Origin of the sequence: Pseudohaemophilus paraphrohaemolyticus (assembly GCF_003253115.1) — a bacterium.
GTDB classification, from domain to species: domain Bacteria; phylum Pseudomonadota; class Gammaproteobacteria; order Enterobacterales; family Pasteurellaceae; genus Haemophilus_A; species Haemophilus_A paraphrohaemolyticus_A.
The window spans coordinates 1-57671 of record NZ_QEQF01000011.1 but is presented as its reverse complement, the minus strand read 5'-3'; the positions used below and the strand labels follow the sequence as shown (position 1 = coordinate 57671).

The following is a 57671-nucleotide window of genomic DNA, read 5'->3' as shown; positions in this document are numbered from 1 at the left end:
CTTGCACTAAATATTTTTCATTTAATTCAAATTGGCTAAATTGTTGCATTTTATCTTGCATTAACTGAGCCAAATGCTGTGTATAACCTTCTGCCCGTAATGAAAAACCATTTTCGATTAACGATAAGCTAGCCTCCATCCCTGCCACAGAAGATTGGAAATCCACTTTTGCTTGAGCTAATTCATTCATATAACTCAAAATTGTCGCACTGATGCTTTCTTTTAAGCTATCTGTTCTTGGCGTAATCGAGAAATTAACATCAATACGAGCCTTCGGATCATTAGAAAAATATTGGCTTGACATTGCATAAAGTTGCGTGCCTTTTTCTTCCTCAATCAATTTCGGCAAAGTTCTTTTATCTTCTTTAATTAAAGAAAAGTCAGTAGTGAAATAAGGATTTAATTCAGGTAATTTGATTTCAGGATTTTTACTGAAATTTAGCAATGCTTTTTTCTGTTCATCACTTATTTTTTTAATAGAGAAACCCGCTTCAAAATAAGGCGATTTCTTATCAGTTTTTACATCATCACTAACCAATAAAATACGTGCATTATCGATATTCATTTCAGCTAATTTTTCTTCAATCGCTTTTTTATCCATATTTTCAACTAGATAATCCGCATCTAAAATATGTTCTAAAGGGTAAAATAGCATTTGTTCTGCGAGAGCTTCAATATAATTCCCGTTTTTTTCGACTTGTAAATGAGTAAATTCTTGTTTTAAGCTCTCACGTACTTCATTAAAATAATTTTCTTGAATACCTTGCTTTTTAACTTGTTCAATTTGTTGGAAAATAAGCGAGATAATTTTTTCTTTCTCTTTTAGTCCTTTTTCAGTTAAAGCCACATAAAATGTAAAACTACCACGATTTCTACTTGCATTTGCTGTTGCTTGAGCAGAAATGCCACTATCCGATAAACCTTGTTTAATTAAATAATCCGATAAAGTTCCATCAGTATTATTATTGAAAAGATAAGCTAAATATTCTCCTGTTTTATTCGCAAATTTGTCTTCATCATTTTGCATATCAAATGAAATAGCTAACATTTTCATTGGTTGAATAGGCTTATAGGAGATTATTACTCCCTTGTCTTCTTCTCTAAAAAGCGGAATATCTATTTTGGGTTCAATTAAATGTTTATTTTCTACGTTACCTAAAGTTTTCTCGGCTAATTTTACTAATTTCTCAATTGGTTGGTTAGAATATAACACCGCTTTCATCAAATTTGCAGAATAATATTTTTTATAAAAATCTTCTAATTCAGTTTGCAATAAACTATTTGGTTTATCTGAAAGTGTTTCTTTATTTCCCACTGTGAATTTTGTGATTGGATGTGCAGGGTTAGAAGTAGCTAAATTAACGCTATTTAATAAATGCCCATCACTTGATTTTGCACGCACCATTTCAGCATTCACTGCATTCACTTCTTTTTCCGCATTTTCCTTAGAAAGCAGTGGAAATGCGAGCGTGTCAGCAAAGCGAGTAACTGCTTCATCGAATGCATCGTTATTTACTTCCAAATAATAAGCGGTACGATAAGCTGTAGTTGAGGCATTATTGTAGCCCCCGTTTTTGTTTAAAAAATTATCTAAGCTGTTGGTTTCTGGGAAGTTTTTTGATCCCATTAAGATCATGTGTTCTAAATAATGTGCTAAACCTTGCTGAGAAATCGGATCTTCCATCGAACCGATGGGAATTGCCATCGATATTAAGGACTTATTCGCCTTTTCATCAGAAATCAATAATACTGTCATCCCATTATCTAATTTAATGCCTTGATAAATAGCTTTATCATTCGGACTTTTATTGATTTGCGTTTTAATCAATTCAAAGCCTAAATTAGTGTAAGCCTGTTCTTGAATAATAGCGGTCTGATTTTGATTATTTTCTGCAAATGCAGTAGGTGTCACATTCAGTGCCAAAAATGTAGAAAGAATCGCATAACGAATAGCGTGATTTAATTGTGTTTTCTTCATATTTATTTTTATTATCCTTTATTTTTAGATTCTTGCATTAAATCAAACCAATCTAATGTTGTTTGGTGAATATGAGCATAATCTAATTTTTCACTTTGATTAAGAATACGTTGTAGATAGATATTCTCATCATTATAACTTTTTGCAATTTCAATCAGTTTATTTTCACAATCTTTTTCGATATTTTCAGAAATATCGTCAAAATAATTATCTAAACTTGAGGTAATTGCCAACTCAAACGTAACAAAGCTGCGTAAATAGGCAGAAACATAAATTTCAAGCTGTTGCTTCGCTTGTTCTTTTTCTATTTTATTAAAACTGAGTTTAGCTAACGCTTCATTATTTAGATAATAGAAAATAGGTGAGTTTTCTTTTCCTGATAAAATTGAGACAAGATAATAAATCCAAAGTTTAATCACATCTTTATCTCGTAATGCTCCCGTTCTCCATAACACAATATCATTACCAAATTGATGCGGAATATTGCCGACAAGTTCGGTTTGATCGAGCGTTAAATTGATTTCAAGCACTTGACTATCTTGATTTAAATAACCAGCTAAACCTGAACGCATATTCTCAATCCGAGAATTTAATTCTTCTTGTTTTAATTTACCAAAATTCAGCACTAGCGAATTCCCTTTTAGATCTTCTTTTTCAAAGAAATTATCTAGCTCTTCACCTTTGATATTTAATAGTTCATCTAATAGAGTGTATTCATCTAAACGAGAAAGTGAAAAATGTTCAGTTTCTTCAATACTCTCCTCATTTGAACTAAAGTTCACGCCTAATCGACGAGTGAAAAAATAACTAGCAGGGGCTTGAATAAAGCTAATCAAATCATCTAATTCAATATATTTTGGTAATTCTATTTCATTAACAATTTTTTCTGAAATAAATTCTTTAACTTCAGTATTATTTTGAGCCAAGGGCAACCACTCTTTATCATAAGAAAGATAGTTTTCTTTGAAATTATTTGGACTAAATACCGTAACCGGATGATTCTGAATAAGTTGTGCTTTTTCTTCTAAATCAGAGTGCTCAATTAAATAATCCATTAATTGAGAAACTAATATCGATGGAAAATACTCTTTATTATTGACTAATGATTGACCAATATAACTAATATAAAAAATCTCTTGAGCAGAGAGCAATGCTTCTAAGAATAAGTAACGGTCATCATCTCGTCTTGCACGGTCACCTTTTTGTGTATGATATTGCATTAAATCAAAACTATTGGTTTGTTGCTGTCTTGGAAAATCTGCTTCATTCATTCCCAATAAACAAACTACTTTAAATGGAATTGCTCGCATTGGTAATAATGTGCAGAAATTCACTTTTCCTGCTAAAAATTGTAAATGACTTTGTTGATAATTTAATTTTTCTTTCAAAATTGAACTAATAATATCAATTGAAATCGGTTGTTGATATTTTGTTTGTTCAATTAATGCATAGCATTTTTCAATTTCTTCGGAAATCAATAATAATGCATTAGTCGTCATCTCATTTTCTTGATAGAAATGATTGACCACATATTCCAGCATTTCTTTCCATTCAGAAGCAGTATGATTTTCCTGTAAAAAATTCGCCCAATCGGTTAATTTTTCAATAAAATTTGCTAAATAACCCGCTTGTTCTGAAATCAATCCATAACTCTCATTAAAAGCAATCGTATTATGCCAAATACCGCTCTCTTCTTTTAAGCTTGTGCCAAGCAATAAACGACTTAAACCATTTTCCCAAGAATTATAATTATTCCATTGTTCATCTTTCTGAATTATGAGTTCTGCACGAATACCGCTTGCTTTAATCCAATTTCTTAATAAAGCAATATCGTTTTCACATACATTAAATTTCTCACCAATCGCTTTAACTTCTAATAAATCTAATATTTCTTCTGCACTAAATCTGCTTTCTTTCATTGAAAGCAGATAAATAAAGCTAGAAAGAATAGGATCAATTTCACTAATTTTCTGATCTGAAATCGTAAATGGAATATAACGCTTATCTTTTACACCTTTTTCATATTTTTTGTCATAACGAGCAAATACAGCTTGAATATAAGGTGCATATTGTTCAATATTTGGCGACATCACAATAATATCTTTTGCCGATAATGTTTTATTTTCTTCGAAAATATATAGCAATTGATTATGTAAAATTTCAACTTCTCGTAAAATACTATGTGCTGAATGAATTTGAATCGAATGATCTTGTTTAAAATCTAAATCAAGCTCGTTATGATATTCTAAAATCGCTTGTTTAACTTGGCTTAGATTATGACCATCGAAAGGTGGAATAAAGCCTTCAATAACATCGTGTTCTTCTTCCACTAATTGTGCTAAGAAATCTCGCCCTTGTTTGCCCCAAATCGCAAGTAATTGATTGCCTTGTTGTGATAATAAATTCTCAATATCTTCTTGAGAGAGTTGTTGTTTTAACGCGAGTTTTTCTAATACACTATCTTCAATACTATCTCCCCAATATTTTTCACTTGGGTTTAAAAAGAATAAATGAATATCGCAATGCTCACTTAACTTGCGTAATACGGCAAGCTGTGAAGGTGGGAGTGAAGAAATACCAAAAACAAAAATACGTTTTGGCAATTTTTGTTGTTCTTCTTCAGTTAAATTATCTAATTTTTCAAAATATAAATTTTGTAAATAGGCACGGTGTGAGGTAGTAAATAAAAGTTCATCGTAATCTTTTTTGGTATCCTCAATCAATAAATTCCATAAAATACTTTGCCAAAGTACATTTTCGGCAATATCTTCTTCATTTTTAATTTTATTGGAAAAATGATGTTTAATTTCATCAATGATTAACTGTTGATTATTCTTTTCCCAAGAAACTAACCAATGTGGACGATAAACTAAGTATTGGTCGAAAAGATCAGCAATTTTATTCGCTAATTGATAAAGGCGTAAATCCGAACCCTCTTTTTCAGATTTAAGATAAGCTCGTAAGGCACTAAAGCCTTCTTTCTCAAGTACGTTCGGAATAATTCGCATCAAGCGCCACGCCATAACAGAGCGTTCAAAAATATTTTCTTTCGGCAGGTAAGGAAAAACAAGGCGATATTGTTGCCAAATAAAACTGGTCGGAAATGGGAAGTTGTAATTACCTGCAATGCCTGTTTGCTCAGCAATTTCCATTTGTAGCCATTGAGCCATTCCGATACTTTGTACCAAAATGGTTTCTTCGGCAAAAGGATCGGGATTTGGGGAAATTTTTTGGTGCTGAATAAGCATTGACGCTAAGGCATTGAGATCATTGGAATAATAAACGGTGAACATACTAAAACCCTCATAGAACGAGCCATTTTGCTTGAATTGGCTAGAATATTCAACGCTTTTAGCCGATTACTTCACTTTAATTTCAACATGCCCCATCGGATAACTGACCTTTATTAACTCCCCACTACATTGGATGGTAAATCTCACATCATTTTCGACCGATTGCGACTCGCAACTTAGCCCTGCCATTCTTAACGCAATCTGGTTTTCCGCAATTTGTAGTGCCTGCTGTTGCTGGTAATTTCTTGCGCCACGTTCAAGCTGAGTTTTCTGCCAAGCGGTGAAATTTAACGCAAAAATTGCAAATAGCGTTAATGCGACCAACAATGAAACCAAGCTTTCCGCTTTTAATTGTTTAACCATACTATTTATTATTTAAGATATTTTTTGAATCCGGCACAATATGCCATTTTGAATATTTCTGTTCTAAATTATCAACTACAGCTCTTCTAAAGGTTAGATTCCGCTCTTCTCGTTCATTATCAAATGTGGAATAAAGCACACCATATACTTTTTTAGATCCTGTAATATCAAAATGGTAGTCGGTAATAATAATGCCGTAAAAATGTTCGTCTAATCTCTCTTCAATCGCCTTTTTTGCCACAACAATTTTAGGATCGTCTTCACTATTTTTAGGTAATTCAGATAATGAATTAATATAAATAATTTGAGAAGCGTAATTGTTTAAATCTAACCAATTTTCAATATTATCTACTGCAATATATTTATCTTTTGTCGGTTTTGGTTTAATAAATAAACTGCTCATTTCACATTGGTAAGAATAAATAATTTCACCTATTTTTTCTTCAATCATCTCTTTTTTATTTATTGCACATTGATCTTGGTGTACTATCTTCAATAGCGCTAATTTGGATGATAAATATTGTTGGTAATAGCCATTTACCACACTTTCTTGCCTTAACCAATTTTCTTTAGTTAAAAATAGTAACGTGAGAATAGTTGCTAAAATCAGTAATGAACTTAATAAACTACTGGCATCTAATTTCTTCATTGCGTGAGTCCATTTAACAAATAAGTATAAACCGTTAAGTGATAATTTATTTTTTTATCTTTAATTGAAGAAAGTGTTAATTCAATTTGCATCAATTCATTCTGTTTTTTCCAATTAAATTGGAATTTATCGACCAAATACTCCTCTTTAGAGGTAAATTTTGTCCATTTATTTTCGCAGCTATCTAATAGTGTTTTACATTGTTCGCTCAAACAATTTTCAAAACGGTTATCAGCATAAAGGTGGATCTCTTTTTCTTCTAATTTAAAGCCAAAAACTTCTTTTGCTAGATCTTTAGTATTATTTAGTTTTCCGTTTCTACATAATGACTTTTTCGTCGCTCGTTTGCCTAAACAACCATCACCGTTGAGATCATAAAAAAAGATTAAACATTGATTATTTAATACAAAACGTTGGTTATCTTTCTCAAACAATTCAAAATTACTCTCTTCTTTATTATTGCCTTGATAACCTAAATGCTGAATATGTTGTTGCAAATAATGTGCTAATTGATGGGCTTCTTTTTGTAAGAAAAATTGCTCTTTTTGTTTTTGCCAAGTTACATAATAATTTGAATAAAAGTAAGTAAAAGAGAGCAATAAAATGGAACCTAAACCAAGAGAAATGAGTATTTCTACCAAGCTAAAGGCTTTCAAACGGCTAATCTTTACAGGTACTCCGTTTATTTTTCGGGCTAACATAAATTCTTCCCCACTGATCAAATTGTAGAATTTCACTGGTATTATTTAGGCTAATATTGATACATTTAGACTCTAACCGTCCTGCATTGCCATCAATACTAATAAAAGATTTTGGAAAGAGACTTTTGTTGCGTAATACAATGTTTTTATGTTGGTTTTCATAAAGATGATATTCCTCTTTCAGCACACAACTTTTTATATTTAAGCAATTACAGATTGCTTGTTTACTACTCTCTTTTTGAATAGCAATAATGCACCATTTCTTTTCTGCATCATTTTGTGCAATGGTAAGTGAATAATTCTTTTTTTGAAAACGAGCTTTAGTTTGAATTTGATAAATAAAAGAAGAGAGATTTTCTATTTCACTTTCTAACGCCCATTTATCTTGCAAAGAAAAAAGAATAGGAGAAATAAATAAAATAGAAATAGTAAGAAGCGTTAAGGTAATTAAAATTTCAATTAAAGTAAAAGCTCGCCACATAATCTTTCCTCAAAAGAGAGAACACTATGGGCGAGTTTGCTAGAAATGTAAATTTGGAATGTTTAAATTTTCGAGCGTGATCGAAAAATTAGCACACTAGAATGAAGAAGTATCTTGGAATAAGCCGACTTTCAGATCTGTTGCGGTGTAAATTACACGACCATCCACTTCCACTTCGCCATCCGCTAATCCCATCACGAGCTTGCGGTTGATCAAGCGTTTCATATGAATGCGATATGTCACTTTTTTAGCAGTCGGTAAAATTTGGCCTGTAAATTTCACTTCGCCTACACCTAAAGCACGGCCTTTGCCTTTTCCGCCAACCCATCCTAAGAAGAAGCCAACTAATTGCCACATTGCGTCTAAACCTAAACAACCTGGCATCACAGGGTCATTGATGAAATGGCAATCGAAGAAAAATAAATCTGGGCGAATGTCTAATTCCGCTTCAATGTAGCCTTTATCGAACAAGCCACCATTTTCGGTCATCAAGTTCACTCGGTCCATCATTAACATGGGAGGTGCAGGCAATTGAGGGCCTTCACTGCCGAATAATTCACCACGTCCTGATGCTAATAAATCTTCATAAGTATAGCTTGACTTGATATTTGGTGTACAACTGTTCATCTTTTTAATCCTGTATTACTAAAAAGAAAGCCTGTATTCTCTTGCTTTCCTAATTTTGTTTGTGAAAGCAGATAGTACAGGCTTTTATTTTAGCTAACAACTGTTAGCTGACTTGTCGGATCAGTGAGATTTCCACCAAGGGAAGATTTTATGCCACAATTTATGTTCTACATCGTGATTTGGGCTTTGCTCAATGCCTTGATGAATAAGGTCAAACAAGGCAGGTTTGTCGGATTTTTCTCGACGATCTTCCGCATAAAATGCATTTTTTAGCAAGATTTCGACCGCTTCAAACACGCTTTCCACTGCCCAAATCTGGAATTGCCCGGCTTTAACGGCCTCGATGACTTCAGGTTTCAGGCTTAAATGAGAAATGCAGCTCGTAGGAATTACAACTCCTTGCTTGCCTGTTAAACCTCGTGCGGCACACAGATTAAAGAACCCCTCAATTTTGTAATTCACACCGCCTACGCTTAGCACATTGCCAAATTGGTCTATAGAGCCTGTTACCGCGATAGATTGTGGAAGAGCCACTTTCGCCAAGCTACTAACAAGCACACAGAAAATCGCTAATGATGAGCTATCACCATCCACTTCTCCGTAAGATTGCTCAAAGGCAAGTGATGCGGAGAACGGCAATTGGGTTGGTAACTCTAACAAATTCGCCAAGCAAGATTGGGCGATTAAAATCCCTTTCGAGTGAATGTTGCCGCCGAGTTCCACTTTACGTTCAATGTCGGTAATTTCGCCATCACCATATTGCACGTTGCAACTGATGCGAAGCGGTTCACCAAACGCATAAGGCACGCCTTCAAATTCGATGACTGATAACCCGTTAATCTGCCCAATTTCTTCATCTTCCGTTTCGATGTAAACTTGGTTGTTCAAAATATCCTGCAACGCGTATTGATTGAGTGTGGACGCCTGTAATTCTAAGGCTTCAAAATACGTATTCACTTCATCGAAAGCGGTCGAATTTGGATAAAATTTTGCAAGTCCGAGCAACTGATTTTTTAGCTTCGTTGGCGAGATAGAAATCATCGTTTGGCTTTCACTTTCTCGCACATAATGTTGAAGCAATTGATTCAACGCTTTAAGCGTAAAACGGCGTTGTACAAATTTCTGAGCATAGGCTTGCACATAATCGCCCCATTGGTTCAGACTCTCTTCGTCCACATTCAGGAATGAATCGATTTCGGTATATTGGGCGAATTGGTACAAATCGCCATCATAGGCAGCAAGCATTGAGATATCTTCACGGCTGCCAACTAACAGCAATTTAAACGGGCTTTGAATCGCAGGCAGCACTTCAGGCACGAGGTTTACCGCATTCTGTTCATAAAAACCGAACAACAAGGCTTGTTTGAGTTTATCCCACTGCTTTAAATCGTGTAATAGCGTGTTTAAACGTAGCACCAAAATGCCATTTTGTGCTTGTTGAATTGCCCCTTTAATGGTTTCGATACGGTTCTCTTTTTCTAAAAAGAGTGTGTAACCGAACAAATGCGAGGCTTTAAATTCGGTTCTCACAATCACAGGCTGTGAATTATCTTGTGAAAGTTGGACACTAAGCTCATCTAAAAACTCAGGCAATACTTCACTTTTCATCACCAATAACGAGCCCATTTCTTGCGATTTGAATAAGTTTAAGGCTTGCTGAGCTTTTGGTTGAAAATCGAAAAAATTGACCGATTGATCAGATAATTTGAAAGAGTGATGCAGAAAAAGCGACTGCCACGAAAGAGAAGATAAATGCACGAATACGCCTCATAATAGAAATTTGGTTTATTATACAAAATTCCGTTATACTTGCCTAAAATTTGCGAATAAATCAAGAGAAACAATGAGATATCAAAAGCTAGAAGCCCAAGAAGCGAATTGGAAGTGGAAATATCTACTCAAGAAACATCGCGAGGGAGAAAATATTACCAAATATACCGAAAATAGTATGATTGAGCTGAAAATTCAGCTGCTGACTACGCTACAAAATTCGCCCGATGAAATTGAAAAATGGGTGAAAACAGAAATGACTGCGGAACAACGTAAAAAGATGCGTCAGTCGATCCGTGCTCGTCGTAAACGTTTTTTCAATGCCGAAAAAATCACAACCAAAAAGAAATCGATTGATTTGGAATACGCAAGTTGGCTACAGCTTTCTAAGTATGCGAATGCTCAAGGCGTTACACTCTCGCAAGCCGTATTACAGCTGATTGATGAATTAGAAAATAAAGAGCTGTATTTGGAACAGGTTGAGAAGATGAAAGTGAGTTTAAAATCGCTTTTAAATGTGTAAGAAGAAACTTTAGGCAAAAAAATAAGGCGGTTTAAAACCGCCTTACTTGTAGAATTATGCGTTAGCTTTTGTCACGTAGTCAATCGCTGATTGAACTGTTGTGATTTTTTCAGCTTCTTCATCAGGAATTTCGATATCGAATTCTTCTTCTAAAGCCATTACTAATTCAACGGTGTCTAAAGAGTCAGCACCTAAATCTTCGATGAATGAAGCTTCAGGTTTAACTTGTGCAGCGTCTGCACCTAATTGATCAACGATAATTTTTTTTACGCGTTCTTCAATGCTCATTTTGGGTTTCCTATATAAAATCGCGAATGCGAGAGTTAAGTAGTGTAATCGAAATTTTGTTTAATGCAACCTAAAAGAGATAGGTCGAACCAGACGCCATTAAGACACACAAGAATTAAAAAAGTTTGCCTACATTTTACGTATGCGAAGATTGATGTATTCTACCATTATGAATAGAAATTATCCACACACGCATAAAAAATTTCTTTTCGATTTATTTTGCTATTTTCCCTCTAGGGCTTTTCGCATTTGATTGATAACCGCTTGGTAATCTGGCTGGTCAAAAATCGCAGAGCCTGCCACAAAGGTATCTGCCCCTGCTTCGGCAATGTCTGCAATGTTATCCACTTTCACACCGCCATCTACTTCAAGGCGAATATTTAAACCGCTTGCATCAATACGTTTACGCACTTCACGCAGTTTTTCCAATGTTGAAGGGATAAATTTCTGCCCGCCAAAACCAGGGTTCACGCCCATCAACAAAATCATATCCACTTTATCCATCACATAATCAAGATAATGCAGTGGCGTTGCGGGGTTGAATACCAAGCCAGATTTACAACCTAAATCACGAATAAGTTGTAAATTGCGGTCGATATGGTCGGTTGCTTCAGGATGGAAGGTAATGTAATTCGCCCCTGCTTTGGCGAAATCAGGAATTAAACGCTCAACAGGTTTTACCATTAAATGCACATCAATCGGTGCAGTAACGCCATAATCACGTAGTGCTTGGCAAATAGCCGGTCCGAAAGTTAAGTTTGGAACAAAGTGGTTATCCATCACATCAAAATGGATGATGTCTGCACCCGCTTCAAGCACTGCTTTCACATCATCGCCAAGGCGTGCGAGATCAGCAGAAAGAATGGAGGGTGCAATTAAAAAAGGTTGCTGTGCCATAGATTTTTCTCCAAGGTAGCTAGAAAATTTCAGGCATAGCCTACCATAAAAAGCGATTGAATTTTGGGTTTCTTTTGCAAAATTTTGATTGTTAAAAAATAGTTGCACAAAACCATAAAAAAATTATTGAAATAAATGAAAATTGCTGTATAATGCATTCCCATAATTTAAAAATGGATATTAACCATTTTGAAACGAGTCAAAATACAAAAGGAGACAACTCAAATGAAAAAAGGGATTCATCCGACAAACTATCGTGAAGTGCTTTTTTATGATGCTTCCGTACAACAAGGCTGGGTTATTCGCTCTTGTGCCGCAACAACAAAAACTATGAAATGGACAGACGGCAAAGAATATCCACTCTATACGCTAGATACTTCTTCCGCTTCACACCCTGTTTATACAGGTAAACGCCGTGAAGCGAACACTGAAGGCCGTGCAAGCCGCTTTAGCGATAAATTTAAAGGTATGGCAAGTTTAGTGGCGAAAAAATAAGGAATATCGAATGCAAATCCTCAACTCATTAAAAAGTGCGAAAAGTCGTCATCCCGATTGCAAAATTGTACGTCGTAAAGGCAAACTTTACGTTATTTGTAAGAGCAACCCAAGATTTAAAGCCCGCCAACGTTAATGGTAAATAGAACGGAGAATCTATGAAAAAACTACTTCTTGCTACCGCAATTTGTGCGATTTCTTTTTCAGCTCAGGCTCACCGCGTTTGGGTGCAAAGTGAACCTCTAAAAGCAGGCGAAATTTTGAAAGCAGACATTGGCTATGGCGAATTTCCAACGCTCGAGCCGATTGCAGAAAAACGCTTGCATTTCTTTGAAAAAGGCATGGTTTTAGTTAATGCTGAAGGAAAACAAAAGCTCATACAAAAAGGCGAGAATTATCACTATGAAAGTGCGAAGCCAGTAAAAGCAGGAAGCTATGTGTTAGCCGCAGAATATAAACCGACATTCTGGTCGCAAAATGCGGAAGGTTGGAAACAAGCGGATATGCAAAACACGCCTAACGCAACTTATTGCGAACGTACTGCAATGTATGGCAAAAATATTGTGAATATTGGCAAAGCAGCCGAAAAAAATGATGTGGCAGAAGTAGTTGGACATGAATTGGAAATCGTGCCAATGGTCAATCCTGCCACTATCAAAGTGGGTGAGCGTTTCAAAGTCGTGGTACTTTACCAAGGCGAGCCGCTTCCGAATGCAACATTAACAGCAACTTTCAAAGGATTTGACAATTCAGATAACCATCATACTCACAAAGTAGAAGCGCAAGCTTTCTCTGATACAACAGCTGCCGATGGTACAGTCGATATTATCCCACTTCGTGATGGTTTCTGGAAAGCAGCTGTAGTATATGAAACGCCGTTTGAGAAGCCTGAACAATGTCAAAAACATAAACATTATGCAACGTTAACGTTTGATATTGTCAAATAGTTTCGTAGATTGCTTGATATGATTATTCTCCAATAAAGCCCGCTTTATTGGAGATTTTTTTATGGGAAAATTGTGAAATTTGTGAACTAGCTCACAGTTTATTAAACTTTTTAACATTATTATTACATTCATAGCGATAACCGCCCCTTATTTAAACAAAAGGAGACTCTATGAAAACATATCAAATGTATATTGATGGTCAATTTGTTACTTCTACAAGCGGTCAATTTTTTGACGTAATTAACCCTGCCACTGAAGAAGTGATTGCGTCTGTTACCAAAGGGACTGTAGAAGAAACCCGAGCCGCAATTGATGCTGCAGACAAAGCTCAAAATGCGTGGGAGCAACTGCCTGCGATCGAACGTGCTGGCTATTTAAGAAAAATTGCACATGGCATTCGTGAAAGAACAGAAGAAATTGCAAGGGTAATTTCGTCAGAAATGGGAAAAACTCTACCACTTGCACGAGTGGAAGTGAATTTTACCGCCGATTACATTGATTATATGGCAGAATGGGCAAGACGCTACGAAGGGGAGATTCTCCAAAGTGATCGCTCAAACGAGCATATTTTCATTTATAAAAAAGCAATTGGGGTCACCACAGGCATTCTGCCATGGAATTTCCCTTTCTTTTTAATCGCACGTAAAATGGCACCAGCGTTAGTGACAGGCAATACCATAGTAGTGAAACCAAGCGTGGATTCACCAATTAACGCCATATTATTTGCGGAAATTGTACATGCATCAGGTTTACCAAAGGGCGTATTTAACCTAGTACATGGTGCAGGTGGTGAAATCGGTCAAGAATTAGCAGGCAATCCAAAGGTCGGTTTAGTATCTTTAACAGGTAGCGAACCTGCTGGTCGTAAAGTGATGGAGGCGGCAAGTCGCAATATCACTAAAGTGAATTTGGAATTAGGCGGTAAAGCACCTGCAATTGTATTGGCAGATGCAAATTTAGATTTAGCTGCCAAAGCTATCGTAGCTTCACGTATTATCAATAGTGGGCAAGTTTGTAACTGTGCAGAGCGTATTTATGTTCAGTGCGAAGTTAAAGAAGTTTTCACTCAAAAATTAGTGGAACTCATGAAAAAAGTCCGCTTAGGAAACCCGCTTGAAGATGAAACCCTAGATATGGGACCGATGGTAAACAAACAGGGACAATTGCATGCACAGGCGATGGTAGATGAAGCTATCAAAGCAGGAGGGCGTTGCTTACTTGGTGGTCATTCGGTAAAAGGTAAAGGCTATTATTTCGAACCGACAATCATTGATAATGTAACTAATGATATGGCGATTTTACGTCAAGAAATCTTTGCCCCTGTCATTCCGATTGCCACTTTCGAGACCATTGATGAGGTAATTGAGCTCGCCAATGATTGCGAATACGGTTTAACATCTTCGATTTATACTCAAAATATTAATAAAGCAATGAAATTGGTTTCACGCTTGAAATTTGGCGAAACTTACGTGAACCGTGAAAACTTTGAAGCAATGCAAGGTTTCCATGCAGGTTGGCGTAAATCAGGCATTGGCGGTGCAGATGGTAAACACGGTTTAGAAGAATATCTCCAAACTCATGTAGTCTATTTGCAATACGATCAAAATATTTAACCGCTTGCAGCAGCTTTTCGAAGAATATCTCGGGTTTAGATTGTCAATATCGGCGATTTTTTGTATAATCGTACCCCTTTATACTGAATTATCGTGAATACACAAATCGTTGGAGTGACAAATGGCTCGTGTAACCGTTCAAGAAGCTGCTGAAATTATCGGCAACCGTTTTGATTTAATTTTAATTGCGGCACGTCGTGCAAGACAAATCCAGCTTCACACTCGTGAGGCATTAGTGCCAGAAGAAAATGATAAGCCAACTGTGATTGCTTTAAGAGAAATCGAAGAAGGTTTAATCAATGGCGAAATTATGGATCAGTTTGATAACCAACAAGCTGTTAAACAAGACATTGCAGAAAAAGAAGCAATTTCATTCTTAGCAGACGTTCAAGCAAACGCTTAATTAAAATTGATAAATTCCTGAAATGGATAATGGACAATAAGCGATTGAAAGGTTAAATTAACCGTATCAATTGCAATTTATTGTCCATTATCCATTTTTAGTGTTGGGGGTATCGTGTATCTTTTTGAACCATTAGATCGCATAATTCGTCAGTATTTGCCAGCCGATAAAATTGAGCTGGTCAAACGTGCCTTTGTTGTTGCCAGAGACGCCCATGAGGGGCAGACTCGCTCAAGCGGTGAACCCTACATTACGCACCCTGTTGCCGTTGCAGGCATTATTGCGGAAATGAAACTCGACCACGAAGCCGTGATGGCGGCGCTGTTACATGATGTAATTGAAGATACGCCTTATACCGAAGAACAACTTGCAGCTGAATTTGGCAAGAACGTTGCCGAAATTGTGCAGGGGGTTTCTAAACTCGATAAATTAAAATTCCGCACTCGCCAAGAAGCACAAGTAGAAAACTTCCGCAAGATGATTTTGGCAATGACGAAAGACATCCGCGTGGTGTTAATCAAACTTGCCGACCGTACTCATAATATGCGAACGCTTGGCTCATTACGTCCAGATAAACGTGTCCGCATTGCCAAAGAAACGCTCGAAATTTACAGCCCGCTCGCCCATCGTTTAGGCATTACGCATCTGAAAAATGAGCTGGAAGATCTCTGCTTCAAAGCGATGTATCCGCACCGTTATAACGTGCTGAAAATGGCGATTGAAATGGCACGCGGTACGCGTCAAGACTTGCTTGCAACTATTTCTCACGAGTTAGAAAGCCGTCTCAAAGAAGTGGGGATTCCTGCTCGCATTTACGGTCGAGAAAAGCATCTTTACACCCTTTATCATAAACTTCGCCAACGCGATCAACGTTTCCGTTCGATTTTGGATATCTATGCTTTCCGCGTCGTAGTAGACAATGTGGACAATTGCTACCGAGCATTGGGGCAGGTACACGCTTTGTATAAACCACGCCCGTATCAAGTGAGAGACTACATCGCCGTACCGAAAAGTAACGGTTATCAATCGATCCACACATCAATGATTGGGCATAAAGGCTTGCCGATTGAAGTGCAAATCCGCACCGAAGAAATGGATCAGATGGCAGAACTTGGCGTTGCCGCATTCTGGCAATATAACGATGAGCAAACTCACGCCACCAGCGTGCAACAAAAAGCGCAAAAATGGCTACAAAGCATCATCGAATTGCAACAAAGTGCAGGAAATGCGGAAGAGTTTATCGAAAGCGTGAAATCGGAGTTATTCTCGAACGATATTTACGTGTTTACGCCAAAAGGCAGAATTGTAGAATTGCCAGCAAAATCGACCGCTATTGACTTCGCGTATGCGGTGCATTCCGACATCGGTGATCACTGCGTGGGTGCGATAGTAGATCGCCAGCCATATCCAATTTCACAGCCGTTGCAATCGGGGCAAACAATTGAAATTGTGACCGAAGAAGGGCGTTATCCGCATCCAAGTTGGTTGAATTTTGCAGTAAGTGCGAAAGCTCGTTCGAAAATCAAACAAGCCTTAAAACAACTGGATGCCTTAGACGAAGCCTTAGAAACTGAAGAACCTGAGGAAATTCACGTAGAATTAGTGTTAGAAATTAAAGACCAACCTGGTGTGTTAGCAAGCCTCACCAATACGATTGCATCACTTAATAGCAATATCGGCTCGGTGCAAAGCTACCCAATCGAAAACGGCAATTACCAAGTGAAATTACAAATTTCAGTTACTGACAACGCTCATCTTTATGTCGTTATTCAACGATTAACCAAGTTGAGTGGCGTAGTGAAAGTCGATAAGCGTTAATCCAATTTTCAAGCGGTTAAATTTGCATAATAATTTACAAAAATGTTGGCAAATTTAACCGCTTTTTATTTCACTAGCGACAAAAACCGCTATAATGGCACGAATTTTTGACATAAAAAGGAACGTTATCAATGTTATATCCAAGCGAAGAATTTTTATACGCACCTATTGAATGGGTTGACCACAGCGAAGGTTACACCGACATTCGTTATCACAAATCAACCGACGGTATTGCAAAAATCACCATCAACCGCCCGGAAGTGCGTAACGCTTTCCGTCCACAAACGGTAAAAGAGATGATTCACGCATTCGCAGATGCTCGTTTTGATGAAAAAATTGGCGTAATCGTGCTTACAGGCGAAGGCGAATATGCTTTCTGTGCAGGCGGAGACCAAAAAATTCGTGGCGACTACGGCGGCTATAAAGATGACAGCGGCGTGCACCACTTAAACGTTTTACAATTCCAACGTGACATCCGTACTTGCCCGAAACCAGTGGTGGCAATGGTAGCAGGTTATGCCGTAGGTGGTGGTCACGTGTTACATATGATGTGTGATTTAACCATCGCTGCAGATAACGCGAAATTCGGTCAAACTGGCCCGAAAGTGGGTTCATTCGATGGTGGTTGGGGTGCAAGCTATATGGCTCGCATTGTAGGTCAGAAAAAGGCCCGCGAAATCTGGTTCTTATGCCGTATGTACGATGCGCAACAAGCACTAGATATGGGCTTAGTGAACACCGTTGTGCCTTATGCTGATTTAGAAAAAGAAACCGTGCGTTGGTGTCGTGAAATGTTACAAAATAGCCCAATCGCGCTGCGTTGCTTGAAAGCGGCATTAAATGCAGACTGTGATGGTCAGGCTGGTCTTCAAGAATTGGCAGGCAATGCGACAATGTTGTTCTATATGACAGAGGAAGGTCAAGAAGGCCGCAACGCGTTCAACGAAAAACGTGAACCTGATTTCAGTAAATTTAAACGTAATCCGTAATCTCTATTACTTCCTTACAAGCGGTGGCATTTCGTAAATTTCTTGCAAAATCTCACCGCTTTTTCCTTTTGGTTTGAACTATGTCAACGCGTGAAAAAAAGCAAAAAAACAGTCGCTCTCTTTGTTCTCGATTGCTGACCACAGGGCTCAAATTAGGCGTGGTTGGGGCGAGCTTTATAGCAGTTTATGCCATTTATTTGGACGGAAAAATCCGTACCAAAATGAACGGACAAGTCTGGCAATTGCCTGCTGAGGTTTATGCTCGCATCGAAAGTATCACTCTTGAAGAAAATCTCACGCTTGAGCAAACCAAAACCGCCTTGCTAGACAACGGCTATCGTCAGGTATCGCAAATTGTTGCCCCTGGCGATTTCAAAATCGAAGGCAATAATATTGTGGTGCTACGTCGCGCCTTTCCGTTTCCTGAAAATCCTGAAGCACAGCGTGTCTTACGTTTGCGCTTCCAAGATGACAAGTTGACTTACATCGAAGACTTGGGTGCTCAACGTTTGGTGGAAGAGTTTAGGCTTGACCCAAAACTAATAGCGATGTTGCACTCAGAAAGCGATGAAGAACGCCAAGCGTTGAAATTGCAGCAATATCCGTATTTTCTGATTCAAGCCCTACTTTTAACCGAAGATAAACGCTTTTACCAGCACGACGGTATCAGCCCGATGGGAATTGCTCGTGCGTTAGTAGCGAACTATCAAGCGGGCAAAACGGTGCAGGGGGCAAGTACACTCACTCAACAGTTGGTAAAAAATCTCTTTTTGAGCAGCGAAAAATCACTAAGCCGTAAAATTAACGAAGCCTTGATGTCGCTGATTTTAGACGCACGCTACGACAAAAACCGTATTCTTGAAACCTATTTAAACGAAATTTATTTAGGGCAGAACGGTAGTTATCAAGTACACGGCTTTGCATTGGCAAGTCAGTTCTATTTTGGGCGACCAATCCAAGAAATCACCCCCTCACAAATGGCATTATTGGTGGGAATGGTAAAAGGTCCTTCCCTTTATAACCCATGGCGACATCCTGAAGCGGCACTTGAACGACGCAATGTGGTGCTCAAACTGCTTCAAGAAAATCATGCGATTAGCCAAAGCGACTACGAATTTCTAGTCAAACAACCGCTGGGCGTAAAAGAAAAAGGCACGATTTATCGCCAACAACCTGCCTTTATGCAAGCGTTGAATATGGACTTGAAAAATGAGTTTGGAGAGAACCGCTCTGCTTTACTTTCTGGTGCGAAAATCTTTACCACGCTTGACCGCAAACAACAGCGTTCTGCTGAGCAAGCAGTGATTAACGGCTTGGAAGAGTTGGAAAATTCAGATAAGAAAATCAAGGACTTGCAAGCCGCTATTGTGGTATCGGAATATCGCACGGGTAAAGTGCGCGCAATTGTGGGCGACCGTTTAACTCAATATGCGGGCTTTAACCGTGCGATCCAAACCAAACGCCAAATCGGCTCATTGGTGAAACCTTCTATTTATGCAATTGCGTTGTCTGATCCGAAAAATTTCCGCTTGAATACGCCAATTGATAACAAACCGATCACCATTACTGTTAAAGGCTCGCCACCGTGGTCACCAAAAAACTACGACAAACGCTTTAGTGGCTCAGTGATGTTAATGGATGCACTCGTTCGCTCGCTTAACATTCCAACTGTAAATATTGGGATGAAATTCGGCTTGCGAAAAGTGATTGCGAAGCAAAAAGAGATGGGATGGGACAAAGTGGATATCCCTGCTTACCCATCAATGTTGCTTGGTTCTTACTCAATTTCACCGTATGACGTGACCAAATCTTACCAAGTGCTTGCAAATAATGGCTTGAGAGTGCCATTAACAACTATAGAATCTATCACAGGCTTTAACGGCAAACCGCTTTACCAGCGCAATATTGAAGATGTGAGCAAGCAGGTACTCCCTGAAGAAGCAACAACACAAACACTTTATGCAATGCAACAAGTGGTTGAACGCGGTACGGCTCGTAGCTTACAAAGTGAATTTGCCGACTTACGCTTGGCAGGTAAAACAGGGACAACCAACAACGCGCGCGATACTTGGTTTGTGGGGATTGATGGCAAAAACGTGGCAACGGTATGGCTAGGTAAAGATAACAATGCCGACACGTATTTAACGGGTTCAAGCGGGGCATTGTATGTTTATAAAGAGTATATCCGCCGTGCCTTACCTCTGAAATTTAACTTGCCGAAAATGAAAGATATTCAATGGGTAGGAATTAACAGCTACGGCAGTATTGCTTGTGAAAGCGGGCGACAAATTCCAATGTGGCGTGACCGTGGGCAAACTTATTGCTCCTCTGGTGGCTCAATTGTGGAAGCCCAAAAACCAACGGTGTTAGATGCTCTCTCGCTTGGAAAATCTAAAACAGAGAATACCAAGGCGGAAGTTTCCGAAGAACAACAAAGCATTCCATCGGAGGAAATTGCGCCAGTAACCGAATAGATTGAAGCCCCAAGCGGTTGATTTTCGTAAGAGATTCACAAATTCTCTCTTAAAATCAACCGTTTTTTATTTGGCCAAAATACTATCGGCCTACTAGCATCCTAGTAATGAAAAAGCCCGCATTACTGCGGGCTTCTCGTTATTCTAAGAAACTAACAAATTACATTGTTACTTCTTTTGAACCTTTTACTTGAACTTCAACACGACGGTCTGGTGCTAAGCAAGCGATTAATGCTTTACGACCTTTAACTGCATCACAAGTGTTGCCAGTTACTGGGTTAGCTGAACCGTAACCTACTGCAGTTACGTTCGCTGCATTTTGACCTTTAGAAACTAAGTAGTTAGCTACTGTTTCTGCACGACGTTGTGAAAGTTTTAAGTTAGCTGCTTGTTTACCAATACGGTCTGCATGGCCGTTTACTTGGATTGCAGGGTTAGCTAAACCTAAAGCGTTGATTTCGTTGTTAGCTGCATCTAAAGCTTGTGCTGCTTCTGGTTTTAAGTTTGCTTTACCGAATGCGAATAAAACATCAGAGCTGAATGAGAAGTTTTTAGTCATCACTTCTGGTGCTGCTGGAGCAACTGGTGTCGCACCTTGACCGAAACGGTAGCTTAAACCTGCAGATACTGAGTGTAAATCTGGGCTATATTGAGTATTTTGCCATGCCTTATTAGTTGTTTTAGAGATAGCTTTGTCTAAGTTACCTACTTTATTCACGTATTGGTATTCGATACGTGCTGCTAATTCTGGAAGAATTGCGTACTCAACACCAGCACCTAAAGTTAGAGATGGTTTGAAGTTGTGAGCTTTAACACGTGAATCGTGAGCTACGCTTGATTGTGCGTAGTAATCGTTACGGATTAACGCAACACCAACTTTACCGTAAACATCTAAGTTAGGTAATACTTCGTAGCTTGGTTTTAAGCTTAAGTGAGCACCATGTGCTGCATGTTTTGCAGCACGTTTTTCTTGGTTGTTGTCACCAGCGAATGTTGTATTACCACGTGCACGACCAAAATAATCGTAACCTAATTCAGCTGCTAAACCAAAGTTATCTTGGTTTAAGATTTGGTAACCACCGAAAACACCGTAAGTTACAGTGTTTTTGTTGATACCGTAACCTCTACCATTGCCGTGTGCAAATTTAGCGTTTGGTTGGTTTGATTCGAATTGTGTGAAACCATCACGGAAGTTTGCCCAACCAGCTTTAGCACCTGCATAGAAAGTGTTAGCTTGTGGAGCTGCTGTTGCTGCTGCTGATGCAGCTAATACTGCTAATGCAACTAATGATTTTTTCATTTTATGACCCTCTATAATTTGTCATTCCATGTAATAAAATTTTCCAACATAATAAAAATGTTGAATCTTAACCACGCCTTTCATCTTCTTTTGATAGAAAGACTAAAGAAGTGAAATGCCGAATATTTTTACTTTATAACATAAAGAAAAATAGCCTTCACTCATTCTTGTCCTTGAGAAGATGGGCAAGAATAGGTGATATTATCTTAATAAGTTCAATTAAAATCAATAATTTTCTGTATAAATAGCGTACAAAATCACCTTGATTGATTACTTAGTAATCAATTTGAAGTATATCTCACCAATCTTTTTTCTAATGAAAGCAGATGAAAAAGGTAAAAATACTTTCTATATTGCTTAGGTTTACTAAGACAATTACATTGAAAGCATGATAAAAATAGGGTTGAATTTATACGATTTCAATACATTAGGGGAATAATTTTTGTATTATTTATTGGATAAACTGGAAATCCCCTTTGAAATTGAAACTATTTATATACAAAAACACTTCACTTTTATAAAAATATCTCAATTTTCATTCCCCCCATTTCTTGCTAAGATGCAAACGATTTTATCTTTATATAAAAGGAACAAAAAATGATTCCTAGACTTGCAAACATTCCAGACCAAAATCCATTAGTTCAGCAATATCTTAACGAACTTACCGAACAGCATTTTTCAGGTGATATTGCTAGCAGCTACGCAGACCGCCTTTCAATGGCAACCGATAACAGTGTATATCAACGCATGCCACAAGCGGTGCTTTTTCCGAAATCGGTTACCGATGTAGTTATTCTGACCAAAGTCGCCCAAAAAGAAGCCTATCAAAGCCTCACTTTCACACCCCGCGGCGGTGGCACAGGGACGAATGGGCAGTCGCTCAATAACAACATTATTGTCGATCTCTCCCGCCATATGACCCAAATTTTAGAGCTGAATGTAAAAGAACGCTGGGTTCGCGTGCAAGCAGGTGTGGTCAAAGATCAGCTTAATCAATTCCTCAAACCGCACGGCTTATTTTTTTCGCCCGAACTTTCTACCAGTAACCGAGCTACGCTAGGCGGGATGATCAATACCGATGCATCAGGGCAAGGTTCGTTGCAATATGGCAAAACGTCCGACCATATTCTGGCAATCAAATCGGTGTTGGTAAATGGCGAAATTCTAGAAACACAAGCGGTTAAAACCGAGAACTTTTCTACAAACCTTGAGCAACTACCACTTTCTAGTTTAGGCAAAAAATTACATAACGAGGTCTTTAAGCGTTGCAAAACGCTACGCCCGACTGTTCTCAAAGAGTTGCCACAACTGAACCGCTTTATCACAGGCTACGACTTAAAAAATGTCTTCAATGACGATGAAAGCGAATTTAACCTTACCCGTATTCTGACAGGCTCAGAAGGCTCGCTTGCCTTTATTTGCGAAGCGAAACTTAATCTTCTGCCGATTCCGAAATATCGTACGCTGATTAACATCAAATACAACTCGTTCGATGCCGCACTCCGCTCTGCACCAATGATGTTGCAAGCGAAAGCCTTATCCGTCGAAACGGTCGACTCCAAAGTGCTGAATCTGGCGAAACAAGACATCATCTGGCACTCGGTATCGGATTTAATCACCGAAGATCCAAATAACCCGATTTTGGGGATTAACATCGTTGAGTATGCATCAAGCGATCTCAAACAAATTGAAACGCAAGTTCAAGCCTTGTGTGTCAGCCTTGATGAAAAAATTGCACAGGGTACGAGCGGTATCATTGGCTACCAAATTTGCAAAGAGTTAGACAGCATCGGAAAAATCTACGCAATGCGGAAAAAAGCAGTCGGCTTGCTTGGCAATGCAAAAAGCTGGGCAAAACCGATCCCCTTTGTGGAAGATACCGCTGTGCCGCCTGAAAATCTTGCCGATTACATTACCGAATTTCGTGCTTTATTAGATAGCCACAACCTTGCCTACGGTATGTTCGGGCACGTGGATGCAGGCGTGTTGCACGTTCGCCCTGCTTTAGATTTGTGCGATTTAGAACAGGTCAAAACCTTCAAAGCGATTTCTGATCAAGTCGTTGAGCTTACCTATAAATATGGTGGTTTAATTTGGGGCGAACATGGCAAAGGGATGCGTTCTTACTATGGCGAACGCTTTTTTGGCGAAACGCTGTGGAAAGAGCTCCGCCACATCAAGCAACTGTTCGATCCACAAAATCGTCTGAACCCTGGCAAAATCTGCACACCATTAGGTTCTGACGCAGAGCTCTACAAAATCGACGAAGCAATGCGAGCCGATTTCGAGCGTCGTATTCCAATTGCAGTGCGTGAAGAATTTAAAGGGGCGATGAACTGCAACGGAAATGGATTATGCTTCAACTTTGATGTACACAGCGCGATGTGCCCGTCGATGAAAATTTCGGGCAACCGCCTCTATTCGCCAAAAGGACGAGCAACACTCATCCGCGAATGGCTGCGACTACTTGCCGATCAGCAAGTTAACCCTAATGATTTGATTTTTGAAAAACGCTCAAAAGCAGTGAAATTAACTGATTTTGTGGCAAAAGTACGTCATTCGTTCAAGAAAACGCAGGAATATGATTTCTCACACGAAGTAAAAGCAGCAATGGATACCTGCCTTGCTTGCAAAGCCTGTGCCAGCCAATGTCCAATTAAAATTGATGTACCGACTTTCCGCTCACAATTTAATGAGCTTTACCACCAACGCTACCTTCGCCCTGTGAAAGATTACGTGGTGTCAAACTTGGAGTTTATCGCCCCTTTAATGGCAAAAGCCCCGAAATTTTTTAATTTCTTCAGCACCAGTTATTTGGCAGAAATCGCCGCCAATAAAACAATTAGAATGACTTACTTGCCTGCCCTTTCCACGCCAAACTTGCAAAAGCAATTGGTAGAAATTGGCTATCAAGGCGAAACACTTGAAAATCTTGAAGCTCAACAGGCAAGCGGTCAATTTTCCGCAAAAAATTGCCAAACAGTACTCGTAGTGCAAGATCCATTTACCACCTTCTACGATGCAAAAGTGGTGGCAGATTTCGTTGCCTTTACTCAAAAACTCGGCTTCAAACCTGTAGTGTTGCCATATAAACCAACAGGTAAGGCACAACACATCAAAGGCTTTTTGAGTAAATTCGCCAAAACTGCCAAAAATCAAGCGGATTTCTTAAACCGCATCGCCAAACTCGGCTTACCGATGGTGGCAATTGACCCAGCTTTGACGCTGCTTTACCGCGATGAATACCGCGATATTTTGAAAGCGGAACGCGGCGATTTCAAAGTGCTACTCGCCCACGAATGGTTGATTGAACAAATCAAATCAGGCGTATTAGACAATTGCAAAAAAGCAAAAGAAACCAACCGCTTGCCGTGGCATCTATTCGCCCACTGCACCGAAACCACCGAGCTTCCCGCCTCAAGCAAAGAGTGGCAACAGATCTTCGCCCATTTTGGCGAAACGTTGGTAAGCGAGAAAGTAGGTTGCTGCGGAATGGCAGGCACATTCGGGCACGAAACCGCCCACGTGGAGATGTCAAAAGCGATTTACCAACAATCTTGGCAACAAAAACTGAAAAACGCACCGCTTGAACGATGCTTAGCGACAGGCTACTCTTGCCGTTCGCAAGTGAAACGAATGGAGCATCAACAGATTAAGCATCCAATACAGGCGCTATTATCCATTATCTAATCGTAGGGTGTATGAACACAGTTCACGCACGCTTTGTTTTGCAGGCGTGGATTTTTCAAATCCACACACTCTACTTTTTAATAAACCCCGAGGAACCCATGACCACCATCTGGAAACAAACTGCCACCCCTGAACAATTAAATCAACTCTGCCAAGGTAATGCTGTTGGGCATTTAGGCATTCAATTCACCCAAATTGGTAAAGATTGGCTGGAAGCGGAACTCACCGTGAACGAAAAAACGATGCAACCGTTCGGCGTATTACACGGCGGCATTTCTGCCACGCTTGCTGAAACGGTAGCAAATGCAGGCTCGCTTTTAGTGTGCGAGCCGCATCAGATCGCTGTTGGAATGGAATTGAACATCAGCCACTTAAAATCGGTTAAAGAAGGTAAAAAAGCGATTGCCCGAGCTTACCCGCTTAAATTAGGGCGTGAAGTACACGTGTGGAATATTGAAACTAAAGATGAAGAAGGAAATTTGTGTGCAGTAGCACGCTTGTCTACTAAAGTTTTAGATAAGCCAGCAGCATAAAAATCCAAGAAAAGCAGTAAAAGTAAGTTGGATCTACCCGCAACCTATTATAAAATGCTCTTCTTTTATCCATTCACTTTCATTAACAAGAGAAATACCCTATGAATTCAAATCGTAGTTTATTGGTGATGGGATTGTTATTAGTGTCGTTCCTATTGTTTACGCAATGGCAACAAGATTTCAACCCTGAAATTCAAGCACAGAAACAAGCTCAGATCCAAGCTCAACAACAATCTCACGATGTACCTGCATCAAGCACTTCACAGCCCGCTGATGTGGCAAGCGTTAAAGGTAAAACCATCACGGTTGAAAGCGATGTATTACGCTTAACCATTGATACGCTTGGCGGTGATGTGGTGGACTCTGATTTGCTTAAACACAATGCAGAACTTCACTCAAACACACCTTTTGAATTATTACAAGATAACGCTAACCGCGTTTATATTGCTCAAAGTGGCTTAGTGGGTAAAAACGGAATCGATACAGTTTCTGGTCGTCCACAATACCAAACAACTGCAGAAAGCTTCAAATTAGCAGATGGTCAAGATGCGGTAAACGTGCCTTTAACTTTTGAAAAAGATGGCGTACTTTACACCAAAACTTTCACGCTTAAACGTGGTAGTTACAATGTTGATGTGAATTTCAACATTAAAAACGGTACAGCAGAAGCCATTGAGGTACAACCTTACGGTCAGTTAAAACATACCATCGTGGAAAACTCTGGCAACTTAACGATGCCAACTTACACAGGCGGTGCGTACTCTTCTTCAGAAACCAACTATAAAAAATATAGCTTCCAAGATATGGAAAAAGCGGGTTTATCTGTTGAAACCAACACAGGTTGGATTGCAGTATTGCAACACTATTTCGTGTCTGCGTGGATTCCTACTCAAGACCAAGCGATGACCTTATTCACTCGCGTATCTGATGACAAACGTTTTGCCACTATCGGCTATCGTGGTGCGGTAACAACCGTTGCCCCGAATACAGAAGCGAGCATAAACACTCATTTATGGACGGGTCCGAAAGATCAAAAAGAGATGGCTGAAACCGCAAACCACTTAGATTTAACCGCAGATTACGGCTGGGCGTGGTTCATTGCGAAGCCATTATTCTGGTTATTAACCACTATCCAAAAAGCTGTGTCTAACTGGGGTATTGCGATTATCTTAGTGACCATCGTGGTGAAATCAATTCTTTACCCATTAACCAAAGCACAATACACCTCAATGGCAAAAATGCGTATGTTACAGCCGAAAATCCAAGAGATGCGTGAGCGTTTCGGGGATGATCGCCAACGTATGAGCCAAGAGATGATGAAGCTCTACAAAGAAGAGAAAGTAAACCCAATGGGCGGTTGCTTACCAATCTTAATCCAGATGCCAATTTTCATCGCATTATATTGGACATTTATGGAAGCAGTGGAGTTACGCCACGCACCATTCTTTGGCTGGATTCAAGACTTATCGGCACAAGACCCATACTACATTTTCCCAATTTTAATGGGTGCTTCAATGTTCTTGTTGCAAAAAATGTCGCCAACACCAGTGGCAGATCCAATGCAACAAAAAGTGATGACCTTTATGCCAGTGATCTTCACGGTATTCTTCCTGTTCTTCCCAGCAGGTTTAGTACTTTACTGGCTAACCTCGAACTGTATTACCCTGTTCCAACAATGGTGGATTTATCGCCAATTAGAGAAAAAAGGGTTACATTCACGTAAGAAAAAATAATTGATAAAAAGCACGCACAAGCGTGCTTTTTTTATTGTGAGGGAAATGCTGATATAATCAGGCATCTGCAATGAGATACCTCCCTTACCCCTTGTGGGAGAGAGTAAATTATTAGAATATCATTCTTCTACGACCAAGCGGTCAAATTCGCAAAACCTTTTACCAAATCGACCGCTTTCAACCAAAGGAACAACAATGAAAGAAACAATTGTCGCCCAAGCCACCCCAATTGGTCGCGGGGGCGTGGGGATTTTACGCGTCTCTGGGCCTCTTGCGAGCACCGTTGCTCAAGAAGTGCTTGGCAAAGAACTCAAACCTCGCCTAGCAAATTACTTGCCATTCAAGGATAACGATAGCACGGTATTAGACCAAGGCATCGCCCTCTTCTTCAAAGCCCCTAATTCCTTCACGGGAGAAGATGTACTTGAACTGCAAGGGCACGGGGGGCAAGTAATTTTAGATATTTTGCTCAAACGCATTCTGGAAATCAAAGGCGTACGCATTGCCCGTGCGGGCGAATTCTCTGAGCAAGCATTTTTAAACGACAAACTCGACCTCGCTCAGGCTGAAGCGATTGCCGATCTCATTGATGCCACTAGTGAACAAGCTGCTCGCTCAGCACTGAAATCACTACAAGGCGAATTTTCAACTAAAATCAACCGCTTGGTGGATAGCGTAATTTACCTCCGCACCTACGTGGAAGCGGCAATCGACTTCCCTGATGAAGAAATCGACTTCCTTGCAGATGGCAAAATTGAAGGGCATTTGAACGACATCATTTCACAGCTCAGCCAAGTTCGCCAAGAAGCAAAACAAGGGGCGATTTTACGCGAAGGGATGAAAGTTGTCATTGCAGGTCGCCCAAATGCGGGGAAATCTAGCTTACTCAATGCCTTAGCAGGACGCGAAGCCGCTATCGTTACCGACATTGCAGGCACAACCCGTGACGTGTTACGTGAGCATATCCATATCGATGGAATGCCGCTGCATATTATCGACACTGCAGGCTTACGTGATGCGAGCGATGAAGTGGAACGCATCGGGATTCAACGTGCGTGGAACGAAATCGAGCAAGCTGACCACGTCTTATTGATGATCGATAGCACCGAGCAAAAAGCAGACGATTTCAAAACCGAATGGGCGGATTTCTTGGCAAAATTACCGCAAAATATGCCGATTACCGTCATTCGTAACAAGGTCGATTTATCAGGCGAAATGGAGGGCTTAGGAGAAAAAGATGGCTTCACACTTATTCGTTTATCGGCTCAAACCAAAGTGGGCGTAGATTTATTACGAGATCATCTGAAAAAATCAATGGGCTACCAAAGCACCACTGAAGGCGGTTTCCTTGCCCGCCGCCGTCACTTGCAAGCACTTGAGTCTGCCGCAGAGCATCTGGAAATGGGGCACGTGCAACTCACCCAATTCCATGCAGGCGAATTGCTCGCCGAAGAGTTACGTATGGTGCAAAACGCGTTAAGCGAAATCACGGGGCAATTTACCTCAGATGATTTACTTGGCAATATTTTTAGCTCATTTTGTATTGGAAAATAATTCAATTGTAGGGGCAAATTACATTTGCCCAAATTGTTGGTATATTAGGGCAAATATAATTTGCTCCTACATTTTCATATGCGTTCTTATTTACAAACCCAGCTCATCCGGCATCTTCCCGCCCAACAAAACTTCCTCATCGCCCTCAGCGGTGGAGTGGATTCTGTGGTGTTGCTAGATCTTTTTTCCAAACTGAACTTAAACCTTCGTGCCGTTCACATCCACCACGGATTAAGCCCCAATGCCGATCAATGGGCAAGCTTCTGCGAACAGCTTTGCAAGCGGTGGAATATTCCCTTTATTTTGCAAAAAGTAACGGTAAGCGGGAAAAAAGGCGTTGAGGCTTCCGCTCGTGAAGCTCGCTATCAAGCCATTCGAAAAGTGTTGCAACCAAATGAAGTGGTCGTTACCGCACATCATTTGGACGATCAAGCGGAAACCTTTTTCCTTGCACTCAAGCGTGGTGCAGGTTTAAAAGGACTCTCTGCAATGCACGCGGTCAGTTTTTCGCAAAACTTTGCGATTTTCCGACCGCTATTAAACATCAGCAAAGCAGAGATTTTAGTGTATGCCAATACACATCAATTGGCGTGGGTAGAAGATGAGAGCAATCAATCAAATGCCTACGACCGCAATTTCCTGCGAAATACATTATTGCCTCAAATGGAACAACAATGGGTGGGGTTTTCTCGTAATGTTGCCCGAGCTTGCCAGCATTTAGCCAGCGAACATCGCTTGCTGAATGAATTATTAGCCGAGAGTTTAGCTCACCATATTGATACTGAAGCAAAAACACTCGCCATTCACGACTTTCCCCAATTTTCACAGGAAAAACAAGCCGCTCTTCTTCGCCTTTGGCTGGAAAAATCAGGCTTGTTAATGCCAACATCAGCTCAATTACAGCAGCTCATGGAGTGTGTAGTTTTGGCGCAAGAAGATAAAAATCCGCAATTAAAATTGGGAAAATGGATTATTCGTCGTTATCAACAAAAGCTTTTTATTACTGAAGAATTAAGCAAGATCGCTCCCTTTTTACAACAAATCAAACAAAATGAATACATTACACTGCCTTATCAATTAGGCGAAATTCAACATCTTGGTCATGAACTGATTTACCAAAAAACAGGAAAAATTAACCGCTTGCCTATTCCATTCGATCATCAAAATTCACCTCTAACTATTCAAATAGGATTTTCAGGCAAAGTTCGGGAATATGGCAAAAACCATCACGAAGAGATAAAAAAAATCTGGCAAAAGCACCAGATTCCTGTATGGTTGAGAGATAGGGTGCCTCTTGTATTTAACAAAAATATTCTATTAGGCTTACTCTATCCCCGAGGATGATATTTTTCATGCAATGATTTCAAACGAGCTTTTGCCACGTGGGTATAAATTTGGGTAGTTGATAAATCACTGTGTCCAAGTAACATCTGCACCACGCGTAAATCCGCACCGTGATTGACTAAATGGGTCGCAAAGGCGTGGCGAAGCACGTGCGGGGAAAGTTTTTCGCTTTCAATGCCTGCCAATTGAGCGTAATACTTAATGCGATGCCAGAAAGTTTGGCGTGTCATTTGCGTTCCACGTTTACTTGGAAACAGTACATTTGATTGCTGCTGATTCAATAAAATTGGACGAGCTTGTTGGAAATACTCTTGAATCCAATAAATGGCTTCTTCTCCCATCGGCACTAATCGCTCTTTATCGCCTTTACCAATAATGCGAACCACGCCTTGTCGCAAACTCATATTTTCAGTAGTCAGTGAAACCAATTCCGTGACGCGAAGCCCTGTTGCGTAAAGCAGTTCGAGCATCGCTTTATCCCGCAATTCGATTGGGGTAAGCGTATTCGGGGCATTGAGTAAATCCATTACTTGTTCTTCATTTAATGACTTTGGCAGCCGAGTTGGCTTACGAAATGATTCTAATGTAGCTGTTGGATCATCCTTACGGTAATTCTCAAGATATAAAAAACGGAAAAATTTACGCAAGCAACTCAGCATTCGTAGAGAACTGCTCGCTTTATAACCTTGGTCAATACGAAAACCAAGAAAATCTTGGAGTTTACTATGATCTACCGTTAAAAATTCGCGAGGCGAATCAAGCCAATCGGTAAATTGAGCAAGATCCAAGCGGTAAGATTCTATTGTATTTTGCGATAACCCGTATTCTTGCCAGAGTTGATCTAGGAATTGTTCAATAATGCTGTCGAGAGGTTTCATAGGATCATTTTCTCAATATAGCAAAAAGGCGTACCTTTCGATACGCCTTTTCTTGTGAAGCTTTGACTAAGCCATCAATTATTTGATGATTTTAGCAACAACGCCCGCACCTACTGTACGACCACCTTCACGGATTGCGAAACGTAAACCTTCGTCCATCGCGATTGGGTGAATTAATGATACTGTCATTTTGATGTTATCGCCTGGCATTACCATTTCTACGCCTTCTGGTAATTCGATTGTACCAGTTACGTCAGTTGTACGGAAGTAGAATTGTGGACGGTAACCTTTGAAGAATGGAGTGTGACGACCACCTTCTTCTTTTGATAATACGTACACTTCTGATTCGAAGTCTGTGTGTGGTGTAATTGTACCTGGTTTCGCTAATACTTGGCCACGTTCGATTTCTTCACGTTTTGTACCACGTAATAATGCACCAACGTTTTCACCCGCACGACCTTCGTCTAATAATTTACGGAACATTTCCACGCCAGTTACAGTTGTTTTCGTAGTGTCTTTGATACCTACGATTTCAACTTCCTCACCCGCTTTGATGATACCACGCTCTACACGGCCTGTTACTACTGTACCACGACCTGAGATTGAGAATACGTCTTCGATTGGTAATAAGAATGGTTTATCAATCGCACGTTCTGGCTCTGGGATGTATGTATCTAAGTGGTTTGCTAATTCAAGAATTTTTTCTTCCCACTCTGCTACGCCGTTTAACGCTTGTAACGCTGAACCACGTACTACTGGCGTGTCATCACCTGGGAAGTCGTATTGTGAAAGAAGTTCACGCACTTCCATCTCAACTAATTCTAATAATTCTTCATCGTCAACCATATCGCATTTGTTTAAGAATACGATGATGTATGGAACACCTACTTGGCGACCTAATAAGATATGCTCACGAGTTTGTGGCATAGGACCGTCTGTTGCTGCTACTACTAAGATAGCACCATCCATTTGTGCCGCACCAGTAATCATGTTTTTAACGTAGTCCGCGTGTCCTGGGCAGTCAACGTGTGCATAGTGACGAGTTGCTGTATCATACTCAACGTGTGAAGTGTTGATGGTGATACCACGCGCTTTTTCTTCTGGTGCGTTATCGATTTGGTCGAATGCACGAGCTGCACCACCGAAGTGTTTCGCTAATACAGTTGTGATTGCAGCTGTTAAAGTTGTTTTACCATGGTCAACGTGGCCGATTGTACCCACGTTAACGTGCGGTTTTGTACGTTCAAATTTTTCTTTAGACATTTTTAAAGCCTCTTAAACAAACACGGTTACAATGGCGTATAACCACATTAACCACATGTAGAAATTGTTACAAAATTAAGAACACTTTGAAAAGATGAAGTTTAGAAGAGAATGGTGCTGATAGGCGGATTTGAACCGCCGACCTCACCCTTACCAAGGGTGCGCTCTACCAACTGAGCTATATCAGCGCTTGGAGCGGGCAGCGGGAATCGAACCCGCATCATTAGCTTGGAAGGCTAAGGTAATAGCCATTATACGATGCCCGCTGTTCTAAATTCGTCTGTCCCAATGTGCGATTCAATAAGAAATGGTGGAGGGAGAAGGATTCGAACCTTCGAAGGCTGAGCCAACAGATTTACAGTCTGCCCCCTTTGGCCGCTCGGGAATCCCTCCACGATAATTGAATACTTGATTAAACATTGCAGGGATGGTGCCGACTACCGGAATCGAACTGGTGACCTACTGATTACAAGTCAGTTGCTCTACCTACTGAGCTAAGTCGGCGTTGCGTTGTCGTAAGCAAGTGAGGTGCATTATAGAGATTTTTGGAAACCGTGCAAGCGTTTTTTCTAAAAAATTTTAAAAAACCGTTTCTTTGCTTATTTTGCGATCTAAATGTTGATTTTTTGTAACTTTTTAGCGTTTTTCTCTGAATAAATCCCCAAAAAATCCCGTTTATATTGTATAGTTCGCATCATTCTTTTGCTAAAAAAGCAAAATTTAGATTAAGAAAATAGAGATTTTGGCAATGAGCCTTGAAAAAAACAGCAAAATTACCCCTTTTTTAACTTTTGATCGAACCCAATGGGCGGCACTGCGTAAATCTGTGCCGTTAAAATTGACCGAGCAAGATCTCAAACCCCTGCTTGGCTTTAACGAAGATCTCTCATTAGAGGAAGTTCGCACTATTTATCTACCGCTTGCCCGTTTAATCAACTATTACATCGAAGAAAATCTCAAACGCCAAGCCGTATTGCACCGCTTTTTAGATGTCGAACCGCCAAAAGTGCCTTACATTATTAGTATTGCAGGGAGCGTTTCGGTCGGCAAAAGCACCTCCGCACGTATTCTACAAGCTCTGCTTTCCAACTATCCAGGGCCAAGAAAAGTGGATTTAATCACCACCGACGGCTTTCTCTACCCGCTAAAAACCTTGGAAGAGAAAAACCTACTCAAACGGAAAGGTTTCCCAGAGTCTTACGATATTTACCGCTTAATTGAATTTGTTTCCGACCTTAAATCGGGCAAACCAAGCGTGAAAGCACCAATTTACTCACACTTGACCTACGACATTATCCCCGACCAATTTAATGTGGTTGAGCAGCCCGATATTGTGATCTTAGAAGGTTTAAATGTGCTACAAAGCGGAATGAACTACCCTGCCAGCCCGCACAACGCCTTTGTTTCCGACTTTGTCGATTTTTCGATTTATGTCGATGCAGATGAATCCTTATTAAAACAGTGGTATATTTATCGCTTCCTAAAATTCCGCCGCAGTGCGTTTTCAGACCCAAATTCTTACTTCCACCACTATTCAGAGTTATCGGAGGAAGAGGCAATCCAAACCGCCTCCACTATTTGGGAAGAAATTAACGGCTTGAACTTGAAGAAAAACATTCTGCCAAGCCGAGAAAGAGCCAATTTAATTCTCACCAAAGGTGAAAATCACGAAATCCAAACAGTGAAATTAAGAAAATAATGGCAAACTTTTAACTAAAAACAACCGCTTACTATGAACAAAAAACTCTTTTTACCTTTAATTATCTTCCTCGCACTTTGCATCGCACTCACCGTGCAACTTTTCCGCAATGGCAACGGGGACGACCCTAAAAAACTCGACTCTGTCCTCATTGGTAAACCCATACCCACTTTCCAGCTAGAGTCCGTACAAGACGAAACCAAAATGCTAGATGAAAGTGTCGTTAAAACGGGGCATCCTCGCCTCTTAAATGTATGGGCGACTTGGTGTCCAACTTGCTATGCCGAACACGCTTATTTGACTGAACTTGCCAAACAAGGCGTAGAAATTGTCGGCATCGACTACAAAGATGAACGAGCCAAAGCAATGAAATTTTTAATGAGCTACGGCAACCCATACAAAGCGATCATCTACGACCCGAAAGGCTCACTTGGTTTAGACTTAGGCGTATATGGTGCACCTGAAACCTTTGTGATTGATGGCAATGGCAAAATTCTCTACCGTCATGCAGGCGATGTGAATGAAAACGTTTGGTACCAGATTTTAAAACCGATTTACGACAACGCAAAAACGCAATAGAAGATAAACAATGAAAAAACTACTCTCTCTTTTTATTTTCACGGCAACTGTTGCCACCGCTGCCCCTATCGAATTCAACCAATTCGACAACAACCAGCAAGAGGCGGATTATCAATCGCTTATCCAAACCTTGCGTTGTCCGCAGTGTCAGAACAACAACATTGCTGATTCAAACGCAACTATCGCAACCGATATGCGTGCCAAAACCTTAGAGCTACTCAAACAAGGCAAAAATAAGGATGAAGTGGTGGAATATATGGTCGAACGTTACGGCAATTTTGTAACCTACGATCCGCCCATCACACCTGCGACCATTTTCCTGTGGGTATTGCCTGTACTACTCATTTTATCGGGTTTAGGCTTGATTTTAATGCGTAAGAAAAAAGGCTTACAAGCGGTTGAAAAATCGCAAGATCTTGCAAAATCAGCTCAAGATAAAGCACGTTTGGCAAAAATTCTTAATGATAAGGAATAACCTATGACCTTTTGGCTCATTACTTTGGTAATCACGCTGGTGATTTGCTTCATCGGTTTTTACCCGCTTTTAAAAAGCAAACAGCAATTGAACGGTACACAACGTTCCACGCTCAACAAGCACTTTTACTTCCAACGTTTAAAAGAAGTGGAACAAGAGGCGAACGAGGGCGTGATTGAAGATGCGGAGCAGACCAAACAAGAGTTGCAACAGAGCTTGTTAGACGATATTCCCGAAGAAGCTGAGCAACAAGCCAGCACACAAGCGGTCAAAAAAGGCTGGTTTATTGCAATTTTGGTTGCGGTTGGTGCGATTAGCTCGGGGGCTTATGTCTCGGTCGGTTCATGGCAAGCAGCGGACATGGTCAATATAACGCATAAAAAGCTAGAATATTTTTACGATCGCATTAAAAACGAAGATACAAACCCGTTGTCTGAAGCAGAGCTAAACCAATTTGCCGTGGCGTTACGTGCCGATTTGCAGGAAAATCCAAACAATGCACAAGGCTGGTTTATGCTCGGGCAAGTCGGGATGGCAAAAGATGATGGTCAGCTTGCCTATGAAAGCTACGGCAAAGCAACACAACTTGAGCCCCAAAATATGCAATATAAATCTAGCTATGCACAATTGTTGATGCTCTCGCAAGATAAAGCAGATAAAGAGAAAGGCAAAGCCTTACTGTCTGAACTGTTGCGGGAAGATCATACCAACCTTGATGCGTTAAGTATGTTGGCGTTTAGTGCTTTTGAAGAGGAAGATTACAAAATGGCAGCGATGACGTGGGGAATGATGTTGAAGCTGATTCCTGAAGATAATCCGCGTCGTAAAACGGTAGAAAAAAGTATTGATATGGCAATGCAAATGCAAAAAATGCAAGAGCAAAAAGCAGCTGAGCCAACGAAAGAAAATCAAAAGTAAGATAACCAAATAAACTAATTTCTTTGGAAACAAGACTGCTAAATCTCCCCTCTCCCTCTTTGCTAAAGAAGGAGGGGAGATTTGGCAGTAGTCATTTACGGAGAAATTAGTACAAAAAGAGAATATAAAATGCTAAACAAACAAAAACTCAAAGTCGGGCTAGTTTCTGTGTCCGACCGTGCCTCACAAGGCGTTTATGCAGACCAAGGCATTCCCGCACTCCAAGCGTGGTTGGAAAAAGCCTTAATTGATGAATTTGATATCGAAGTCCGTTTAATTCCTGATGAGCAGCCGCTTATTGAACAAACTTTAATCGAATTAGTCGATCAAGCTGAATGCCACTTAGTGTTAACCACAGGCGGCACAGGTCCTGCGAAACGTGATGTAACGCCTGATGCTACGCTTGCCGTCGCAGATCGTGAAATGCCAGGCTTTGGTGAACAAATGCGTCAAGTGAGCCTACAATTTGTACCGACCGCGATTCTCTCTCGCCAAGTCGGTGTGATTCGTGGCGAAAGTTTAATTCTTAACTTACCAGGGCAGCCGAAAGCAATCCAAGAAACGTTGGAAGGCGTAAAAGACGAAAACGGCAAAACAATAGTAAAAGGCATTTTCTCCGCTGTGCCTTATTGCTTGCAATTACTCAGCGAGATTTATATCGACACCCACGCAAGCGTGTGCGAAAGTTTCCGCCCGAAATCAGCGATAAGATAAATCCGCTAAATGAGTAAAACCACGATGAAATTACGATATTATTTAACCGCTTTGCTGGGTTTGATGATTGCGCTTCCAAACGTTGCAAGCGAACCTGAAAAGAAAACTACAAGTGAAACTTCGCAAAAAACCGAAGAAAAACAACCGCTTTTTAAAGATGGTAAGGATTTCTTTTCGTATATCAAACCGATTAAAATCAATGTGCCAAAGGGTAAAATTTTAATCCAATATTTCTATCAATATGGCTGTAAGAACTGTCTGATTGGGTTGGATTCCCTTAATCTCTATGTAAAAAATCACGCAGATAAATTGGTGTTGCAAACCTCACCGAGCTTTGCCAAAGAGGATAATTTCACCAGTGCGATGAATGCAACTTTTAAAGAATACGGCAAAGCGGATTTAAGCCCGCTCTATCTGTTCGACAGTCTTGATCGCAAAGAAGAGAAAAGCTTACTCAAAAGCAACGATGAGATCCGAGCGTGGCTCAAACGCAATGGGATTGATGACCAACGCTTCCATCAACTCTTCCATTCCGCTCCAGTGAAAAAACAGATTGAAAGCGATGTGAATTTGTTTAAACAATACGGTTCACCAAAGTATGTGCCGATGGCAGTGTTAAACGGCAAATATATTTTGTTGCAAAACACGCTTTACAACGATGATTACACCTTCGGGGTGCTAGATTTTTTAGTTGAGAAACTACAACAAGAACAAGGAGATAACGATGCCAAATAAAATTGCAATTATTGGTGCGATGCCACAAGAAGTAGAAATTTTATGCGGTTTAATGCTTGAACCGAAAACAACAGAAATAGCCAACTGCAAAATTTTTGAAGGTAAAATTAACAACCGCCCTGTTGCAGTATTGCAATCTGGCATTGGAAAAGTAGCCGCTGCGATGGGCACAACACTACTCATTCAGCAATTCAAACCCGATATGATTATTAACACGGGATCTGCTGGCGGGTTAGATCCAAACTTAAACGTCGGCGATGTGATTATTTCAACCGATGTACGTCACCACGATGTGGATGTGACCGCTTTCGGCTATGAGAAAGGACAACTTCCCGCCAATCCAGCGGCATTTTTACCAAATGAACAATTAGTAGAAGTAGCTAAAAAACAGGCGGAAAAATTAGGCTTAAATGCTGTTTCTGGCTTAATTTGTAGCGGTGATGCCTTTATCAACGGGGCAGATAAAATCGCTCAAATTCGTGCAGACTTCCCACAAGTCGCAGCCGTTGAAATGGAAGCTGCCGCCATCGCCCAAGTGTGTCACGCAATGCAAATTCCATTTGTAGTGGTGCGTGCGATTTCAGACGTTGCCGACAAAGAATCGCATCTCTCTTTTGATGAGTTTTTACCGCTTGCCGCAGAAAAATCATCAGAGATGGTTTTGGCGATGTTGAATAATTTGGGTTAACGTAACATCTATAGCCCTATTTTACATTTAGGGCATATTCCCTTGGAGTCCAAAAAAATAGAGGCTATGAGCAAAAAACTTCTAAAATCAGGCATATTAGTCAGTGGGCTAACCCTCGTTTCCCGCGTGTTGGGCTTAATTCGCGATATGATCGTGGCAAGTGTACTCGGAGCGGGGGCGATGTCAGATGTCTTTCTTTTCGCCAATCGTATTCCCAATTTTCTGCGTCGTTTATTCGCTGAAGGGGCTTTTTCTAAGGCATTTGTGCCCGTTTTAGCGGAATATAATTCTGATAACAACTTAAACAAAACCCGTGAATTTGTGGCGAAAGTGTCGGGGTCGTTGGGGTTGGTAGTGTCAGCTGTGACATTATTGGCAATGATCGGCTCGCCTGTTGTAGCAGCACTTTTCGGTACAGGCTGGTTTATGGATTGGCTTAATGGTGGGGCTGATGCGGAAAAATTTACACAGGCTTCGCTATTGTTGAAAATCACCTTTCCTTACCTCTGGTTTATCACTTTTGTTGCCCTTTCTGGGGCTGTGCTTAACACGCTTGGCAAATTCGGTGTGATGGCATTTTCGCCTGTGTTACTGAATGTGGCGATTATTGCGATGGCAATCTTCGGCGCAGATTATTTTGAGCGACCAGACATTGCCCTTGCGTGGGGGATTTTCTTAGGTGGATTACTGCAATTCCTGTTCCAAATTCCATTTATGAAGCAAGCGGGTTTGTTAGTAAAACCGAAATGGGCATGGAATGATGAAGGCGTAAAAAAAGTGCGTACACTGATGTTACCTGCGTTATTCGGCGTGTCAGTGACGCAAATCAACTTATTATTAAACCAAGTGATTGCCAGCTTTTTGGTTACAGGCTCAATCACGTGGCTTTATTATTCCGACCGCTTGATCGAATTCCCACTCGGTATTTTCGGTATTGCGATTTCGACCGTAGTACTTCCAACCCTGTCTAAAATTGCCAAGCAGAAAGAGCTAAATGAAACCGAGCGTAAAACCCAATTCCAAACCACAATGGACTGGGGCGTGCGCATGGTATTACTGCTTGGGATTCCTGCCATGATCGGCATTGCTACCCTTGCTCAGCCAATGATTATGACGCTCTTTATGCGCGGTAAATTTGGGCTTTCAGATGTAATCGCCTCTAGCCATTCGCTCTGGATTATGTGTTTAGGACTAAACAGCTATATGCTCATTAGCATTTTAGCGAACGGTTTTTATGCTAACCAGAACACTAAAACCCCCGTAAAAATTGGCTTAATTGCGACCGCTTGTAATATGTGTTTTGGCTTGCTTGCGATTCCATTTGGCTACTTAGGTTTAGCAATGGCGTCAGTGTTATCCGCTGCGGTAAATGCCTCTTTGCTTTATCGCCATCTGTCGAAACAGGGCATTTATCACATCTCTCGCAAAACGATTTTCTTTATCTTAAAAATAGTGATTGCAGCCCTAGTAATGGGCTGGCTAGTCCATTATTTCTCACCACACTTAAAAGCGTGGTTTGAAATGAGTACACTGATGAAAGTCTATTGGCTTGGTTGGTTGATTGTGCTTGCTGCAATCAGTTATTTTGCGATGCTCTTTATTTTAGGTATTCGCAAGCAAGATTTTAGAAGTTAAATTGCAAAATTGATCAGAAAATTATCCTTTTTTATAGGAAAATCGGCAAAAAGCTGATAAAATCTCGTTCTATCGTTTTCTTAAACAGAAAAACGGTGTTATTTTCAAGCACGTGTCTCGTTGAAAATGAATTAAAAACTATCGATAGCAGCATAAACCCGTTTATGCTTATTTATTTAACACAGATATCTTAGGAGTTTGACCTTGGCTAATATCAAGTCAGCAAAAAAACGTGCGGTTCAATCTGAAAAACGCCGCCAACACAACGCAAGCCAACGCTCAATGATGCGTACATTCATCAAAAAAGTATATGCAGCAGTAGCAGCAGGTGATAAAGTAGTCGCTCAAGCAGCTTTCGTTGAAATGCAAAAAGTAGTGGATCGTATGGCATCTAAAGGCTTAATCCACGCGAACAAAGCAGCAAACCACAAAGCGAAATTATCTGCACGTATCAAAGCGTTAGCATAATTTGCAAAATAAAAAAAGAAAACCGACCGCTTGGTCGGTTTTTTTATATGCTTTTTTGCATGGAAAATCACATTTCTCTATTCTTTCCGTGTATTTTGCACAAAAAATCGCTATTATAATAAGAACAACTATTCTCAAAAGAAGGAACGCCCTATGAACATTCCATTCTGCTTACCTGAAAACATCACACCACAAGACTTTTTGCAAAATTATTGGCAAAAACGACCGCTTTTAATCCGTAACGGTTTGCCGCAAATTGTCGATTTGTTCGAACCAAACGATATTCTTGAATTAGCACTTGAAGAAGAGATTACCGCTCGCCTAATTCAATGCCAAAACGAGCAATGGTCGGTGAAAAACAGTCCGTTTGAAGAGAGCGATTTGGAAAACTTGCCAGAGCAATGGTCGGTAATGGTGCAAAATTTAGAGCAATGGTCGCCAGAATTGGGCGAATTATGGCAAGCCTTTGGCTATATTCCGCAATGGCAGCGTGATGACATTATGGTTTCTTGCTCACCAAAAAATGGCACTGTAGGCAAACATTATGATGAATATGATGTATTCCTTGTACAAGGCTATGGCGAACGCCGTTGGCAAGTGGGCAAATGGTGCGATCCTTCTACTGAATTTAAGCCAAACCAGCCAATTCGCATTTTTGATGATATGGGCGATTTGGTGATTGATGAAGTGATGCAACCTGGGGACGTGCTTTATGTACCTTCGCGTATGGCACATTATGGTGTGTCAGAAACCGATAGTTTGACTTTCTCGTTCGGTTTACGTTATCCAAATGCGGCAGATTTGCTCTGCAAATTCACGGAGACTTTAGATAAAGAGCACGATTTATTGCCAACATCCGAATTTAATATTCCGTTCCGTTTGTCACCAAATGAGCAGCCGAATGCGTTATTAGATCCGAAAATGGTCGCAAATTTCAAACGCCAGTTAATCAACTTATTGCAAGATTCTGAGCAGTTTGATGCTATTTTTGCCCATGCAGTGGCTTCTGCGGTGAGTTCAAGACGCTATGAGCAACTTACCGAAGAAAGCGAAAATTATCCAGACGAAGTGCAAGAAGTGCTCGAAGCGGGCGGTTGGTTGCAACAAGATGCAAATGTGAAAATGCTTTACACCGAAAATCCGCAACGTATTTATGTGAACGGCGAGTGGATTGATGAGCTAAACGAAGCTGAAACCAATTTGTTAATCCGCATTGCAAACGGTGATTCAATTTCGTGGAATAAATTGGCTTCTCGCGTGAAAGATCAGGCAGAATTAGAGTTATTGCTTGATACGATTTGCGATTGGTTAGATATGGGCTGGTTGATTTTAAACGAAGCTGAATAAAGCTTTAAGCAAAGACCGCTTGTAAAAACAAGCAGTCTTTTTCTATAAGCAATTTGCTAAATCCCATCCCCAAACATTCCTTGAGTGTCCTCAAAATATTGGTTCATATCAAAGGCAGGTTTTTGGTCGGAAGATTTACTGATAATTTTGGCAGGCACGCCAGCAGCGGTCGCGTGATCGGGCACAGGCTGAAGCACCACCGAATTTGCTCCAATTTTCGCATATTGTCCAATTTCGATATTGCCGAGAATTTTCGCGCCTGCACCAATCATCACACCCTCGCGAATTTTAGGGTGACGATCGCCGTGTTCTTTACCCGTACCACCAAGTGTCACGCCTTGCAGAATAGAAACATCATTTTCAATCACCGCCGTTTCGCCCACCACAATGCCCGTCGCGTGGTCGAACATAATGCCACAGCCTACGCGTGCTGCAGGGTGAATATCTACATCAAATGCGACCGAAATCTCATTTTGTAGATAAACGGCCAACGCTTTTCGTCCTTGCTTCCATAAATAATGAGTCACGCGGTAGCTTTGTAAGGCATGGAAGCCTTTTAGATAGAGCAACGGTGTCGTCCATTTATCCACCGCAGGGTCGCGGGTGCGAACCGCATCAATGTCGCATGCAGCACTCGAAATAATTTGCGGATCAGCACGATATGCTTCTTCGATAATTTCTTTCAGAGCAATCGCAGGCATAATCGGGTTTTCGAGTTTATTCGCCAGAATATAGCTCAACGAACTGCCAAGATTGGGGTGTTTTAAAATAGTCGCGTGGAAAAAGCTGGCAAGCATCGGCTCACTTTCCACTAATTCCTGTGCTTCTTGACGGATCTCTTGCCAGATGATGTCCTGTTGTTGTGCGTTTATCATTTTTTATTCCTGCTATTCGCCTTTTCGCTCACGCCCTAACAAGGCTTTGGCAACATCCACGGCACTTTTTCCTTCAAACAACATTTGGTAAATTTGCTCCACGATAGGCATCTCTACGCCCTGTTTTTGGGCGAGTAAATAAGCCTCTTTGGTGTTGTAGAAACCTTCCACCACCTGCCCGATTTCCTCAATAATATCGTCTGCTTTTTTGCCTTGTCCTAACGCCAAACCAAAGCGGCGGTTACGTGATTGGTTGTCGGTACAAGTCAGCACTAAATCACCCAAGCCTGCCATGCCCATAAAGGTTTTCGGATCGGCTCCAAGCGAAGCCCCTAAGCGGCTGATTTCAACTAATCCACGGGTAATCAATGCCGTGCGAGCATTTGCCCCGAAGCCCATTCCATCCGAAACACCAGCACCAATTGCAATCACGTTTTTAATCGCACCGCCCAATTGCACGCCAACCATATCATTGTTGATATACACACGGAAGGTTTTCGAGCAGTGAATACGTTGCTGCATTTCATCCGCAAACTGCGGATCATTTGAAGCAAGAGCAATGGCGGTTGGTAAGCTAGCAGCAAGTTCTTTTGCAAAAGTTGGGCCAGATAAGACCGCTAGCGGGTGATATTTGCCTAAAATTTCTTCTGCGACCGTTTGTAATAATCGCCCCGTATTGCGTTCCAAGCCTTTCGTTGCCCACATAATGCGATGCTCTGGGCGAATAAATGGCTTAATATTTTGTAGCACTTCGGCAAACACATGGCTTGGCACAACGATCAGTAAATCACGAGCTTTGCTTAATGCTTGTGCCAAATCGCTTTCAATTTCAAGCGCCTTAGGGAAAGGAATATCAGGCAAAAAGGCTTGGTTCATTCGTTCAGCCGCTAATTTTGCCATAGCTTCAGGCTGGTGCCCCCAAAGGTAGGTTTTGTGTCCGTTGCGAGCAAGTGCAATCGCTAATGCCGTGCCGTAGGAGCCAGCGCCGAGCACGGTTACAGGCGCGGAGTAGGTTGCAGTCATAGTTCATCCTTTGTCTTGTAAACTCTTCCCATAAGGTAAAGAGTAAAATAAGATTTTCGCATTATATCGTATCTAAAAAAATAGGTATGTTTTCACATACCTATTCTTTCTAAAAAACAAAATTAGTTTGCTTTTTCTTTGCCTTCTTCCTCAGATGCAGCTTCTAAACGATCAAAGTAATCCGCAAATAGTGCATTAAAGTTTACTGGTGAAAGATTTAATGCAGGGAAAGTGCCACGATTTACAAGGCTTGCGATTAACTCACGAGCGTAAGGGTAAAGAATTTCAGGGCATTGTGCTGATAAGCAGTGTGCTAATTGGATACCTTCTAAACCTTTGATAGTGAACACACCTGCTTGTTTTACTTCGCAGATGAATGCAGTGTCGCCACTGCCTTCTAATGTGGTTGAAACATTGATGTGTAATACCACTTCATAAAGATCTTCGCCTAATTCACGCGTTTCAGTATCGAGTTCAAAACCTAATTTTGGCGCCCATTCTTGGTTAAAAATGGTTGGTAGGTTTGGCGCTTCGAAAGAAACATCTTTGACATAGATACGTTGAATTTGGAATGCGAACTGTTGTGCTTCTTGTTCTGCTGTTTCAGCAACTTTGTTTTCTTCAGCCATATTATTTCCTTATTTTTTTACTGTTGGCAGATTTGCTGCTTTCCAGCCTATCATACCTTCTTTAAGTGCATAAACTTTCTCAAAGCCATGTTTGACAAGTTGTTCTGCGATTTTGGCTGCACCAAAACCATTGCCATCTACCACAATTACTGGACGGGCTTTGAATTTGTCGATTGAAGTGGTTTTGCCATCTTTAATATCGCTTGGGTGAATTAAGTGGCTTTCTACGATATGTCCTTTACGGAATTCATCATCGGTACGCACATCTAAGAATACACCTTCTTCGTTATTCACTAGTTGCACAGCTTCGGCATTTTCAATCACTTTGAATTTGCTGGTTGCTCCTTTGAATAAAGTGTAAAGGGTAATCACAAATACCGCCACCCAAGCAGCTATTAGCACTGGATGATTTGCGATAAATTGTTGAAGTTGTTGAGTAAACGTTAAGTCCATAGTTCCTCTCTTTAGTTGCAAATAATGCAAATCAAGCGGTTAGATTTCGCAAAAGTTTTGCAAAAATAAACCGCTTGGACACGAAAACCGCTCACAGCGGAGCGGCTTTAAAGATTAGGCTTGAACTTGTGATTGCATTAACTCGTCGAATGACATCGCTTTCTCAGTCACTTTCGCTTTCACTAATACTGCGTCAACCGCTTGCTCTTCTAATACCACGTTACGGATATTTTCAGTTAATTGACGGTTTTTCGCGTAGTATTCCACCACTTCAGCAGGTTGTTCGTAAGCTGATGCAATATCTGCAATCATCGCTTCAACGCGAGCTTCGTCCACTTTTAATTCGTTAGCACCGATCACGGTTGAAAGTAATAAGCCTACTTGAACACGACGTTTTGCTTCTGTTTCAAATAATTCAGCAGGTAATTGTGCTGCCATTTCTGGTTTGCCACCAAAACGTTGAACCGCTTGTTGACGTAATACATTAACTTCTTCCGCTACTGCTGCTGCAGGCACTTCGATATCGTTTTGTGCAATTAAACCATTAATTACTTGGTTTTTTACACGTGCAGTGACTGCGTTGTTTAATTCACGTTGCATATTTTTCTTAATTTCTGCACGTAAATCTTCTACTGATTTTGCGTTACCGAATTTTTTAACGAACTCTTCCGTTAATTCAGGTAATACGATATTTTCTACCTTTTTCAAGGTGATCGCGAATTTCGCCGCTTTACCTTTTAAGTTTTCAGCGTGGTATTCTGCTGGGAAAGTTACATCGATGTCGAATTGATCGCCCGCTTTGTGGCCTACAATACCGTCTTCAAAACCAGGGATCATACGACCTTGACCCATTGCAAGTACGAAGTCAGTTGCTTTACCGCCTTTAAACTCTTCACCATCTACAGAACCCACGAAGTCAATTACAACACGATCTTCTGATTTCGCAGCTTCTTGGCTTTCTGCCCAAGTTGCTTGTTGTTTGCGTAAAACATCAACCATTTTGTCTAAATCTGCGTCTAAGATTTCAACCACTGGTTTTTCAACTTCGATGTTTTCTAAACCTTTTAATTCCACTTCTGGGAACACTTCAAAAGTAACAGAGAAAGAGAACTCTTGACCTGGTTGGTAGTTATTTGGGGTGAAAGTTGGGCGACCTGCAAGGTTGATTTTCTCTGCGATAACTGCATCGAAGAAAGCACGTTGCATTTCATCAGATAATGCATCTTGACGAGCTGCCACGCCAAAACGTTGTTCAATGATTGAGTGAGGAACTTTACCTTTACGGAAACCATCTACGCGAGCGTTTTTCGCATAGCCTTTTAATTGCTCTTTGTAAGCTGCTTCGATTTTATCTGCTGCTACGATAATTGTTACACGGCGTTGTAAGCCTTCTAAAGTTTCGATAGAAATTGACATTCTTAAACCTCAATGGTGAGTATATAAAAGATAGATAAATAGACAGGCATTGTAACGTTCAAAGTCATATCTTGCAAGCACTAACAATGCAAGGGGATTTAATACATAAAATAAAAAAACGGAAAGGGATAAAATTTTCTCCGTTTTTCTATATTAAATGAAATTATAAACCTTTTGGAATACGGATTTTTTGACCTGGGAAGATCTTATCCGCATCTTTAATCACTTCACGATTTGCTTCAAAAATAGCCGTATATTTTGCCCCATTGCCATAAGCTTTTTCTGCAATTTTCCATAAGCTATCGCCTTTTTGGATAACATAAAATTCATCATCCGCACCGATTTTTTCACCACTTGCAAGCTGCACATTATCAATATTGACAGAAGTAATCCCTGCTACGTTACCCGCCATTAACACCGCTTTCTCAATCGCTGCGGCTGTCGTTGCTGCGCCAGATAAAGTCGCTACGCCATTCGCAACTGTTACTTGCACATTTTCTACACCTGGATTGTCTTGTGCTAAATGCTCTGTTACGGCTTGTGAAGCCTCTTCTTCTTTATTAAATAATTTGCGACCAATATCGCCTACAAAATCAAATAAACCCATAATAATGTCCTTGTTTATCAATATAAAAAGAGAAATGATCTTAACACTATTTTTATCGAAATAGTGTCAACGTTATGTTAGAGTATTGTAAATTTTTTTAGTTCAAGGATAACTTATGAAATTAGCCGAAGCTTTAATTGAACGTGCCGATTTGCAACGCCGTTTAGAGCAACTAAAACAACGCTTAAACCAAAATGCTCAATATCAAGAGGGCGAAGAACCCGCAGAAGAGCCAAATGCACTACTCGCCGAGTATCGTCAAACCGCAACAGAGCTTGAACGACTTATCATAAAAATCAACCTTGCGAATAATCGCATTTCACTAGAAAACGGGCAGTTGATGGTTGAAGCGCTTGCAAAACGTGACCGCTTGAAAGCAGAACATAGTACCTTAATTAACCTTGCAGATAGTGCAACACAGACCTTTGATCGTTATAGCCGTAGCGAAATCAAAACGTTGGCGGCAATTGATGTGAAAGCTATTCGCAAACAGATTGATGAGCTCGCCAAACAGCATCGCCAATTGGACACACGAATTCAGCTGGCGAATTGGCTAAGCGAAATTTAATCGAAATTAGGCATTCCAATTCAAGGCGAATACAACCTCGCTTAAGGCATAGCAATTAAAATTTAAAGCAGAAACCGCGGGCAGTTTCACCTCATACTGTGTAGCCCCATACAAGTGACTCTGTATTGTGATTGCGTATTTTGTATTACCACGTATTGATTGAATTGGAAAGGGTGGGTTAGGGGATTTAAAGTAGGAAAAAGTAGTGAAACAAGCTCAATTTTACGTTTTAAATAAAGATAATATTCACGAACAAGCGTGTGATTTAGCAGCAAAAGCGTGGCGACTTGGCAAGCGCGTATTGATCGCGTGCGAAACTGATCAACAAGCTTTTGAAATTGATGAACTACTTTGGGCAAGAGAGCCAGATTCTTTTGTACCACATAATCTTTCGGGCGAAACAACACAATATCCAACACCGATTGAAATTAGCTGGAAAGGCAAACGCAACGCCCAGCGCCGAGATCTATTGATCAGTTTGCAAACGCAAATTCCTGAATTTGTGACAAGTTTTAATCAAGTGATTGAGTTTGTGCCTGTGAATGAAACCGAAAAAGCCCAAGCCCGTGAGCGTTATAAACAATATCGTCAGCAAGGTTGGCAGCTTTCAACGGAACAAGTAGCATAACGATAAAAAAACAAGCGGTAAGATTCTTTTAAAATCTTACCGCTTATCTTTGCTAATTCAAGATTAGCAATAACCGTAGCTCATCAAACGTTGATAACGGCGATGTAGCAACGCTTCTTTATCCAGATTATCCAATTCGTGTAAATCGGTCAGAATGCGTTGTTTGAGGTTTTCTGCCATTTCGGCGTAATCACGGTGAGCACCGCCGAGTGGTTCTGCCACGATTTCATCGATCAGTTTCAACTCTTTTAAACGCTGTGCGGTTAAGCCCATGACTTCTGCCGCAGTTGAAGCTTTTTCGGCACTTTTCCATAGAATAGAGGCACAGCCTTCTGGCGAAATTACCGAATAAGTGGAATATTGCAACATATTCACTTTATCGCCCACACCGATGGCTAATGCACCGCCTGAGCCGCCTTCGCCGATTACGGTACAAATCACAGGCACTTTAAGTTGTGACATTTCACGCAAATTGCGGGCAATCGCTTCTGCCTGACCGCGCTCTTCTGCACCAATACCTGGGTATGCTCCTGGGGTGTCGATAAAGGTAATAATCGGTAGGTTAAAACGTTCCGCCATTTCCATTAAACGCAATGCCTTGCGGTAGCCTTCTGGCGCTGGCATCCCAAAGTTACGTATTACTTTCTCTTTTGTGGTTCTGCCTTTTTGATGACCGATAACCATCACAGGGCGCCCCTCTAAGCGCGCAATGCCACCAACAATCGCTTTATCGTCAGCAAAAGCACGGTCGCCCGCAAGCTCATCAAATTCGGTGAAAATATACTCAATATAATCCAAAGTATAAGGGCGGTTCGGGTGACGTGCCATTTTGGATGTTTGCCATGCATCTAAATTCGCAAAGGTTTTTTTGGTAAGCTCTTGCGCTTTTTTCTCTAAACGTTTGATTTCATCATCAAGATTGATTTTGCCATCTTGTTCTGCCACTGCCTTTAGCGACTCAATTTTCGACTCAAGTTCAGCAATCGGTAGTTCAAAATCTAAATATTCCATACGTTATCCTATTTTATAGAAAATCGGGTTATTAACAGGTTTTGTAGGGCGGACTTCAGTCCGTCATTTTATAACTTTTTGATTTTATTATAGGCGGACTAAAGTCCCCCTACCCAATATAGTAATGTGAAAAATCGGCTTATTTTACCTGATAGACAGCAAATTGTGCTAAAAAGCGGCCATTTTTATACAATTTTTTGTAAATTTCTATACAGATCCGACCGCTTGCATTTTCCGCTTCAGTTTACGGCTCAACCGTAAATTGCCCCATTGCACCGCGATCTCGCAACATTAAATCCGACACGCCAAAGTTAAATGGCAGTGCATTGCTGGCTTCGTGTTCAAATTTAACTAACAGCGTGACTTCCTGATCTTTCGGCAACCAAACAGTGTCTTTCCACGCTAAATATTTATTTTGCAAACGTTGGCGGTTGCGGGTTTCAATCACAAACTTCGCCCCTTGTAAAGTAAAGCCAATATCGCTATTGCTGGTGAGATACCAACGCTCCACGCTCCCTTTTCTCACACTAAAATCAATCCGTTTTGGGTCGAAGCGTTGTTGGTTAATCAGATAATCGAGCGGGCGAAGATTAAATTTCCGCTCATTGACAACGTTCATTTGGAAATCCTCCAGCTTAAACGGCACCGTTTCTGGCATCTGCGTGAATACCGCTGCCAAGCCTTGCGGCTGTAAGGTTAAAATGACATTGTCCACCAGCTCATTGCCATCACTAAACAGCAATTTTGCCTTATCCAGCAAGCTGCGTGGTTCGCCAGTAATCAGCGACACAGACGTATCTTCTTCCACTTTGACTAACACCTCCACCCGTTCACTTGGGGCAAGCGTCACCATTGGCTGGGCAATCGGCTTTTCAAACATCCCTAACCCAGTAGCAATCAATTGCAGTGGCTGCCCGTTGTCTAAGCGTAGTTCATACGCGCGAGAAAGTGAGGCATTGACAATTCGTAAGCGAATCCAGCCTGCTTGTACCTTCAAATAAGGCGATTCTTGCCCATTCACAAACAGGCGTGAACCGAAAAATTGCGGTTGGTTCGGGTCGAGTACCTGCTTGCCCTCTTTATTGATTTGTTGGTCTTGCAAAATGAGGGGAATATCATTCACGCCATATTGGTTCGGCAAATTGGTCTTTTTACTTTCCGCATCTTCAATAATCCACAGCCCCGCCAAGCCACGATAAACCTGAAATGCTGAATTGAGCAAAGTATCGGCGTGATACCAACAAGTGCAAGCGGATTGATTGACGCTCACAATCGGCGACCAACTCGCTTTCGGCTCAAGCTTGCGATGCGAAGAACCGAGCATCTCACTCGGCGTGAGCAAACCTTGAATATTCATTGAAATCGCTTGCGGGAGGTTATTCAGGTAAGTGAGTTTCACGAAATCTTGAGACCGCACACGAACCGTTGGGGTGAGATATTGCCCGTTTACGCCCCATACATCCACCAGCTTCCCCGCGTTAAATTGCGTTTGAGCAGGACGAAGATCAATACGCACAGGACGCCCGCGCCCTACATCGACAAGCGGTGGAATTTTTAATACAGGTTGCGAATTTGCCCACACAGGAGAAGGCAATGCAACCATCGCAGAAGCCAAGCCCGAGCGTTGTAAAAGTTGGCGACGGGTTAAGTGAAGAGGTTTATTCATTGGGTATATGATAAAGTGTTTGTTGTAACAACAGTGTTACTCTTAGCTTAGGTGCGGGGCTTATCCCCACCCATTTTCATATGCAATTTTAGGGCGGGAATAAACCCCGCCCCTACGATAGGCAATTACAATTATAATTTATTTATCCAACTGCTCAATCTCCGCATCAAGCTCCTCAATTCTCTTTTGCATGACTTGATGGCAATGTTCGATAAGCTCTTTCAAATTATCACGGTTGTAAGTGCTGGTATCAATCGGCTCCAGCTCTTCGCAAATCACCGTGCCATTATCCCAGCGGTTTAAATCTACTTTATTATGAAGCGTTGAGCAAACAATAGGGATAATCGGCACACCTGCAGAAATGGCGGTGTGGAACGCCCCTGTTTTGAATGGTAACAAACCACGCCCGCGACTACGCGTGCCTTCGGGGAACATCCAAATTGAAATCTGGCGTTGTTGGATAATTTCGCCCACTTTTGTCATTGTGCTGATCGCACTGCTGCGTTTCTCACGGTTGATGAAAATATTGCCCGTTGCCCAATAAACCAAGCCGAAAAATGGAATCCAAATCAGACTACGTTTACCGATGGTTACCGTTTTTTTAGGCATCATCGAAGAGATGGTCACCATATCATAGTTATTCTGATGGTTGGCGATATAAATCGCTGGTTGGCGTTCACCAGTATACGGGCGGCGAATTAACTTAATGCCAAGCAGTTTATGCATTTTGCTATACCAATAAGCAATTTCACCTACACAATCTGGATTGCGTAAACGGACTAACGCATAAAAAACACCAGCCACAGAGATAAGAATCGAGCAACATAACACTAACAAAATTCGAATAAGTTTTAACATAAAATTTCCTCAAAAGTTAGGCAAAGAGTATAGCAAAAAATAAACTATTAGAGAAAAAGGTTTGTTTGGGCTTGTGCTGAAAAGCAGATTGGGTATAGTAACCTTGTTTTTTCCAAACAAAAAAGAGGATTTTATGGCAGTAACATTAGCAGGCAACCCAATTGAGGTTGGCGGACACTTCCCACAAGCGGGCGAAACGGTGGAAAACTTTACGTTAGTTGGCAACGATTTAGCCGATGTTTCATTAAATGATTTTGCAGGCAAACGCAAAGTGTTAAACATCTTCCCAAGCATCGACACTGGGGTATGTGCGACTTCTGTGCGTAAATTTAACCAACAAGCGGCAGATTTAAACAATACCGTTGTGCTTTGCATTTCAGCTGATTTACCGTTCGCACAGGCTCGTTTCTGCGGTGCGGAAGGGATTGAAAACGCAAAAACCGTTTCAACTTTCCGTAACCACGCAGTGCACACACAATTAGGTGTATCCATCCAAACTGGACCGCTTGCAGGTTTGACTTCACGAGCAGTTATCGTTTTAGATGATCAAAATAAAGTATTATACAGCCAATTGGTTTCAGAAATTAAAGAAGAGCCAAATTACGATGCGGCATTAGCGGTGCTGGCTTAATCATGTAAATAAAACCGCTTGTATCTGCTACAAGCGGTTTTATTTTATGGTTAATTTGAAAACTCCATCAACCCACTCACTTTACCTTCATCATTTAAAGCAATAAGCGAGTGAATATGTAGCTGTTTCATCATCTCTTCCGCTTTGCCCAAGAATGTGCTGTCGGCAATGGTTTTCGGGTTGCGACTCATAATCTGCTCAGCGGTTTTATTCAGGCTTTCTGCCCCGAATTTGGCGAGTGTACGACGAATATCGCCATCGGTAATAATTCCACATAATTCGCCCGCTTGCATAATCACCGCCACGCCCATTCTGCCTTCGTTCATCACAGAAAGGCATTCACTGAATGTTGCCGTTGGTTCTGCTACTGGTACATTCGCATTCATCACATCACGCACGCGACAGAGCAATTTAAGACCTAGACTGCCGCCAGGGTGGAAGCGTGCAAAATCTTCGGCACGGAAATCACGGGCGTTAATCAAGGCAATTGCCAAAGCATCGCCCAATGCCATGGTAACCAGCGTTGAAGTGGTCGGGGCAAGATTATTTGGGCAAGCTTCACGCTCTACGTGGATGTTCAGCACCACATCGGCATATTTACCCAACGTGGAATGTGGGTTGCCCGTAATCGCGATGATCTTATTACCAAAACTTTTCAGGCTTGGAATAAGCTTGTTTACATCATCGGTTTCGCCGCTGTTGGAAATCAAGATTACCACATCAATCGGCTTGAGCATACCCAAATCACCATGGAATGCTTCGGTCGGATGCAGGAAAAAACTCGGTGTGCCCGTGGAAGCGAAGGTTGCCACCATTTTTTTGCCCACTAAGCCCGACTTGCCAATTCCTGCCACTACCACACGCCCTTCGCAGTGGAGCATTAGCTCAACCGCTTGGTTAAATTCATCTGATAAACGCTGATTCAAGCGGTCGATTTCGTGGGTGTAAAGCACAAGGGTTTCTTTGGCGGTTTGTAAGTAGTTCATAGGTTTTTTAAGAAAATTTTTTCTGAAATCCCTAGGGCTACCCGCCCTAGGTTAGGTATAAATACGTCCCGACAGGACGCTATGATTTGCTTATTATAGTGATCTTACTTGTAACTTCCAGCCCCAGTGGGGCTGATTTATGCGTAACCGATGGTGTGAGCCATAGAATCATTACCCTCTGGAAAGATAATCCCCTTCACACACCCATTTGTAGGTGGTCAATGCCTCCAAGCCCATTGGTCCGCGGGCGTGCAGTTTTTGTGTACTCACCGCCACTTCTGCACCAAGACCAAACTGTGCGCCATCAGTGAAACGGGTGCTAGCGTTGATGTAAACGGCGGCTGCATCCACTTGAGCAACGAATTGACGAGCGAGTTTGTAATCGCTGGTTAAAATGCTTTCCGAATGTTGCGAGCCATATTCGCGAATATGGGCAACCGCAGCATCCAAGCCATCCACTACCACCACGCTTAGATCAAGCGAGAGCCACTCTTGGCGTAATTTCTCTTGATCAAGCGGTTCAATTCCGTCTGCGTTTTGCAAATCATCGCTGTGAAGTGTTACGCCTACTGATTTCATTTTAACAACTAATTTCGGTAAAAATTCCTCTGCAACCGCACGATCAACAAGCAAGGTTTCTAAGGTGTTACAAGTGCTTGGGCGTTGTGTTTTCGCATTCACGATAACGTCCAGTGCTTTCTCCTGGTCAGCTGTTTTTTCTACAAACAGATGACAAACACCAATGCCACCTACAATCACAGGAATAGTCGAATTTTCTTTGCAGAACTGATGCAAACCTGCCCCGCCTCGAGGAATGACCATATCAATGTAGCGGTCGAGTTTGAGCAATTCGAGCAACAAGGCTCGGTCGGGATCGGTAATTGCCTGTACAGCTAATTTTGGCAAGCCTGCTTTTTCCAACGCCTTTTGCACCACTTCAACCAATACCGCGTTGGTAAATTTGGTCTCTTTACCACCACGTAAAATCACTGCATTGCCTGTTTTTAAGCAGAGCGAGGCAACATCAATGGTAACATTCGGGCGAGCTTCGTAGATGGTTAAAATCACGCCCAAAGGCACACGTTGGCGTTCGATTTTCAAACCGCTTGTAAGCACGCCACCGTCAATCACTTGCCCAACTGGATCAGCGAGGCTTGCCACATTGCGGACATCATCGGCAATCACTTTTAAGCGACTTTCGGTAAGCAATAAGCGGTCGGTAATGGCAGCTGAAATACCTTGTGTTTTTGCAAATTCGATGTCTTTTGCATTTGCTTGTAAAATTTCTTGGGCTTGATTTTCAAGGCTGTCGGCAATAATAAGTAACGCCTGATTTTTAGCGGTTTGACCGAATGGAGCAAGCTCTACGCTCGCTTGTTTGGCTTGTTGAGCAATCTGTAAAACGCTGGTCATCTTTTATCCTTTTTTGAAAACGTCGTTAGCGGCCAAATTATGCTAAAATTTGGCAAAATGCAACAAATAATAAAATTGAAAAGATGCATATTGAGACAATTCCTGAGCTTGTCGAAGAATTGGCTAAATATGCGTGATTTCATTTTTAATTATGCTTAAAACACTTACTGCGACTAATCCTTCGACAAGTTCAGGAACCGCCGCACAGAATGAGTTAAATATTTATTACTCGACAACTAAAAATGACAGAACAACATACTACAAAACACCTCATCAATATTCTTCCTCCTCAGCTTGCCAACCAAATCGCGGCGGGTGAGGTGGTGGAACGCCCTGCCTCTGTCGTCAAAGAATTGGTTGAAAACAGCCTTGATGCAGGCGCAACGCAGATTGAGATTGAGATTGAAAAGGGCGGTTCGCAGCTGATTAAAATCCGCGACAACGGCTGTGGCATTGCCAAACAAGATTTAGTACTCGCCTTAGCACGCCACGCCACCAGTAAAATCAGCTCGTTGGAAGATTTAGAGGCAATTTTAAGCCTTGGCTTTCGCGGGGAGGCATTGGCAAGTATCAGCTCGGTCTCGCGTCTACTTTTAACCTCTCGCCCTGAAGGGCAAGCGGAAGCGTGGCAAGCTTATGCACAGGGGAGGGAAATGGCAGTCGAAATTCAGCCCACCTCGCACCCTGTCGGCACAACCATTGAAGTGAATAATCTCTTTTTCAACACTCCTGCTCGTCGCAAGTTTTTACGCACCGATAAAACCGAATTTCAGCATATTGATGAAGTGGTTCGCCGCATCGCTCTCGCCAAACCGCATGTGAGTTTTACTCTTTCGCACAATGGCAAAGTGGTTCGTCAATATCGCAAGGTTGTGGATAACTCTGTTGAACAAAAACAGAAACGCGTGGCGGCGATTTGTGGTGATGCTTTTATTCAACAGGCGAACTATCTGGATTGGCAGCACGGTGATTTGCATCTGCACGGTTGGATTGGCTCACCTAAACTGGCACGTCCACAAAACGATCTTTGCTACAGCTATGTGAATGGGCGGATGATGCGGGACAAAACCATTAACCACGCCATTCGCCAAGCCTACGGAGAACATATCGCACAGGGCGACTACCCAGCATTTGTGCTGTTTTTGGATTTAGACCCTACCCACGTGGATGTTAATGTGCATCCAGCCAAACACGAGGTGCGCTTCCACCAAGGGCGTTTAGTGCACGATTTTATCTTACAAGGTGTGTTGCAAGCGTTACAACCGCAAGCAGATTTAATCATAGCAAATTCAACATACGTGGATAAAGTACACGAGAGTTTCCCTGCTTATGTGCAAGATAGTAACCGTCAAGCCGCAGGTTTGAATATGTTTGTACCTTCGTTTACAGAAAGTAAATCTCGCCCACAAGTGGTGCAATTTCCAAATCATTTTGCAGATCATTCTACGCAATATCGAGCACGTTCACCTCAATATACGCCACGTTTGAGCATTTCAAGCAAATCAGCTCAGCGTTGGTATAGCGAACTAGTAAAAACGGAAAATAATGTAGATTTGCAAACCAAAAACGATTTTCCACCGCTTATAAAGGCACAACCTCATCAAGCCGCTGTAATTTTTGCTAAGCCAGAAGTGATTGAAACGCAAGCGATCGAAAAGACCGAATATGTTGCAAAAACAGCGGTTTCAACGCGTTCTAGCGTGCTTGCAGTGGTGAAAAATCAAGCATTATTGCTCAAAGAAAATGAAGAGTTTTACTTGGTCTCGCTTCATCAATTGCAACGCTTGAAATTTGCTGAGCAGCTGAAAAAAGCCGAACCACTAACTTTACTGATTCCACTTAGCTTAACACTAGACGAAACACAGCAGCAACATTGGGAAAAGGTAAAAAACGAATTAGAAAATCTTGGTTTTGAAATTGCTGAAAAACATTGGCAAGCCCACACTCGTTTGATGATTTCTGCCGTGCCGAACTGCTTACGAGAGCAAAATTTCCAACAGATGATTTTTCAATTATTAAATGAACAAGCGGTCGATTTAATCGAATTTTTTGCAAAATCTTTAGATTTGCCAACCGCTTGGACATTGAGTGATGGAGTTAGCCTGCTGGCAGAAGTCGAACAGCGTTCGGCTAAGGCATTAGAGGCGTTAAAAGTGGAAGTGGAGTTTTCTATTTACTTATAGGAAATATTATCCTTTCATTTATGTAATGTACTACAATTTTGTTCGACCACATCGCTATAATCGAGGATTACCACCGATTTTCAATAAAACAACCTATCGGAGACTGTGGTTTTAGTTGACCACTACACCCTTACAGTGGTTTAACGAGAAAGCATAAGATCTTATTTATACGGGATTTTTAAATAAAACAGCTGGTAAGGATTATCAAATTTAATGCTTACCAACTATTTTGTCCTATATGCCATATTTATTTCTAGGCAGGTTTCATTGAACTTTAGAAACTATCTTCCAAAGATAGTAAAATGATAAGAGTATATAAAATAAAAAAACCTACTAAAAGAATTTAGTAGGTTTTCTTATTATAAATTAATGGCAGGGGCGGAGAGGCTCGAACTCCCAACACCCGGTTTTGGAGACCGGTGCTCTACCAATTGAACTACGCCCCTAAAGTTAAAGCGAGCATTTTTACTCGCTTTTAATATAATTGGCGGAACGGACGGGACTCGAACCCGCGACCCCCTGCGTGACAGGCAGGTATTCTAACCAGCTGAACTACCGCTCCGCAAATTTTGAAGATTGATAATGCCCTACTCTCACATGGGGAAACCCCACACTACCATCGGCGTTACAGCATTTTACTTCTGAGTTCGGAATGGGATCAGGTAGAGCTACTGCACTCTGGTTATCAATCAAATTCTTTATTTCCTTAATTCTCTTTCTTTAAGAAAACTAAGGAAATTCAATCTGGCGATGCCCTACTCTCACATGGGGAAACCCCACACTACCATCGGCATTACGGCATTTTACTTCTGAGTTCGGAATGGAGTCAGGTAGAACTACCGCACTATGGTCGCCAGAATAT

General features: G+C 41.1%; 52 protein-coding genes, 6 tRNA genes and 2 rRNA genes (1 of these 60 running past the window's edge). 28 read left to right on the top strand and 32 right to left on the bottom strand.

The genetic code is table 11. The features are described 5' to 3' along the window. From ptrA to DPV92_RS09220, 8 genes are all read right to left on the bottom strand, one after another. Positions 1–1978, bottom strand: the 5' portion of a protein-coding gene (gene ptrA, locus DPV92_RS09255) for a pitrilysin (protein WP_111354622.1). 977 nt of this gene lie to the left of the window's left edge; the window shows 1978 of its 2955 coding nt (coding positions 1–1978); its start codon is at positions 1976–1978; the stop codon falls past the left edge of the window. Between the two features lie 11 nt (positions 1979–1989). After that, a complete protein-coding gene (recC, locus tag DPV92_RS09250; protein ID WP_111354621.1) occupies positions 1990–5271 on the bottom strand; it encodes an exodeoxyribonuclease V subunit gamma in 3282 nt (1093 codons plus the stop codon). 66 nt (positions 5272–5337) lie between these two features. After that, positions 5338–5634 (bottom strand): DUF5374 domain-containing protein, encoded by a 297-nt coding sequence (locus tag DPV92_RS09245; RefSeq protein ID WP_111354620.1) that lies wholly within the window; start codon positions 5632–5634, stop codon positions 5338–5340. Position 5635: 1 nt separating this feature from the next. Beyond that, positions 5636–6283 (bottom strand): DUF2572 family protein, encoded by a 648-nt coding sequence (locus tag DPV92_RS09240; protein ID WP_111354619.1) that lies wholly within the window; start codon positions 6281–6283, stop codon positions 5636–5638. Next, positions 6280–6984, bottom strand: a complete 705-nt coding sequence (locus DPV92_RS09235; protein ID WP_111354618.1) for a hypothetical protein — start codon at positions 6982–6984, stop codon at positions 6280–6282. Before DPV92_RS09235 ends, DPV92_RS09240 begins: the two co-directional genes overlap by 4 nt. Further along, positions 6944–7465 carry a prepilin-type N-terminal cleavage/methylation domain-containing protein gene (locus DPV92_RS09230; RefSeq protein ID WP_111354617.1) on the bottom strand — a complete coding sequence of 174 codons (522 nt, stop codon included), beginning with the start codon at positions 7463–7465 and terminating at the stop codon, positions 6944–6946. Before DPV92_RS09230 ends, DPV92_RS09235 begins: the two co-directional genes overlap by 41 nt. Positions 7466–7561: 96 nt before the next feature. After that, positions 7562–8092, bottom strand: a complete 531-nt coding sequence (gene fabA / locus DPV92_RS09225) for a bifunctional 3-hydroxydecanoyl-ACP dehydratase/trans-2-decenoyl-ACP isomerase (RefSeq protein WP_111354616.1) — start codon at positions 8090–8092, stop codon at positions 7562–7564. Between the two features lie 120 nt (positions 8093–8212). Then, complete coding sequence (locus DPV92_RS09220) at positions 8213–9850, bottom strand: AAA family ATPase (RefSeq protein WP_111354615.1); 1638 nt, start codon at positions 9848–9850, stop codon at positions 8213–8215. An 85-nt stretch (positions 9851–9935) separates the two neighbouring features. Between DPV92_RS09220 and matP the strand changes: the two genes are divergently transcribed. Beyond that, complete coding sequence (matP, locus tag DPV92_RS09215) at positions 9936–10385, top strand: macrodomain Ter protein MatP (RefSeq protein WP_005709474.1); 450 nt, start codon at positions 9936–9938, stop codon at positions 10383–10385. A gap of 54 nt (positions 10386–10439) precedes the next feature. Here the strand turns inward: matP and acpP are convergent, their stop codons facing one another. Then, positions 10440–10673, bottom strand: a complete 234-nt coding sequence (acpP, locus tag DPV92_RS09210) for an acyl carrier protein (protein WP_005707420.1) — start codon at positions 10671–10673, stop codon at positions 10440–10442. A gap of 222 nt (positions 10674–10895) precedes the next feature. Next, positions 10896–11570 carry a ribulose-phosphate 3-epimerase gene (gene rpe / locus DPV92_RS09205; RefSeq protein WP_111354614.1) on the bottom strand — a complete coding sequence of 225 codons (675 nt, stop codon included), beginning with the start codon at positions 11568–11570 and terminating at the stop codon, positions 10896–10898. 225 nt (positions 11571–11795) lie between these two features. On the opposite strand from rpe, the gene DPV92_RS09200 reads away from it, so the two are divergent. The 8 genes from DPV92_RS09200 to mrcB all read left to right on the top strand — a co-directional run bounded on the left by DPV92_RS09200 (position 11796) and on the right by mrcB (position 20309). Continuing rightward, positions 11796–12065, top strand: a complete 270-nt coding sequence (locus DPV92_RS09200; protein WP_111354613.1) for a type B 50S ribosomal protein L31 — start codon at positions 11796–11798, stop codon at positions 12063–12065. A gap of 10 nt (positions 12066–12075) precedes the next feature. Next, a complete protein-coding gene (gene ykgO, locus DPV92_RS09195; RefSeq protein WP_005707423.1) occupies positions 12076–12201 on the top strand; it encodes a type B 50S ribosomal protein L36 in 126 nt (41 codons plus the stop codon). A gap of 22 nt (positions 12202–12223) precedes the next feature. Continuing rightward, the gene (locus tag DPV92_RS09190; RefSeq protein ID WP_111354612.1) at positions 12224–13012 is read left to right on the top strand and encodes a DUF4198 domain-containing protein; all 789 of its coding nucleotides are present in this window, start codon (positions 12224–12226) and stop codon (positions 13010–13012) included. A gap of 170 nt (positions 13013–13182) precedes the next feature. Next, complete coding sequence (gene aldA, locus DPV92_RS09185) at positions 13183–14625, top strand: aldehyde dehydrogenase (RefSeq protein WP_111354611.1); 1443 nt, start codon at positions 13183–13185, stop codon at positions 14623–14625. Between the two features lie 121 nt (positions 14626–14746). Next, positions 14747–15028: a DNA-directed RNA polymerase subunit omega gene (gene rpoZ / locus DPV92_RS09180; RefSeq protein WP_005709457.1), complete on the top strand. Its 282-nt coding sequence runs from the start codon at positions 14747–14749 to the stop codon at positions 15026–15028. Between the two features lie 114 nt (positions 15029–15142). Next, positions 15143–16846: a bifunctional (p)ppGpp synthetase/guanosine-3',5'-bis(diphosphate) 3'-pyrophosphohydrolase gene (locus DPV92_RS09175; RefSeq protein ID WP_111354610.1), complete on the top strand. Its 1704-nt coding sequence runs from the start codon at positions 15143–15145 to the stop codon at positions 16844–16846. Positions 16847–16977: 131 nt separating this feature from the next. After that, a complete protein-coding gene (menB, locus tag DPV92_RS09170; RefSeq protein ID WP_005709561.1) occupies positions 16978–17835 on the top strand; it encodes a 1,4-dihydroxy-2-naphthoyl-CoA synthase in 858 nt (285 codons plus the stop codon). An 80-nt stretch (positions 17836–17915) separates the two neighbouring features. Beyond that, a complete protein-coding gene (mrcB, locus tag DPV92_RS09165) occupies positions 17916–20309 on the top strand; it encodes a penicillin-binding protein 1B (protein WP_111354609.1) in 2394 nt (797 codons plus the stop codon). 160 nt (positions 20310–20469) lie between these two features. Here the strand turns inward: mrcB and ompA are convergent, their stop codons facing one another. Beyond that, positions 20470–21609: a porin OmpA gene (gene ompA, locus DPV92_RS09160; protein ID WP_111354608.1), complete on the bottom strand. Its 1140-nt coding sequence runs from the start codon at positions 21607–21609 to the stop codon at positions 20470–20472. 597 nt (positions 21610–22206) lie between these two features. On the opposite strand from ompA, the gene ydiJ reads away from it, so the two are divergent. From ydiJ to tilS, 5 genes are all read left to right on the top strand, one after another. Continuing rightward, positions 22207–25299, top strand: coding sequence for a D-2-hydroxyglutarate dehydrogenase YdiJ (ydiJ, locus tag DPV92_RS09155; protein ID WP_111354607.1), 3093 nt, complete (start codon positions 22207–22209; stop codon positions 25297–25299). Between the two features lie 98 nt (positions 25300–25397). Continuing rightward, entirely contained in the window at positions 25398–25832 is a 435-nt protein-coding gene (locus DPV92_RS09150; protein ID WP_111354606.1) for a PaaI family thioesterase, read from the top strand. A gap of 101 nt (positions 25833–25933) precedes the next feature. Next, entirely contained in the window at positions 25934–27565 is a 1632-nt protein-coding gene (gene yidC, locus DPV92_RS09145) for a membrane protein insertase YidC (RefSeq protein WP_111354605.1), read from the top strand. A 195-nt stretch (positions 27566–27760) separates the two neighbouring features. Next, positions 27761–29119, top strand: coding sequence for a tRNA uridine-5-carboxymethylaminomethyl(34) synthesis GTPase MnmE (gene mnmE / locus DPV92_RS09140; protein WP_111354604.1), 1359 nt, complete (start codon positions 27761–27763; stop codon positions 29117–29119). A 78-nt stretch (positions 29120–29197) separates the two neighbouring features. Continuing rightward, positions 29198–30463, top strand: a complete 1266-nt coding sequence (gene tilS, locus DPV92_RS09135; protein ID WP_111354603.1) for a tRNA lysidine(34) synthetase TilS — start codon at positions 29198–29200, stop codon at positions 30461–30463. On the opposite strand, the gene xerD is transcribed toward tilS, so the two are convergent. From xerD to DPV92_RS09105, 6 genes are all read right to left on the bottom strand, one after another. Further along, complete coding sequence (gene xerD, locus DPV92_RS09130; RefSeq protein ID WP_111354602.1) at positions 30448–31341, bottom strand: site-specific tyrosine recombinase XerD; 894 nt, start codon at positions 31339–31341, stop codon at positions 30448–30450. The two genes, tilS and xerD, sit on opposite strands and share 16 nt — an antisense overlap. A gap of 78 nt (positions 31342–31419) precedes the next feature. Beyond that, on the bottom strand, positions 31420–32604 hold the full coding sequence (gene tuf / locus DPV92_RS09125) for an elongation factor Tu (RefSeq protein WP_078177606.1): 1185 nt from the start codon (positions 32602–32604) through the stop codon (positions 31420–31422). A 112-nt stretch (positions 32605–32716) separates the two neighbouring features. Then, positions 32717–32792, bottom strand: a tRNA-Thr gene (locus DPV92_RS09120). 3 nt (positions 32793–32795) lie between these two features. After that, positions 32796–32870: transfer RNA gene (locus DPV92_RS09115), tRNA-Gly, on the bottom strand. Positions 32871–32912: 42 nt separating this feature from the next. Further along, positions 32913–32997 (bottom strand) — tRNA-Tyr (locus tag DPV92_RS09110). A gap of 35 nt (positions 32998–33032) precedes the next feature. Beyond that, positions 33033–33108, bottom strand: a tRNA-Thr gene (locus tag DPV92_RS09105). Positions 33109–33352: 244 nt separating this feature from the next. Between DPV92_RS09105 and coaA the strand changes: the two genes are divergently transcribed. The 10 genes from coaA to DPV92_RS09055 all read left to right on the top strand — a co-directional run bounded on the left by coaA (position 33353) and on the right by DPV92_RS09055 (position 41862). Beyond that, on the top strand, positions 33353–34303 hold the full coding sequence (gene coaA, locus DPV92_RS09100) for a type I pantothenate kinase (protein ID WP_111354601.1): 951 nt from the start codon (positions 33353–33355) through the stop codon (positions 34301–34303). Positions 34304–34336: 33 nt separating this feature from the next. Then, the gene (locus DPV92_RS09095; protein ID WP_111354600.1) at positions 34337–34882 is read left to right on the top strand and encodes a DsbE family thiol:disulfide interchange protein; all 546 of its coding nucleotides are present in this window, start codon (positions 34337–34339) and stop codon (positions 34880–34882) included. A 10-nt stretch (positions 34883–34892) separates the two neighbouring features. Then, positions 34893–35357 (top strand): cytochrome c-type biogenesis protein, encoded by a 465-nt coding sequence (locus DPV92_RS09090; RefSeq protein WP_111354599.1) that lies wholly within the window; start codon positions 34893–34895, stop codon positions 35355–35357. Positions 35358–35360: 3 nt separating this feature from the next. Beyond that, on the top strand, positions 35361–36275 hold the full coding sequence (ccmI, locus tag DPV92_RS09085; protein WP_111354598.1) for a c-type cytochrome biogenesis protein CcmI: 915 nt from the start codon (positions 35361–35363) through the stop codon (positions 36273–36275). Positions 36276–36404: 129 nt separating this feature from the next. Continuing rightward, complete coding sequence (gene mog, locus DPV92_RS09080; RefSeq protein WP_111354629.1) at positions 36405–36989, top strand: molybdopterin adenylyltransferase; 585 nt, start codon at positions 36405–36407, stop codon at positions 36987–36989. A 9-nt stretch (positions 36990–36998) separates the two neighbouring features. Next, positions 36999–37724: a thioredoxin domain-containing protein gene (locus DPV92_RS09075; protein ID WP_111354597.1), complete on the top strand. Its 726-nt coding sequence runs from the start codon at positions 36999–37001 to the stop codon at positions 37722–37724. After that, positions 37714–38412, top strand: a complete 699-nt coding sequence (gene mtnN / locus DPV92_RS09070; RefSeq protein WP_111354596.1) for a 5'-methylthioadenosine/S-adenosylhomocysteine nucleosidase — start codon at positions 37714–37716, stop codon at positions 38410–38412. The genes DPV92_RS09075 and mtnN overlap by 11 nt, the downstream gene beginning before the upstream one ends. Positions 38413–38478: 66 nt before the next feature. Beyond that, the gene (gene murJ / locus DPV92_RS09065; RefSeq protein ID WP_111354595.1) at positions 38479–40047 is read left to right on the top strand and encodes a murein biosynthesis integral membrane protein MurJ; all 1569 of its coding nucleotides are present in this window, start codon (positions 38479–38481) and stop codon (positions 40045–40047) included. A gap of 204 nt (positions 40048–40251) precedes the next feature. Continuing rightward, positions 40252–40515 carry a 30S ribosomal protein S20 gene (rpsT, locus tag DPV92_RS09060; RefSeq protein WP_111354594.1) on the top strand — a complete coding sequence of 88 codons (264 nt, stop codon included), beginning with the start codon at positions 40252–40254 and terminating at the stop codon, positions 40513–40515. Positions 40516–40668: 153 nt separating this feature from the next. After that, entirely contained in the window at positions 40669–41862 is a 1194-nt protein-coding gene (locus tag DPV92_RS09055) for a ribosomal protein uL16 3-hydroxylase (protein ID WP_111354593.1), read from the top strand. Between the two features lie 56 nt (positions 41863–41918). Here DPV92_RS09055 and cysE read toward each other — a convergent pair whose 3' ends face one another. The 6 genes from cysE to lysM all read right to left on the bottom strand — a co-directional run bounded on the left by cysE (position 41919) and on the right by lysM (position 46865). Further along, the gene (gene cysE, locus DPV92_RS09050; protein ID WP_111354592.1) at positions 41919–42737 is read right to left on the bottom strand and encodes a serine O-acetyltransferase; all 819 of its coding nucleotides are present in this window, start codon (positions 42735–42737) and stop codon (positions 41919–41921) included. Positions 42738–42749: 12 nt separating this feature from the next. After that, complete coding sequence (gpsA, locus tag DPV92_RS09045; RefSeq protein ID WP_111354591.1) at positions 42750–43760, bottom strand: NAD(P)H-dependent glycerol-3-phosphate dehydrogenase; 1011 nt, start codon at positions 43758–43760, stop codon at positions 42750–42752. Between the two features lie 122 nt (positions 43761–43882). Further along, entirely contained in the window at positions 43883–44389 is a 507-nt protein-coding gene (secB, locus tag DPV92_RS09040) for a protein-export chaperone SecB (RefSeq protein WP_111354590.1), read from the bottom strand. A gap of 9 nt (positions 44390–44398) precedes the next feature. Then, the gene (locus tag DPV92_RS09035) at positions 44399–44842 is read right to left on the bottom strand and encodes a rhodanese-like domain-containing protein (protein ID WP_111354589.1); all 444 of its coding nucleotides are present in this window, start codon (positions 44840–44842) and stop codon (positions 44399–44401) included. Between the two features lie 114 nt (positions 44843–44956). Beyond that, positions 44957–46258 carry a trigger factor gene (tig, locus tag DPV92_RS09030; protein ID WP_111354588.1) on the bottom strand — a complete coding sequence of 434 codons (1302 nt, stop codon included), beginning with the start codon at positions 46256–46258 and terminating at the stop codon, positions 44957–44959. Positions 46259–46421: 163 nt separating this feature from the next. Continuing rightward, the gene (gene lysM, locus DPV92_RS09025; protein WP_111354587.1) at positions 46422–46865 is read right to left on the bottom strand and encodes a peptidoglycan-binding protein LysM; all 444 of its coding nucleotides are present in this window, start codon (positions 46863–46865) and stop codon (positions 46422–46424) included. A gap of 115 nt (positions 46866–46980) precedes the next feature. On the opposite strand from lysM, the gene DPV92_RS09020 reads away from it, so the two are divergent. Further along, entirely contained in the window at positions 46981–47433 is a 453-nt protein-coding gene (locus DPV92_RS09020; protein WP_111354586.1) for a DIP1984 family protein, read from the top strand. A gap of 205 nt (positions 47434–47638) precedes the next feature. After that, positions 47639–48061, top strand: a complete 423-nt coding sequence (locus DPV92_RS09015; protein WP_005707648.1) for a DNA polymerase III subunit chi — start codon at positions 47639–47641, stop codon at positions 48059–48061. A 63-nt stretch (positions 48062–48124) separates the two neighbouring features. Here DPV92_RS09015 and accA read toward each other — a convergent pair whose 3' ends face one another. The 3 genes from accA to DPV92_RS09000 all read right to left on the bottom strand — a co-directional run bounded on the left by accA (position 48125) and on the right by DPV92_RS09000 (position 51596). Next, positions 48125–49072 (bottom strand): acetyl-CoA carboxylase carboxyl transferase subunit alpha, encoded by a 948-nt coding sequence (gene accA, locus DPV92_RS09010; RefSeq protein ID WP_111354585.1) that lies wholly within the window; start codon positions 49070–49072, stop codon positions 48125–48127. A gap of 244 nt (positions 49073–49316) precedes the next feature. Further along, complete coding sequence (locus DPV92_RS09005) at positions 49317–50738, bottom strand: multicopper oxidase domain-containing protein (protein ID WP_111354584.1); 1422 nt, start codon at positions 50736–50738, stop codon at positions 49317–49319. A gap of 138 nt (positions 50739–50876) precedes the next feature. Continuing rightward, positions 50877–51596: a 1-acylglycerol-3-phosphate O-acyltransferase gene (locus tag DPV92_RS09000; protein ID WP_111354583.1), complete on the bottom strand. Its 720-nt coding sequence runs from the start codon at positions 51594–51596 to the stop codon at positions 50877–50879. A 133-nt stretch (positions 51597–51729) separates the two neighbouring features. Between DPV92_RS09000 and tpx the strand changes: the two genes are divergently transcribed. Beyond that, positions 51730–52227 (top strand): thiol peroxidase, encoded by a 498-nt coding sequence (tpx, locus tag DPV92_RS08995; RefSeq protein ID WP_111354582.1) that lies wholly within the window; start codon positions 51730–51732, stop codon positions 52225–52227. A gap of 50 nt (positions 52228–52277) precedes the next feature. On the opposite strand, the gene DPV92_RS08990 is transcribed toward tpx, so the two are convergent. Beyond that, positions 52278–53213 (bottom strand): KpsF/GutQ family sugar-phosphate isomerase, encoded by a 936-nt coding sequence (locus DPV92_RS08990; protein ID WP_111354581.1) that lies wholly within the window; start codon positions 53211–53213, stop codon positions 52278–52280. A gap of 171 nt (positions 53214–53384) precedes the next feature. Continuing rightward, complete coding sequence (proA, locus tag DPV92_RS08985) at positions 53385–54626, bottom strand: glutamate-5-semialdehyde dehydrogenase (protein WP_111354580.1); 1242 nt, start codon at positions 54624–54626, stop codon at positions 53385–53387. A 242-nt stretch (positions 54627–54868) separates the two neighbouring features. Here proA and mutL point away from each other — a divergent pair, with 242 nt between their 5' ends. Beyond that, complete coding sequence (mutL, locus tag DPV92_RS08980; protein WP_111354579.1) at positions 54869–56809, top strand: DNA mismatch repair endonuclease MutL; 1941 nt, start codon at positions 54869–54871, stop codon at positions 56807–56809. 370 nt (positions 56810–57179) lie between these two features. Here mutL and DPV92_RS08975 read toward each other — a convergent pair. The 4 genes from DPV92_RS08975 to rrf (DPV92_RS08960) form a co-directional block, all read right to left on the bottom strand. After that, positions 57180–57255, bottom strand: a tRNA-Trp gene (locus DPV92_RS08975). A gap of 39 nt (positions 57256–57294) precedes the next feature. Continuing rightward, positions 57295–57371: transfer RNA gene (locus tag DPV92_RS08970), tRNA-Asp, on the bottom strand. A gap of 12 nt (positions 57372–57383) precedes the next feature. Continuing rightward, positions 57384–57499 (bottom strand): 5S ribosomal RNA (gene rrf, locus DPV92_RS08965). 52 nt (positions 57500–57551) lie between these two features. Next, a 5S ribosomal RNA gene (gene rrf, locus DPV92_RS08960) occupies positions 57552–57667 on the bottom strand. Positions 57668–57671: the final 4 nt, after the last annotated feature.

Excerpts from the sequence above, each read along its gene's own strand:
- DPV92_RS09200 (WP_111354613.1), top strand. The coding sequence starts at position 11,796 with ATGAAAAAAGGGATTCATCCGACAAACTATCGTGAAGTGCTTTTTTAT.
- ccmI (WP_111354598.1), top strand. The coding sequence starts at position 35,361 with ATGACCTTTTGGCTCATTACTTTGGTAATCACGCTGGTGATTTGCTTC.
- lysM (WP_111354587.1), bottom strand. The coding sequence starts at position 46,865 with ATGGGTTTATTTGATTTTGTAGGCGATATTGGTCGCAAATTATTTAAT.
- DPV92_RS09150 (WP_111354606.1), top strand. The coding sequence starts at position 25,398 with ATGACCACCATCTGGAAACAAACTGCCACCCCTGAACAATTAAATCAA.
- tuf (WP_078177606.1), bottom strand. The coding sequence starts at position 32,604 with ATGTCTAAAGAAAAATTTGAACGTACAAAACCGCACGTTAACGTGGGT.
- DPV92_RS09190 (WP_111354612.1), top strand. The coding sequence starts at position 12,224 with ATGAAAAAACTACTTCTTGCTACCGCAATTTGTGCGATTTCTTTTTCA.
- tilS (WP_111354603.1), top strand. The coding sequence starts at position 29,198 with ATGCGTTCTTATTTACAAACCCAGCTCATCCGGCATCTTCCCGCCCAA.
- ydiJ (WP_111354607.1), top strand. The coding sequence starts at position 22,207 with ATGATTCCTAGACTTGCAAACATTCCAGACCAAAATCCATTAGTTCAG.
- acpP (WP_005707420.1), bottom strand. The coding sequence starts at position 10,673 with ATGAGCATTGAAGAACGCGTAAAAAAAATTATCGTTGATCAATTAGGT.
- matP (WP_005709474.1), top strand. The coding sequence starts at position 9,936 with ATGAGATATCAAAAGCTAGAAGCCCAAGAAGCGAATTGGAAGTGGAAA.
- DPV92_RS09055 (WP_111354593.1), top strand. The coding sequence starts at position 40,669 with ATGAACATTCCATTCTGCTTACCTGAAAACATCACACCACAAGACTTT.
- rpoZ (WP_005709457.1), top strand. The coding sequence starts at position 14,747 with ATGGCTCGTGTAACCGTTCAAGAAGCTGCTGAAATTATCGGCAACCGT.
- murJ (WP_111354595.1), top strand. The coding sequence starts at position 38,479 with ATGAGCAAAAAACTTCTAAAATCAGGCATATTAGTCAGTGGGCTAACC.
- mutL (WP_111354579.1), top strand. The coding sequence starts at position 54,869 with ATGACAGAACAACATACTACAAAACACCTCATCAATATTCTTCCTCCT.
- DPV92_RS09075 (WP_111354597.1), top strand. The coding sequence starts at position 36,999 with ATGAGTAAAACCACGATGAAATTACGATATTATTTAACCGCTTTGCTG.
- menB (WP_005709561.1), top strand. The coding sequence starts at position 16,978 with ATGTTATATCCAAGCGAAGAATTTTTATACGCACCTATTGAATGGGTT.
- tig (WP_111354588.1), bottom strand. The coding sequence starts at position 46,258 with ATGTCAATTTCTATCGAAACTTTAGAAGGCTTACAACGCCGTGTAACA.
- mog (WP_111354629.1), top strand. The coding sequence starts at position 36,405 with ATGCTAAACAAACAAAAACTCAAAGTCGGGCTAGTTTCTGTGTCCGAC.
- mnmE (WP_111354604.1), top strand. The coding sequence starts at position 27,761 with ATGAAAGAAACAATTGTCGCCCAAGCCACCCCAATTGGTCGCGGGGGC.
- DPV92_RS09020 (WP_111354586.1), top strand. The coding sequence starts at position 46,981 with ATGAAATTAGCCGAAGCTTTAATTGAACGTGCCGATTTGCAACGCCGT.
- ykgO (WP_005707423.1), top strand. The coding sequence starts at position 12,076 with ATGCAAATCCTCAACTCATTAAAAAGTGCGAAAAGTCGTCATCCCGAT.
- DPV92_RS09005 (WP_111354584.1), bottom strand. The coding sequence starts at position 50,738 with ATGAATAAACCTCTTCACTTAACCCGTCGCCAACTTTTACAACGCTCG.
- ompA (WP_111354608.1), bottom strand. The coding sequence starts at position 21,609 with ATGAAAAAATCATTAGTTGCATTAGCAGTATTAGCTGCATCAGCAGCA.
- DPV92_RS09090 (WP_111354599.1), top strand. The coding sequence starts at position 34,893 with ATGAAAAAACTACTCTCTCTTTTTATTTTCACGGCAACTGTTGCCACC.
- rpe (WP_111354614.1), bottom strand. The coding sequence starts at position 11,570 with ATGGCACAGCAACCTTTTTTAATTGCACCCTCCATTCTTTCTGCTGAT.
- recC (WP_111354621.1), bottom strand. The coding sequence starts at position 5,271 with ATGTTCACCGTTTATTATTCCAATGATCTCAATGCCTTAGCGTCAATG.
- DPV92_RS08990 (WP_111354581.1), bottom strand. The coding sequence starts at position 53,213 with ATGAACTACTTACAAACCGCCAAAGAAACCCTTGTGCTTTACACCCAC.
- yidC (WP_111354605.1), top strand. The coding sequence starts at position 25,934 with ATGAATTCAAATCGTAGTTTATTGGTGATGGGATTGTTATTAGTGTCG.
- xerD (WP_111354602.1), bottom strand. The coding sequence starts at position 31,341 with ATGAAACCTCTCGACAGCATTATTGAACAATTCCTAGATCAACTCTGG.
- DPV92_RS09230 (WP_111354617.1), bottom strand. The coding sequence starts at position 7,465 with ATGTGGCGAGCTTTTACTTTAATTGAAATTTTAATTACCTTAACGCTT.
- cysE (WP_111354592.1), bottom strand. The coding sequence starts at position 42,737 with ATGATAAACGCACAACAACAGGACATCATCTGGCAAGAGATCCGTCAA.
- DPV92_RS09095 (WP_111354600.1), top strand. The coding sequence starts at position 34,337 with ATGAACAAAAAACTCTTTTTACCTTTAATTATCTTCCTCGCACTTTGC.
- proA (WP_111354580.1), bottom strand. The coding sequence starts at position 54,626 with ATGACCAGCGTTTTACAGATTGCTCAACAAGCCAAACAAGCGAGCGTA.
- DPV92_RS09000 (WP_111354583.1), bottom strand. The coding sequence starts at position 51,596 with ATGTTAAAACTTATTCGAATTTTGTTAGTGTTATGTTGCTCGATTCTT.
- DPV92_RS09035 (WP_111354589.1), bottom strand. The coding sequence starts at position 44,842 with ATGGACTTAACGTTTACTCAACAACTTCAACAATTTATCGCAAATCAT.
- secB (WP_111354590.1), bottom strand. The coding sequence starts at position 44,389 with ATGGCTGAAGAAAACAAAGTTGCTGAAACAGCAGAACAAGAAGCACAA.
- DPV92_RS09235 (WP_111354618.1), bottom strand. The coding sequence starts at position 6,984 with ATGTTAGCCCGAAAAATAAACGGAGTACCTGTAAAGATTAGCCGTTTG.
- aldA (WP_111354611.1), top strand. The coding sequence starts at position 13,183 with ATGAAAACATATCAAATGTATATTGATGGTCAATTTGTTACTTCTACA.
- mtnN (WP_111354596.1), top strand. The coding sequence starts at position 37,714 with ATGCCAAATAAAATTGCAATTATTGGTGCGATGCCACAAGAAGTAGAA.
- tpx (WP_111354582.1), top strand. The coding sequence starts at position 51,730 with ATGGCAGTAACATTAGCAGGCAACCCAATTGAGGTTGGCGGACACTTC.
- accA (WP_111354585.1), bottom strand. The coding sequence starts at position 49,072 with ATGGAATATTTAGATTTTGAACTACCGATTGCTGAACTTGAGTCGAAA.
- DPV92_RS09240 (WP_111354619.1), bottom strand. The coding sequence starts at position 6,283 with ATGAAGAAATTAGATGCCAGTAGTTTATTAAGTTCATTACTGATTTTA.
- fabA (WP_111354616.1), bottom strand. The coding sequence starts at position 8,092 with ATGAACAGTTGTACACCAAATATCAAGTCAAGCTATACTTATGAAGAT.
- mrcB (WP_111354609.1), top strand. The coding sequence starts at position 17,916 with ATGTCAACGCGTGAAAAAAAGCAAAAAAACAGTCGCTCTCTTTGTTCT.
- gpsA (WP_111354591.1), bottom strand. The coding sequence starts at position 43,760 with ATGACTGCAACCTACTCCGCGCCTGTAACCGTGCTCGGCGCTGGCTCC.
- DPV92_RS09245 (WP_111354620.1), bottom strand. The coding sequence starts at position 5,634 with ATGGTTAAACAATTAAAAGCGGAAAGCTTGGTTTCATTGTTGGTCGCA.
- coaA (WP_111354601.1), top strand. The coding sequence starts at position 33,353 with ATGAGCCTTGAAAAAAACAGCAAAATTACCCCTTTTTTAACTTTTGAT.